Origin of the sequence: Helicobacter sp. MIT 11-5569, from assembly GCF_000765695.2 — a bacterium.
GTDB lineage: Bacteria > Campylobacterota > Campylobacteria > Campylobacterales > Helicobacteraceae > Helicobacter_D.
This window is the reverse complement of record NZ_JRPB02000006.1, coordinates 57,325-99,049: the sequence shown is the minus strand read 5'-3', so window position 1 is coordinate 99,049 and position 41,725 is coordinate 57,325. Positions and strand designations below refer to the sequence as shown.

At 34.8% G+C, this 41,725-nt stretch carries 47 protein-coding genes, 3 tRNA genes and 1 pseudogene (1 of these 51 cut by a window edge); 15 read left to right on the top strand and 36 right to left on the bottom strand.

The annotated features are described in order from the left end of the window. Positions 1 to 1,363 (bottom strand): PDC sensor domain-containing protein (locus LS70_RS06595; RefSeq protein WP_138109392.1); only part of this gene is annotated, 1,363 nt, incomplete at its 3' end. A 134-nt stretch (positions 1,364 to 1,497) separates the two neighbouring features. On the opposite strand from LS70_RS06595, the gene trpS reads away from it, so the two are divergent. From trpS to LS70_RS06550, 9 genes are all read left to right on the top strand, one after another. Then, entirely contained in the window at positions 1,498 to 2,493 is a 996-nt protein-coding gene (gene trpS, locus LS70_RS06590; protein ID WP_034290980.1) for a tryptophan--tRNA ligase, read from the top strand. A gap of 1 nt (position 2,494) precedes the next feature. Continuing rightward, a complete protein-coding gene (bioD, locus tag LS70_RS06585; RefSeq protein ID WP_034290978.1) occupies positions 2,495 to 3,100 on the top strand; it encodes a dethiobiotin synthase in 606 nt (201 codons plus the stop codon). A gap of 60 nt (positions 3,101 to 3,160) precedes the next feature. Then, complete coding sequence (locus LS70_RS06580) at positions 3,161 to 3,487, top strand: hypothetical protein (protein ID WP_034290977.1); 327 nt, start codon at positions 3,161 to 3,163, stop codon at positions 3,485 to 3,487. Further along, a complete protein-coding gene (locus LS70_RS06575; RefSeq protein WP_034290975.1) occupies positions 3,477 to 3,770 on the top strand; it encodes a type II toxin-antitoxin system RelE family toxin in 294 nt (97 codons plus the stop codon). The genes LS70_RS06580 and LS70_RS06575 overlap by 11 nt, the downstream gene beginning before the upstream one ends. Positions 3,771 to 3,925: 155 nt before the next feature. Then, complete coding sequence (locus LS70_RS06570) at positions 3,926 to 4,477, top strand: DUF507 family protein (RefSeq protein ID WP_034290973.1); 552 nt, start codon at positions 3,926 to 3,928, stop codon at positions 4,475 to 4,477. Continuing rightward, on the top strand, positions 4,477 to 5,622 hold the full coding sequence (gene carA, locus LS70_RS06565) for a glutamine-hydrolyzing carbamoyl-phosphate synthase small subunit (protein WP_034290971.1): 1,146 nt from the start codon (positions 4,477 to 4,479) through the stop codon (positions 5,620 to 5,622). Before LS70_RS06570 ends, carA begins: the two co-directional genes overlap by 1 nt. 6 nt (positions 5,623 to 5,628) lie before the next feature. Beyond that, positions 5,629 to 6,813, top strand: a complete 1,185-nt coding sequence (locus LS70_RS06560; RefSeq protein WP_034290969.1) for an aminotransferase class I/II-fold pyridoxal phosphate-dependent enzyme — start codon at positions 5,629 to 5,631, stop codon at positions 6,811 to 6,813. Beyond that, complete coding sequence (locus tag LS70_RS06555) at positions 6,800 to 7,444, top strand: pimeloyl-ACP methyl esterase BioG family protein (RefSeq protein WP_034290967.1); 645 nt, start codon at positions 6,800 to 6,802, stop codon at positions 7,442 to 7,444. Before LS70_RS06560 ends, LS70_RS06555 begins: the two co-directional genes overlap by 14 nt. After that, positions 7,444 to 8,157: a methyltransferase domain-containing protein gene (locus tag LS70_RS06550; protein ID WP_052083442.1), complete on the top strand. Its 714-nt coding sequence runs from the start codon at positions 7,444 to 7,446 to the stop codon at positions 8,155 to 8,157. The genes LS70_RS06555 and LS70_RS06550 overlap by 1 nt, the downstream gene beginning before the upstream one ends. Here the strand turns inward: LS70_RS06550 and LS70_RS06545 are convergent. Further along, positions 8,131 to 8,469, bottom strand: a complete 339-nt coding sequence (locus LS70_RS06545; RefSeq protein ID WP_034290965.1) for a rhodanese-like domain-containing protein — start codon at positions 8,467 to 8,469, stop codon at positions 8,131 to 8,133. The genes LS70_RS06550 and LS70_RS06545 overlap by 27 nt on opposite strands. Positions 8,470 to 8,607: 138 nt before the next feature. Between LS70_RS06545 and msrA the strand changes: the two genes are divergently transcribed. Further along, on the top strand, positions 8,608 to 9,105 hold the full coding sequence (gene msrA, locus LS70_RS06540) for a peptide-methionine (S)-S-oxide reductase MsrA (RefSeq protein ID WP_034290962.1): 498 nt from the start codon (positions 8,608 to 8,610) through the stop codon (positions 9,103 to 9,105). Here the strand turns inward: msrA and def are convergent. From def to LS70_RS06505, 8 genes are all read right to left on the bottom strand, one after another. Then, a complete protein-coding gene (gene def / locus LS70_RS06535) occupies positions 9,102 to 9,608 on the bottom strand; it encodes a peptide deformylase (protein WP_034290959.1) in 507 nt (168 codons plus the stop codon). The two genes, msrA and def, sit on opposite strands and share 4 nt — an antisense overlap. Then, a complete protein-coding gene (locus LS70_RS06530; protein ID WP_034290956.1) occupies positions 9,609 to 10,718 on the bottom strand; it encodes a diguanylate cyclase domain-containing protein in 1,110 nt (369 codons plus the stop codon). 10 nt (positions 10,719 to 10,728) lie between these two features. Continuing rightward, positions 10,729 to 11,319 (bottom strand): ATP-dependent Clp endopeptidase proteolytic subunit ClpP, encoded by a 591-nt coding sequence (gene clpP / locus LS70_RS06525; protein ID WP_034290953.1) that lies wholly within the window; start codon positions 11,317 to 11,319, stop codon positions 10,729 to 10,731. Between the two features lies 1 nt (position 11,320). Next, positions 11,321 to 12,622 (bottom strand): trigger factor, encoded by a 1,302-nt coding sequence (gene tig / locus LS70_RS06520; RefSeq protein WP_034290950.1) that lies wholly within the window; start codon positions 12,620 to 12,622, stop codon positions 11,321 to 11,323. An 86-nt stretch (positions 12,623 to 12,708) separates the two neighbouring features. Then, positions 12,709 to 15,225, bottom strand: a complete 2,517-nt coding sequence (locus tag LS70_RS06515) for a DNA translocase FtsK (protein ID WP_034290990.1) — start codon at positions 15,223 to 15,225, stop codon at positions 12,709 to 12,711. Positions 15,226 to 16,352: 1,127 nt separating this feature from the next. After that, positions 16,353 to 16,451 (bottom strand) — tRNA-Sec (locus LS70_RS09895). A gap of 62 nt (positions 16,452 to 16,513) precedes the next feature. Next, positions 16,514 to 17,293, bottom strand: coding sequence for a histidinol-phosphatase (locus tag LS70_RS06510; RefSeq protein ID WP_034290947.1), 780 nt, complete (start codon positions 17,291 to 17,293; stop codon positions 16,514 to 16,516). 14 nt (positions 17,294 to 17,307) lie between these two features. Continuing rightward, positions 17,308 to 17,781, bottom strand: coding sequence for a hypothetical protein (locus LS70_RS06505; protein WP_034290944.1), 474 nt, complete (start codon positions 17,779 to 17,781; stop codon positions 17,308 to 17,310). Between the two features lie 40 nt (positions 17,782 to 17,821). Here LS70_RS06505 and LS70_RS06500 point away from each other — a divergent pair. Together LS70_RS06500 and LS70_RS06495 are read left to right on the top strand one after the other, a co-directional pair. Beyond that, a pseudogene (locus LS70_RS06500) lies at positions 17,822 to 18,955 on the top strand (glycosyltransferase family 4 protein); the annotation flags it as partial. A gap of 105 nt (positions 18,956 to 19,060) precedes the next feature. Beyond that, complete coding sequence (locus LS70_RS06495) at positions 19,061 to 19,681, top strand: sugar transferase (protein ID WP_034290986.1); 621 nt, start codon at positions 19,061 to 19,063, stop codon at positions 19,679 to 19,681. On the opposite strand, the gene LS70_RS06490 is transcribed toward LS70_RS06495, so the two are convergent. Next, positions 19,682 to 19,757 (bottom strand) — tRNA-Glu (locus tag LS70_RS06490). A 329-nt stretch (positions 19,758 to 20,086) separates the two neighbouring features. Here LS70_RS06490 and LS70_RS06485 point away from each other — a divergent pair. After that, complete coding sequence (locus LS70_RS06485) at positions 20,087 to 21,082, top strand: type II asparaginase (protein ID WP_034290984.1); 996 nt, start codon at positions 20,087 to 20,089, stop codon at positions 21,080 to 21,082. A gap of 45 nt (positions 21,083 to 21,127) precedes the next feature. Here the strand turns inward: LS70_RS06485 and LS70_RS06480 are convergent, their stop codons facing one another. The 11 genes from LS70_RS06480 to purD form a co-directional block, all read right to left on the bottom strand. Further along, positions 21,128 to 21,487, bottom strand: a complete 360-nt coding sequence (locus LS70_RS06480; protein WP_034290941.1) for a GtrA family protein — start codon at positions 21,485 to 21,487, stop codon at positions 21,128 to 21,130. A 13-nt stretch (positions 21,488 to 21,500) separates the two neighbouring features. Then, complete coding sequence (locus tag LS70_RS06475; protein WP_161594705.1) at positions 21,501 to 22,196, bottom strand: hypothetical protein; 696 nt, start codon at positions 22,194 to 22,196, stop codon at positions 21,501 to 21,503. After that, positions 22,108 to 23,502 carry a glucosyltransferase domain-containing protein gene (locus LS70_RS06470; RefSeq protein WP_034290935.1) on the bottom strand — a complete coding sequence of 465 codons (1,395 nt, stop codon included), beginning with the start codon at positions 23,500 to 23,502 and terminating at the stop codon, positions 22,108 to 22,110. Before LS70_RS06470 ends, LS70_RS06475 begins: the two co-directional genes overlap by 89 nt. 111 nt (positions 23,503 to 23,613) lie before the next feature. After that, on the bottom strand, positions 23,614 to 24,636 hold the full coding sequence (locus LS70_RS06465; protein WP_138109391.1) for a glycosyltransferase family 2 protein: 1,023 nt from the start codon (positions 24,634 to 24,636) through the stop codon (positions 23,614 to 23,616). A 194-nt stretch (positions 24,637 to 24,830) separates the two neighbouring features. Continuing rightward, a tRNA-Leu gene (locus LS70_RS06460) sits at positions 24,831 to 24,914 on the bottom strand. A gap of 41 nt (positions 24,915 to 24,955) precedes the next feature. Continuing rightward, a complete protein-coding gene (locus LS70_RS06455; RefSeq protein ID WP_034290081.1) occupies positions 24,956 to 25,261 on the bottom strand; it encodes a F0F1 ATP synthase subunit C in 306 nt (101 codons plus the stop codon). Positions 25,262 to 25,401: 140 nt separating this feature from the next. Next, positions 25,402 to 27,612, bottom strand: coding sequence for a polyribonucleotide nucleotidyltransferase (locus LS70_RS06450; protein ID WP_034290079.1), 2,211 nt, complete (start codon positions 27,610 to 27,612; stop codon positions 25,402 to 25,404). Next, the gene (locus LS70_RS06445; protein ID WP_052083403.1) at positions 27,613 to 28,344 is read right to left on the bottom strand and encodes a phosphoribosyltransferase; all 732 of its coding nucleotides are present in this window, start codon (positions 28,342 to 28,344) and stop codon (positions 27,613 to 27,615) included. Then, a complete protein-coding gene (locus tag LS70_RS06440) occupies positions 28,344 to 30,479 on the bottom strand; it encodes an LPS-assembly protein LptD (RefSeq protein WP_034290077.1) in 2,136 nt (711 codons plus the stop codon). The genes LS70_RS06445 and LS70_RS06440 overlap by 1 nt, the downstream gene beginning before the upstream one ends. Continuing rightward, entirely contained in the window at positions 30,472 to 30,942 is a 471-nt protein-coding gene (locus LS70_RS06435) for an RDD family protein (protein ID WP_034290075.1), read from the bottom strand. Before LS70_RS06435 ends, LS70_RS06440 begins: the two co-directional genes overlap by 8 nt. Further along, a complete protein-coding gene (gene purD / locus LS70_RS06430; RefSeq protein ID WP_034290073.1) occupies positions 30,942 to 32,201 on the bottom strand; it encodes a phosphoribosylamine--glycine ligase in 1,260 nt (419 codons plus the stop codon). The genes LS70_RS06435 and purD overlap by 1 nt, the downstream gene beginning before the upstream one ends. Positions 32,202 to 32,577: 376 nt before the next feature. Between purD and LS70_RS06425 the strand changes: the two genes are divergently transcribed. Next, a complete protein-coding gene (locus LS70_RS06425; protein WP_201273972.1) occupies positions 32,578 to 33,081 on the top strand; it encodes a c-type cytochrome in 504 nt (167 codons plus the stop codon). Between the two features lie 39 nt (positions 33,082 to 33,120). Here LS70_RS06425 and LS70_RS06420 read toward each other — a convergent pair whose 3' ends face one another. The 10 genes from LS70_RS06420 to ribE form a co-directional block, all read right to left on the bottom strand. After that, on the bottom strand, positions 33,121 to 33,387 hold the full coding sequence (locus LS70_RS06420) for a ComEA family DNA-binding protein (RefSeq protein ID WP_034290069.1): 267 nt from the start codon (positions 33,385 to 33,387) through the stop codon (positions 33,121 to 33,123). Positions 33,388 to 33,626: 239 nt separating this feature from the next. Next, on the bottom strand, positions 33,627 to 33,983 hold the full coding sequence (rplS, locus tag LS70_RS06415) for a 50S ribosomal protein L19 (RefSeq protein WP_034290067.1): 357 nt from the start codon (positions 33,981 to 33,983) through the stop codon (positions 33,627 to 33,629). Further along, positions 33,973 to 34,677 (bottom strand): tRNA (guanosine(37)-N1)-methyltransferase TrmD, encoded by a 705-nt coding sequence (trmD, locus tag LS70_RS06410; RefSeq protein WP_034290065.1) that lies wholly within the window; start codon positions 34,675 to 34,677, stop codon positions 33,973 to 33,975. Before trmD ends, rplS begins: the two co-directional genes overlap by 11 nt. After that, positions 34,677 to 35,225 carry a ribosome maturation factor RimM gene (rimM, locus tag LS70_RS06405; protein ID WP_034290063.1) on the bottom strand — a complete coding sequence of 183 codons (549 nt, stop codon included), beginning with the start codon at positions 35,223 to 35,225 and terminating at the stop codon, positions 34,677 to 34,679. The genes trmD and rimM overlap by 1 nt, the downstream gene beginning before the upstream one ends. 2 nt (positions 35,226 to 35,227) lie before the next feature. Continuing rightward, positions 35,228 to 35,470 (bottom strand): KH domain-containing protein, encoded by a 243-nt coding sequence (locus tag LS70_RS06400; protein ID WP_034290088.1) that lies wholly within the window; start codon positions 35,468 to 35,470, stop codon positions 35,228 to 35,230. A 6-nt stretch (positions 35,471 to 35,476) separates the two neighbouring features. Further along, a complete protein-coding gene (gene rpsP, locus LS70_RS06395) occupies positions 35,477 to 35,704 on the bottom strand; it encodes a 30S ribosomal protein S16 (protein WP_034290061.1) in 228 nt (75 codons plus the stop codon). 110 nt (positions 35,705 to 35,814) lie between these two features. Beyond that, a complete protein-coding gene (locus tag LS70_RS06390) occupies positions 35,815 to 36,357 on the bottom strand; it encodes a DUF805 domain-containing protein (protein WP_034290059.1) in 543 nt (180 codons plus the stop codon). Positions 36,358 to 36,429: 72 nt separating this feature from the next. Further along, positions 36,430 to 37,767, bottom strand: a complete 1,338-nt coding sequence (gene ffh, locus LS70_RS06385) for a signal recognition particle protein (protein WP_034290057.1) — start codon at positions 37,765 to 37,767, stop codon at positions 36,430 to 36,432. 57 nt (positions 37,768 to 37,824) lie between these two features. Continuing rightward, complete coding sequence (locus tag LS70_RS06380; protein WP_034290055.1) at positions 37,825 to 38,109, bottom strand: EscU/YscU/HrcU family type III secretion system export apparatus switch protein; 285 nt, start codon at positions 38,107 to 38,109, stop codon at positions 37,825 to 37,827. After that, positions 38,109 to 38,732 carry a riboflavin synthase gene (gene ribE / locus LS70_RS06375; protein WP_034290053.1) on the bottom strand — a complete coding sequence of 208 codons (624 nt, stop codon included), beginning with the start codon at positions 38,730 to 38,732 and terminating at the stop codon, positions 38,109 to 38,111. Before ribE ends, LS70_RS06380 begins: the two co-directional genes overlap by 1 nt. A 59-nt stretch (positions 38,733 to 38,791) precedes the next feature. Between ribE and LS70_RS06370 the strand changes: the two genes are divergently transcribed. Further along, entirely contained in the window at positions 38,792 to 39,586 is a 795-nt protein-coding gene (locus tag LS70_RS06370; RefSeq protein WP_034290051.1) for a TatD family hydrolase, read from the top strand. On the opposite strand, the gene LS70_RS06365 is transcribed toward LS70_RS06370, so the two are convergent. The 4 genes in view from LS70_RS06365 to LS70_RS06350 are tightly spaced (at most 25 nt apart) and all read right to left on the bottom strand, a layout consistent with a single transcriptional unit that may run on beyond the window. Further along, positions 39,579 to 39,893 carry a DMT family transporter gene (locus LS70_RS06365; RefSeq protein ID WP_034290049.1) on the bottom strand — a complete coding sequence of 105 codons (315 nt, stop codon included), beginning with the start codon at positions 39,891 to 39,893 and terminating at the stop codon, positions 39,579 to 39,581. The two genes, LS70_RS06370 and LS70_RS06365, sit on opposite strands and share 8 nt — an antisense overlap. Continuing rightward, on the bottom strand, positions 39,890 to 40,297 hold the full coding sequence (locus LS70_RS06360) for a DMT family transporter (protein ID WP_034290048.1): 408 nt from the start codon (positions 40,295 to 40,297) through the stop codon (positions 39,890 to 39,892). Before LS70_RS06360 ends, LS70_RS06365 begins: the two co-directional genes overlap by 4 nt. Before the next feature lie 25 nt (positions 40,298 to 40,322). Then, positions 40,323 to 40,550 carry a DUF2798 domain-containing protein gene (locus LS70_RS06355; protein ID WP_034290046.1) on the bottom strand — a complete coding sequence of 76 codons (228 nt, stop codon included), beginning with the start codon at positions 40,548 to 40,550 and terminating at the stop codon, positions 40,323 to 40,325. 11 nt (positions 40,551 to 40,561) lie between these two features. Continuing rightward, positions 40,562 to 41,725 carry the 3' portion of a heavy metal translocating P-type ATPase gene (locus tag LS70_RS06350; RefSeq protein ID WP_034290044.1) on the bottom strand. 747 nt of this gene lie beyond the right edge of the window, so only the last 1,164 of its 1,911 coding nucleotides appear in the window; its start codon lies off the right edge, out of view — the gene reads right to left on this strand; the stop codon is at positions 40,562 to 40,564.

The following is a 41,725-nucleotide window of genomic DNA, read 5'->3' as shown; positions in this document are numbered from 1 at the left end:
AGACATCTAGCATATTATTTAACACATTTTTTAATTCTACAAGTTGTGGATTATGAGGATTCTCTATAATTCTTGCAGTTAAATTACCTTCTTCTACTGTTTTTGCTGTTTTTGCAGATTGGGTAATAGCTGTTTCATCTTGCTTTAAGCCTTGTTGTGTAATCTCAATATTTTGATTAATCGCTAATGCCATTTTTCCAATCTCATCTTCTGCTTTTGGGCGGACAAGATGTGGAGGAGTTTTTGTTTCGTGGTTGAGGAATCTAAAGAAATCATTGAGTAGATGAGAGACGACATTTAATCTTGCGATAACTGCACTTTTGATATAAAAAAATATAATAGAAAGAATCACTAAAATAGAAAGAATGACACCCATTATAATGGTTGTTTGCAAAGAATATACGGGCTCCATAATAGATTTTAAGGGAGCGACTAACAATACCGTCCAATTTGCTAAATCATTATAAATCCTAAAAGAAGATAATCCAACCAATGCTTTTTCTTTTGCTTTTTCTTTACCAACTATTAAATATTCATAAACACCATTTTTATGATTAATAGAGGCATTAATAATTGATTCTGTGAAAACATTTGCACTTATTTCAGACATGTTTTTAGACAAAAAACTTGCATTTGGATGCACAGCAATATTTGCAGATTCTGTCATAACAAAACGATAATCTCTATTGAAAACACTCAAAGAAGAATCCTGTAACCAAGTTCCAATCCTTTCCATATCCAAAATGATTCCAATAACTCCAACAATAGCACCTTGCTGGTTTTTAATAGGAAAATTCATTCTAACTGCTAAAATTTCTTTTTTTCCATCAATGTTTTCAAAAGTTGGTTCTCCTATTGTTGGCTTGCCTGTTTGTAAAGCCTTTTGCACACTTCCAAAATTTAAAATTTTTTCTGTGGCTTGAACTTTATAAATTCCTCCTGCATTACTAATATCACCATCACCCCTAATCATCAAAAAATGTCCATTTGGGAGACGGTTTTCTGCGCGAATCGCATTGACATTAGAAAGATAGAGATACAAAAAACTTGCATTTTGATCCATATCTAAAGCATGGTTTAAAACATTATCTAAAGTTCCTCCATGATGCATATTGTCTGCATATTTTAGTGTTTCTTCAATGACATTTCCTAATGCATCTAAACTCATAAAACTCTGATTAAACTTACCTTGAACAAGATTGCTCATTCTTAAGGCAACATTTTGAAGCAATTTATGCGCTTCTTTTTCTTGGATAGATGCACTTGAAGAAACTATAACATAAGTCATAATTCCCATACAAACCACAATAACAAAAGACAACAACAAAGAAATTCTTGTGCCTAATTTTAGATTTTTTAACATTATTTTACTCCCTATTTCGTGTTTTTAAATTTTCAGAAAAATAAAAATTTAATTGTCTCTAAAATTACATAAGAAAAAAATAAAATTAATAATACATATTGTATAATTTTACTAAATTTATTTTAAGGATTGTAATGCAAACAAACAAATTGCGCGTATTCTCTGGCATACAACCCACGGGAAATATCCACTTAGGAAACTACTTAGGTGCTGTGAAAAATTGGGTTGAACGTCAAGATTCCTATGAAAATGTTTTTTGTGTAGTAAATTCCCATGCAATCACACTTCCTCAAAATCCAAAAATTTTAAAAGAAAAAACTTATGATTTGTGCGCAATGCTACTTGCTTGTGGAATCAATCCTAAAAAATCCACACTCTTTATCCAATCTAAAGTGCAAGAACACACTTCTTTGGCTTGGCTACTCACTTGTATCACGCCAATGGGTGATTTAAGTCGAATGACGCAGTTTAAAGACAAAAGCCAAAAGAATCCTAAAAGCATTTTTGCTGGACTTTTTAATTATCCAAACCTTATGAGCGCGGATATTTTACTCTATAAAAGCAATCTTGTGCCTGTTGGTGAAGACCAAAAGCAGCATATTGAGCTAGCGCGTGATACTGCGATTCGCTTCAATCGTGATTTTGGAGAAACTTTTGTCGTGCCAGAACCTTTGATTATGCAAGAAGGAGCGCGCATTATGGGGCTAGATGACCCGACTAAAAAAATGAGCAAAAGCTCAAGCGATAAACCAAATCATTCTATCGCACTCATTGATACACCTGATAGGATTGTCAAAAAGATTAAAAAAGCCACAACAGATAGCGAGGGGATTATCGCTTTTCATAAAGAGCGTGCGGGAGTTTATAATTTGCTAACTATTTATCAATGTTTTACGAAGCAAACGCAAGAGGAAATAGAATCGGAATTTGCTGGGCTTGGTTATGGCAAACTCAAAGAAAGGGTGGCAGAAGCTGTGATTGAGGGATTACGCCCTATTAGGGAATCTTATGAAAAACTCATTTTAGAGCAAGACTATTTACACAAAATCCTAGATGTTGGCGCGCAAACTGCACAAAAAATCGCAACTGCGACTTACACAGAAGCCAAAGAAAAAATGGGGTTAATCTAGCTTGCAAATCTTCATCGCTGGAAGCCACACTGATGTTGGCAAAACAACAATAAGTGCCGCACTTTGCTATGCTTTTGGGCTAGAATATTTTAAGCTTGTGCAAGCAGGAATCCCGATGGATTGTGAGAGGATTAAAAAACTCTCTCCAAATACTTTCACGCACCCAAATGGAATCACATTAAAAACCCCAGCAAGCCCGCATATTGCAATGCAAAAAGAACAAAAATCCTACAAAGGCTTAGAGATTCCACTTCCTAACTCTAAATCTTTGCTAGTTGAAAGCGCAGGAGGACTTTTTACTCCACTTGATATGGAATCTTGCATGATTGACTATCTAGAGCATTCTAAGCTTCCTTGTTTGCTTGTCGGTGGATATTATTTAGGAGGGATTAATCATATTTTGCTAAGTGTTGCGGCACTAAAGGCACGCGAGATTCCGCTTCTAGGCATTGTGATTTCTAAAACGCAAAATGCCCAAATGGATACTTTCATACAACATTACACACAAGCAAAAATCGCTCATTTCCCTAACTTTAGCGATTCTAAAAACTTTCAAACCCTTGCTTTAGATTTGAAAAAAGAATTAGAAACTCTAAAGATTTTTTAGTTTGTAAAATATTATAATTTTACAAGTTTAATTCCAACACTTAAAAATGGAGTGTGTAAAATGGCATCAAAGATTGATTATGAAAAATATGCAAATATGAGTGAAAAGCAGTTGTTAAATTCACTGCTATTAGCAAAAAAAAGTGAAGCCAAATTAAAAGCAGACTTTGAAATAAAGCTTAAAAACAAAAATGCACTAATCAGATTCTTAAAAGCTAAACTAAAAGAGAAACTTGACCTCCCAAAATATGATTTTATCCCTTTAGAGCAAAGCCAAAGCTATAAGAGCTATAAAAAGGGGTTTGAAAAAATGAGTGCAAGTGAAAAAGCAGAGCTAAAAGCGGAAGTAGAATCCGAAATAAATAGGGATTATAGCGATGAGCTATGAGATTTTCATTGAAAAAAAGGTGGGTAAGTTTTTAAAAAATATTGAAAAGAAACAAAAAAGACAGAGCGAAAAGATACTTTTTTTCTTGCATAATATCCTAAAAAATTCCTCTGACCCTTGCTCCTTGCCAAATGCTAAAAAATTACAAGGCTTTATGGATAATCGCTATCGTTGGAGATTGGGGGATTATCGCATTATTGGCAGAATTGAAAACAACGCATTCAAAATAATCCAAATTATCAAAATCACAAAAAGAGATGATAGCACTTACAGGGGCTTATGATAAGCCAAATTTCAAGGTTTAATTTAAAAGAAACTTACAGAAAATAAAAAGAATGCGTAATGGCGAGCGGCTTTTCTGATAAAGAGATTTTTTAAGACACAAAACGCTACAATAGCGCAAAAATTTATCAAAAATATTTATGCAAAGGCACGCTTATGAAATTTAAACTCGCACACGCACCTTATATTGGAAATAAAATCGCTTTAGACTTATCCACTTGCGGTTTTGTGAGTATTTTGCACGGACTTGAAAGCATTGCGCAAGTTGCAGAAAAATATATCACTCAAGATATTCAAGAAGAAGCGCGCATTGAGGACAAAGCTAGAGATTTGCTAGAGGAAAATTTAGAAGAAATCGAGTTTATGCAAGCAGATGAACACCAACTTTTTTGGCGTATTAAACAAAAGCTTGCAGAAAATGAAAATTTTATTTTAAGATTTGAAGACCGCTACAACAATCTTTCTCATAAGATTTTAAATGAACTTTTTGAAGAGGATTTAATCGACTCTGCAACTTCTGAAACACGCATTATTAATGTGATTTTTAAAGCAATTAATAGCTATTCAAAAGCATATAATGAGATTGAAGATATTGTGCAAGAGCGGATTGCAAACTACAAGCGTAAAATCATTTTTGGAAGTGAAGAATATGATTTAATCTTTGATAAACTCTATCAAGAAGAGCTTAAAAAGAAAGGATTTTTATAATGCAAACTCCTTTAAAAGACGCGTGGATTTACCTTGCAAATGGAATGTTTTTTAAGGCAAAAAGCTTTGGCGCAGAAACTACAAGTGTTGGGGAGCTTGTTTTTAACACTTCTTTAACAGGCTATCAAGAAATCACCACAGACCCAAGCTATGCAGGGCAATTTATCTGTTTTACAATGCCAGAGATTGGAATCGTAGGAACAAATTTACAAGATATGGAAAGTCGTGGAATCTTTGCAAAAGGGATTCTATGTCGCCATTATAATGAAAAATATTCAAACTTTCGTGCTGTTGAGAGTTTAAGTGCTTTTCTAAAAAACTTTGGCGCAATGGGAATTTGTGAGATTGACACGCGTTTTTTGACCAAAACACTGCGTCAAGAAGGTGCAATGATGATGGTTGCTTCTACTGAAATTTCAGACAAAGACGAACTAAAAACGATTTTAGAAAAAAGTGCGAAGATTGAAGAGATAGATTATATTAAAGAAGTTAGCACAAAAGCATCTTACAAGCACACATTTGGGAATTTTGACTTCTCGACTATGGATTATACGACACCTAACACACGCCAAAAAATCATCGCTATTGACTTTGGTATTAAACGCAGTATTTTAAACCAACTTGTAAGTGCAGGTTTTAATGTGGAGGTGATTCCACATAATTTTGATGCACAAAGTTTAATTGCGCGTTTCAAAGCTAGGGATTTTGATGGAATCTTTTTATCAAATGGTCCAGGGGATCCGCAAATTTTAACACAAGAAATTGCAGGCATTAAAGCTTTAATTGAAGCTAGGATTCCACTTTTTGCGATTTGCTTAGGACACCAACTGCTTTCTTTGGCGCAAGGTTATCCCACCTACAAACTTAAATTTGGACATCACGGCGGAAATCACCCTGTTAAAAATCTTTTAACTAATCAGGTTGAAATCACTGCGCAAAACCATAATTATTCTGTGCCAGAATCTATTGCTGAAATTGCTGAAATTACACATAGAAATCTTTTTGACAATACGATTGAAGGTGTGCGTTACAAAAATACACTCATTTGTTCTTTTCAACATCACCCAGAAGCAGGACCAGGACCTTTAGAATCTAGCGCACTTTTTCAGGAGTTTTCTAAACTTTTAGATGCAGCAAAACATTAACCATCAATGCAACCCTTAGAATCCCAAGTTTTAGCGCAGTTAGAATCCTTAAAAAAAGATTCTAACACCCGCAGTTTATTTCTCCAAAAACATCATGGAACGACACTTATTATACAAGATTCTGCATTATTAAATCTTGCAAGCAATGATTATTTAGGTTTATCTAGCGATAAAGACTTCAACCAACGCTTTTTAGATTCCACACTTTTTAAAGAGCATTGCTATTTTAGCTCCTCTTCTTCGCGCCTACTTAGTGGAAATTTTGAAATTTATACGCTTTTGGAATCGCATTTAAAAACACTTTTTGGCAAGGAATCTTTACTCTTTAATAGTGGATACCACGCAAATATTGGTGCAATTAGCGCATTAAGCGCGCTAAATGTTTTGTTTGTCGCTGATAAATCAATTCACGCAAGCCATATTGATGGGCTAAAAGGCTTCAAGACGCCTAATTTTAAGCGTTTTTCTCATAATGATATGGAATCTTTAAAGAAAATTTTAGAACAAAATGTAGAATGTTACGATTCTATCATTATTCTAAGTGAAGGGCTTTTTAGTATGGAGGGAGATTTCACTCCTTTACTTGATTTAATCGCGCTAAAAAAGTCTTATCCTAATGTCTATTTATATATTGATGAAGCACATAGTATAGGCAGTTTTGGCAAAAATGGTTTAGGATTATGCGCGAATTTAGGTGTATTAAAAGATATTGATTTTCTTATCCTGACTTTTGGCAAAGCCCTATCATCAATGGGGGCTTGTGTATTATGCAATACAATCTTTAAAGACTATTTCATCAACACAGCGCGCGCTCTTATCTACTCCACTGCTTTACCCCCTATTAATATAGCGCGCACTTTATTTGTATTTTTAGAGCTTTCAAAACTAGAAGAAAAAAGAGAAGTTTTAGCGACACTTTGTAATAGCTTCAAAACAAGCTTGCAAGAAAATTTGGATTTAGAAATTTTGGGCGATTATAATATCATTAGTTTAGTTTTAGGGCAAAATGCAAAAGCGATACATTTTTCCAAATCACTTGCAAAGGAAGGTTATTTTGCCCCCGCTATCAAAACACCAAGCGTTCCAAAAAACAAAGCTCTTTTGCGTTTTTCACTGACTGCAAATTTAGAATCTAAACCCCTAGAAAACCTAGTAAAAATCCTCCAAAAGATAACCTATGCAACTCCATAAATCCTTAGATAACACCGATGAAATTTTTTTAATTTTTGGGGGCTTTGCTTCGCACCCTAGCCATTTTGCTCCTTTTTTTAAAAACCATATTCTTTTATACAATTACACGCATTTAGACTTTAGCACTCTTTTAGATTCTTTAAACACATTGCCCAAAAATTCCAAAATCACGCTTATTGCTTTTTCTATGGGAGTTTTTATCGCTCGCTTATTTTTATCTCTCCATGCTTTCAAGCCCCATAAAGCTATTGCTATTAATGGCACAGAATACGGAATCCACAAAGACTATGGGATTCCACTAACTCTTTTTAAACATACGCAAAAACATTTTACAAATCATAGCAATGTGGCATTAGAACAATTTAAAAGCAATTTATTTGAAGAGCATTTGACAAAAACAAAAGATTTTGTCTTTTTAGATTCCAACATTTTGTGTGATGAGCTTACTTTTTTTATAGAAACCTGCTCTGCGCACAATAGTTTTTCATCTCCCATTTCTTGGGATTTTGCATACATTTCGACAAGGGATTTAATCTTTAGCCCAAAAGCCCAACGCACATTTTGGCAAAACCAAACAAAAATTTTAGAACTTGATGCACCCCATTTTGCATTTTTTGATTGGAAATTTTAATGCACATTCAAAAAGATTATCTCAAGCAAAAATTTCAAAATTCCAAAGAAACATACACAAAATGCGCAATCTTGCAACAAACAATGCAAGATATTTTATGGAATCTTTTGCAAGAACACAAAGAAAGTTTAGGAGAAGTTTTGGAGCTTGGAATTGGCAATGGAATCTTAAGCCAAAAAATCATTAAACATTATAAACCTACGCGTTATATTGGTATAGATTTGGTCAATTTTGCACTAGAGAATATAGAATTTATCCAAGCAGATTTTGAGATGATTGAACACATCAAAGCTTTAAAAGAAAAAAAGTTTGACCTAATCCTTTCTAATGCTGCGCTTCAATGGAGTAATCAGAGAGTTTTACTGCCAAAACTTAGTGCGTTTTTAAAAGAAAATGGAATCTTGCTTTTTAGCACCTTTGGGAGTGATAATTTTAAAGAACTCAAAACTTTATTTGGCTTAAGTCTTGATTATTTAGAGTTACAAGAATATCCCCATCTTTTAAGTGATTTTAAAATTTTAAATTCCTTTGAGCACACGCAAACTCTACATTTTAATAATCCACTAAGCGTCTTTAAGCACCTAAAAGTAACCGGAGTTAATGCGCTTAAACCAAATTTCACACTTACAAAGGCGCATTTAAATGCTTATACAGAACAATTCCAAAACCACCTAACCTATCATATGTTATTTTTGCTCGCCCAAAAATCCTAAACATACGCTAATTTCTTCATCTAAAAAATACACATTTGTATAGCCGCTATTGACTAAATCATTTCCTAGCAATGAAACCGTATGCCCACTATAACAATTAAAAAGAATCTTTTTATCTGGATTGTCTTTTAGGAGTATTTGTAGCTCATCTTGTGTTGTAATATTTAACGCTCCTTTTAGATGTCCTTCCATAAAATCAAGAGGCATTCTAATATCTACCAATATCCACTCATTAGAATCAATAATCTTTCCTAAATCCTCTTTAAAAATCGCTTTTGCTAAGCTTTGATGATTTTTTCCGTAAGTTTGCATAGATTTTCCTTGTGATTAAAATTTGGTAATTTTAATCAATTTTATTTAAAACAACTCTATTGTTTCTAGGATTATTAAGGCTATTTTTTAAACATTTTATGTATAAATCAACAACATTTAGCATTATAAGGAGAAATAATGCAACAAACAATTTATTTAGCTGGCGGATGTTTTTGGGGAGTGCAAGGGTATTTTGATTTACTCAATGGTGTAATTTACTCACAAGTTGGCTATGCAAATTCTAAAATAGAATCGCCTAATTATCACCAAGTTTGTAGTGGCACAACAGAAGCAGCAGAAGCAGTGGAGATTGTTTTTGATTCCAATATTTTAGCTCTTGAGACATTATTAAAACGTTTCTTTAGTATCATTGACCCATTTGCGCTAAATTATCAAGGTAATGATATTGGCACACAATACAGAAGCGGAATCTATACAAAAGACACAAAAATACTAGCAGAGATTCAAGATTTTATAGAATCCTTACAAAAACAATTTTCTCAAAAAATTGTTACAGAAGTTTGTCTGTTAGAAAATTTCTATTCTGCAGAATCCTATCATCAAAAATACTTAGAAAAAAACCCTAATGGATATTGTCATATTGACTTAAATGCAGCATTAAGGGAGCTAGATTAGAATTTGTGCTTTTGCTTCAAGCCTTTTTCAAATTTCTTGCGCTTGACGATAGAGAGCTTATCGACAAATAAAACTCCATTTAAATGGTCAATTTCATGCTGAAAAGCAACCGCTAAATAATCTTGTGCGGTAATCTCGTGCTTTTTGCCGAAGCGGTCTTGATAAACTACCTTGACCCTAGAATAACGTTTGATGTCTTCATAAAACTCCGGAACACTCAAACACCCCTCACTAAAAATAATCTCACCATCTTTTTCTATAATCTCCGGATTAATCACTTCTAGCAAGTCTTCTTTGTGTTGATTACCTTCTTCATCTGGAATACAAATCAAAAGTGCTCTAATAGGCTTTGCTACTTGAATTGCGGAGATTCCAACTCCATTTTTAACCAACATAACTTCATACATTCCATCTAATAGCGTATGCAACTCTTCATCAAAGACTTCTACGGGTTTAGAAATTTGGCGCAATAAGGGATTAGGATAAGTGATAACCTCTAACACTTAATTTTCCCCATACACCACAAAGGAGATATTGCTATTTGATGCTTTTTTTAGGGCTTCAAGAGCATTTTTGATAATATCTTTTGCTTTAGAAAACTCATTAATTTCGACAATTCCAGTGCAAACACTTAATGGAATCTCTTCATCACCTACAATAATGTTTATTCCAATTACTTTTTCAATGAGACGATTTGCAAAACGTTTTGCTGCATCTTTATCACTATGGCTTAGCAGGATTCCAAAAACTCCTGCTTCATAATAAGCTACAATATCACTTCTATTAGCAACTTTTTGTAAAGTTTTTGACAAAGACCGATTAATCACTGTTGCTGTTTTGTCAGAATTTATCCGACCTTGTAGGCTTTTTGACATTCTAATAAGCAAAAGAGAAGATTTGTATCCGTCCATATTTACGGTAGCTGCTTCATCAAGCACGCGTTTTTCTAAAAAGCGTTTATTATAGATTCCATAAACGCTATCACAAATGATTTCATTGCTAATTCCCTCAATTGAAGCAAGTGTTCTATCATGCATTGTCTTAACATCTTGGAGTTGATGATCTACCACTTCCCCTAACTTATCAAGCTCTTTTTGAAACACAGAAATAATATTTTGCAAGGCAATCGCATTATTTGTTGTTTCGACTTCTTTTTCATGTTTTTTTAAAATACTTTGTAAAAGCCTAAGATTTTTTACTAATGCTCCTACTTGGCTCAAAGTGCCACTCATATTACTTTGCACTTTTAGCACTTTAGATTCTAAAATTGCTTGTTTTTCTGCTGGTCGTTGGTCGATTTCTACATATTGAGAAGCACTATCTTTAAACTCTTGTGATTTATTCTCTAATAATTTTTCAAAATAGATTCTATAATTATAAGGTGTTGGCAAAACTCCATTTGCATTTAATTCTTGGACAACTTGCAAACCATATTCTTCTAAACTATTAGCGTCTTTTGATTCGGATTTTGAGGAGATTTCAGCAGGAGAGTCTGCAGATTGCGTGGGAGTATCCATACCACCAAAAGATGAAAAAGAATCCGCGTTTGGGTCTTCAGCGCCACCTGTCTCAAAACTTTGCAATCCTTCAAACGAACCAAAATCATCTTTCATCACGCACCCCTTATTTCAAACTTTTTTCTAAAACACTATCAATCAACCCGTATTCTTGTGCTTCCTTTGCACTTAGATAAAAGTCTCTATCAGTATCTTTTGCAATCTTCTCTAATGGCTGGTTTGTATTACCAGCCAAAATTGCATTTAGACTTGCCTTTAAGCGCAAAATTTCTTTTGCTTGGATTTCGATTTCTGTCGCTTGCCCTTGTGCTCCACCTAATGGTTGATGAATCATAATGCGTGAGTTAGGCAAAGAATACCGCTTGCCTTTTGTTCCACAGCTTAATAAAAATGCACCCATACTTGCTGCTTGACCAATACAAATTGTGCTAATATCAGGCTTAACATAATTCATCGTATCATAAATGCTTAACCCGCTAGTTACCACGCCACCCGGAGAATTGATATACAAATAAATATCCTTCTCAGGGTCCTCTGCTTCTAAAAATAATAGTTGTGCAACAATAGATGCTGCTAAACCATCATCAATTTGCCCACTTAATAAAATGATTCTATCTTTTAAAAGCCTAGAGTAAATATCATACGCGCGCTCACCGCGCCCGGTTTTCTCTATAACTGTTGGCACATAATACGCCATATTACGCCTTTTTATCTAAAAGCACTGTAAGAACTTTATCTTCAAGCATTGCCATTTTAACTGCTGGAATTAGATTGTTATTTTTATAATATTCAAACATTGCTTTTGGGTCTTGACGCATTGCCATAGCTTCATAATAAATTGTATTAATCACTTCATTATCAGGAACTACAATATTATCACGTTTTGCAATCGCATCAATCAATAAAGTTACACGCACACTTTTTTGTGCATTTTCTCTTTGTTCTTCACGTTTTGCTTTAATAGCATCTTTATCTTTTGCCAATTTTTCTTGCTCTTCTTTAGATAATGCCATAAGCGCATTTCTAAATAGTAAATCCATTTCTTGTTCTACAATAGACTTTGGCAAATCAAATGAAATTTTTGCATTAAGATTATCGACAAGTTTTTCTTTTAAGACATTATTATAAACTTCATGCTTTTTCTCATCTTTAAGTTGTTCTTTGACTTTTGATTTTAAGCTATCTACGCTTGCATCTTTGTCATCTGGGAATAATGTCTTTGCAAAATTATCATCAATTTCAATCTTGCCTTTTGTTTGAATCTCAAGCAGTTTAACTTTGAACACTGCAGGTTTTCCAGCCAAATTTTGTGCTTGATAATTCTCTGGAAAAGTTACATTAATTTCTTTTTCTTCCCCTCTTTTCATTCCAATAAGCTGCTCTTCAAAACCTTCAATGAAAGATTTGCTACCAATTTTTAGCAAATAATTCTCTGCTTTCCCGCCTTCAAATGCTTTACCATCAATAAAGCCTTCAAAATCAATCTTAGCATACTCGCCATCTTTTAATTTACGCCTACCATCTTCAATCTTAACCAATGGTGCTCTAGCACTTGCAATCTCTTCTAAACGCTCTTCAACATCAGCGTCTTTTACTTCTGGAATCTTAACTTCTGGAATACAAGCATCTACATTATCAAGTTTAATCATTGGTGCTAAACTTAATTCAACCTCTAGCTCAATCCCTTTATCTTTTTTCTCAAATTTAACAATACGTGGGTCGCCAAGCAACATAAATGCCTCAACATTTAATTCTTTTAGAATATCTTGCAATAAATCTTGCACGCACTCCCTTTGCGCATCTTCTTCTAATTGCTTTCCATAGCGTTGCTTGATTGCTGCAGCTGGAACTTTACCTTTGCGGAATCCATCAATTTTAAGATTCTTGCTAGCTGCCTTTGTAATTTTATCTAGCTTTTTGTTTAACGCATCAACTGGAATCGTAGCCTGTGCTGTTGCATTTGCGCTATCTACTTTGCTAACCTTTAGACTTACATTCATTCTCTCTATGCTCCAAAATTAAAATTAAGTAATTGTCGATTTTAGCAAAACTTTTCTTAAAACTACAAATTCTATAGTGTGTTTTTTCACTCACCAATAATTTCTCGCATACCTTTAGAGTTTTGCTTGCTTAAAAATCCTCTTTGTTCCATTTGTTCTACGATATTTGCTGCTTTATTAAATCCAATTCCCAATCTTCGCTGTATGTAACTAATAGAAGTTTTACCATCAGCTAACATAATACGTTTTGCTTCTTCATAAAGATCATCAGATTCTCCACTAGATTGCACTTGCGAACGCTCTTCTTTTTGCAAAAAACGCTCATCATATTGTGGAGGACATTGCGCTTTAATAAACTCTACAATGCGCTCAATCTCTTCTTCTGTGCTAAAAGGAGCATGCAGACGCGTTACATTGCCTCCTCCTACTGCAAATAGCATATCTCCATTGCCAAGCAAAGATTCCGCCCCATGACAATCCAAAATCACTTTAGAATCAATTTTTTGTCCAACTTTATAACTAATGCGTGAAGGAAGATTTGCTTTAATCAATCCTGTAACAACATCTACACTTGGACGCTGTGTCGCAACAATCAAATGGATTCCACTTGAACGCGCCATTTGCGTTAAACGCGAAATGGAAGCCTCTGCTTCTTTGCCGCCTGTCATCATTAAATCTGCTAATTCATCAATAATAATCACAATGTAAGGAAAAGGCTCAAAGCCCTCAATTTCTGCTTTTTGGTTATAACTATCAATGTTTTTTACTCTTGCTTCACTAATGAGCGCGTTGCGTTGCTCCATTTCTTTAACCGCGACATCAAGCGCAAAAATAGCGTTTTTAGGATTCGTAATTACGGGCGTTAATAAATGGGGAATATCATTATAAATGCTAAATTCTACCATTTTAGGATCTACCATAATAAGCTTGAGTTTATCGGGGGGATTTTTATACAATAAAGAGAGAATCATTGCATTAATTCCTACACTTTTTCCACTTCCTGTTGTGCCAGCAATCAGCAAATGCGGGAGCTTTTTCAAATCTGTTACAAATGGATTACCCACAATATCTTTTCCTAATGCTAAAGTCAAAGGGGAAACAGAATGCTTAAATAAATCATTTTCCAAAATTTCACGCAAATAAATCGTTTCTACCTGTGCATTTGGAATCTCTATTCCTACGACATCTTTGCCGGGAATTGGTGCTTGAATGCGGATTGTTTTTGCACGCAATGCCATTGCCAAATCATCTTGCAAAGTTAGGATTCTTGAAACTTTAACATTTGGACTTGGGCGAAACTCAAAAGTCGTAACAATAGGACCAGAATAAGTGCGCACAATATCGCCTTCAATCTTAAAAACACGCATTTTGTTTAATAAGTCATTGATTTTTCTATCAATTTCACCCTCATCAATCTCAATATGCGCACTTTTTGGCTCTTGCAAAAACTCTAACTTTGGAAGCTCATAATCTTTAGATTCTATAATTTGTGGAGTTTGTGCTATTTCTAAATCTTCCATTAATGCTACATTTTCTTCTAAAGTTTTTACAAGGGTATGTGTTTGAGATTCTACATTATTTTGCAAAACTATATTTTGCGCAGGAATCTGTGGAGATTGTGGAATCGCAGAAGGTTGAGATTCTATATTGTGAGATTCTTCATTTTGCGGGGGAGTATTTTGCGCTTCTGTATTTATGGGTTGTGAAGATTGTGGAGCTACATTAGTTTGCTCTTCTGGGATTTGTTCTACCGAGATTTGTTCAACTGGGGTTTTTTCTATTGGAATTTGTTCTGCTGGAGTGCTTTGCTCTTGTGGTTTTAGATTTGTTTGCAATTCTGCTTTTTTGGAATCTTGAAATAAATGGATTTCCTCTGGTTGGGTTACGATTTGCGAAGGCATAGATTGTGCAGGCTCTTGATACTGCGCATAGCCATAGCCAAATTGTGGTATTGTATCTGGAATTGTGGTGTATTGTGGAATCGCAACTTCTTTGATTTGTAAAGTTTGTGGCTCTTCTTGCTCTAATGGAGCAATTTTAGATTCTGCATTTTTGGATTCTGCATCTTGTGTCTCTAAAGCTTCTGTTGTTTGGGAAGATTCTGTGCTTTGTGGAATCTCTTGTTGTTTCTCTTGTGATTCTACATTTTGTGGCTCCAAAACATTTTCTTGTGCATTTGATGTTTGGGATTCCATTTCTTGCACCTCTGCGCTAGACAAAGGATATGCGCTAGCCTTATTGCCATAGTAAAAAATCGTGCTTGGCAGCTCATTTTTTTCATTTTTACGCGGATATTCCTTTTGGATATTTTCCACATCGACAAGATAATCACGTGTGCCAACTGGTCCTTTGTCATAATAAGCACTAAAAGGTGTTGCTGCATAAAGATTTTTGGGATAGGATTTAATCACTTGTTTTTTTGTGGGTTCTTGTAGCTTATGTTGCTCGACTTGTTGGGGTTGTAAATCTTGTTCATCTTGCGAATTTTGATAGGAGTGTATTTCCTCTTTTTTGATAAGTTTTATAGGTTCTTCTTGTTTTTCTTCCTCTTTAAAATAAAAATCGCTTTTTTCAAAACGTTTAAAATTTTCCAAACTCGCCATAGATTGCATTTGGAATTGCGCTGGATTAAAATCTTCTTGTTGAATACTTTTTGCACTAATCACACGAATAGCAGATTCTTGGCTTTCTAATGGATTATCTTCGCGCATTGGAAGCTCAATATCTTGACGCAATACATCAATGCCATCTTCAAAATTTTGCGATTCCATTATTTCTGTGAAATCTTGTGTATCTTGTATTTGCTCTTGCTCTTCCTCATCTTCTTCATCAAAATTAAATTGAATAACCTCTTTAGGTGGCGGATTGCCTTTGCTTTGCTCGATAAGCTCTTCTAAGGTTAAAGGACGTAAATCCTCTGTTTGATTTAGTGGTTTTGTTTCTGCTTTTTCTTGAGGTATTTCTTGGGATATTTTTTGCAAATCTTCTTGTGCTGCTATTTCCTCGCGCATATTTTCTTTTGTTTCTTTTTGCTCTTGTGTTACTTCTGCATTATGCTGTATAGATTCTTCTTTAAAATCTTGCTTTATGTTTTCTTGTAGATTTTGCTTTTTAGGGGGTGCGAAAAATGCTTTAGTTTTTAACCAAAAATATTTTAATCGCTCTGCCTTTTTGTAAATTCCTTCTTTAGAAATTTGCGCTTGCTTTATATCTTTTTTTAAATCCTCCTTTAACGCATTAAAGATAATTTCATACAACTCTTTTGGGGATTTTGCTGTATATATAATTACCCCAAAACCCAACATTAAAAGACCCAAAACAAAAATTCCAAGTGGGGTAATAATAGGCTTTAAGACGTTATTAAAGGCTACACCTAAAATTCCAGCTTTTTCAAAAAACAATCCTTGAAGAACCAAAAGCGCAAAGACTCCAACAGCTATACCTAATGCCCTCTCTAAAAAATCTGAATTCTTAAAATCTGGAATCGCTTTTGCTCGATACAACACATACGCGACAACAAATGCCCAAATGTAGCCAAAATACCCTAACAACCAAAATTGTGCGTTTGGCAAAAAGCTCAAAAAAGAAACAATTTTCCCCAAAAATGTCAGAATCCCAAAAAGTATAAATGTGCCAATAACAAGTGTTTTTGTGTGATTAAAATGCTGGAAAAATTCTTTATAAAACTTTGTTTTAATGATAAAATCCTTACTTCTAAGTTCTTTAAAAGTGGCGAGAGGGTGAGAGAATCGAACTCCCCAGCAAATAGACACCTATCCGCTCAAATGGGTTTGAAGCCCACGATGCCCACCAGCGACATTTACCCTCCGTAATTTATGTAGAAATGAGAATTTAGCGCAAATTTACTTAATTTTCATTGAGATAGCTTTTCTAAAACTCTATAAATTCTCGTTCCCTTTGGCGATACACCGCGCATTTTGTATATCCAACCTCTTTGGCTAAAGATTCTAATTCTTTGCGCTTAAAATTAATCTGTTGCACTGCATGTGCATCACTACCAAAAACAATTGGAATCTCTAAAGCATGGCACATTTCTAAAATTTCTCTGCTAGGATACTGCTCACCCACTTCCTTGCGGAATCCCGCAGCATTAATCTCCACACTCATATTTGCTTGCTTTATCGCCTTTAGTGCGGATTCTATCTCTTTTCTTAAATCTTTTGTAGGAAAATGTTTGAAGACTTTTAACAAATCCATATGCGCTACAATGTCAAATTTGCCACTCTTTGCTAGCATTTCTGTTGCCCTAAAATACTCTACCCAGCAATCATTAATATCACGTTTTGCGTATTCTCTTATAAATTCTGGATTATCAAATCCCCAATCCCCTAGAAAATGCACCGCTCCAATTCTATAATCAAGCGGCAATGCAAATAAGGAATCTTCCATAAATGGAGGCAAAAAGTCAATCTCTAGCGCACTTAAAATCTCAATCTTTTCTGCATATTTTTCTTTCAAACGCGCAATTTCATTAAAATATAAAGGCAGCTCTTCAAAGCGCATTCTATATTTTGCATCAAAATGCATCGGATTATGGCAAGAAAACCCAAAAACATCAATATTTTCTTCTATTGCCTTTAAAATATATTCTTCCATTGTGCCTGTGGCGTGGTTGCACAAACTTGTATGATTATGTAAATCTACGCGCATTTTCTCCCTCTACTTTAACCCATTTTCTTTTCCATTTCTCTTGTAATATGCAAGCTTAGAACGTGTTTATCAAACACAGCAATATAGAAAATCGCATCAAAAATTTTAATATCTAACACAAATCCTTCTACTTTTACTTCGCGTTTTTTTGTGTCTTCTTGCAATGTTTCAGCACGATACAACACTTCATTGCCCAACTCAATAGGTGCTAGAAACTTCACTTCTGCACCAATCATGATTCCATTAGGTTCATTGACTGCTAAAAGCGCGCAATATGCGGCACTTGAGAATAAATATCCAGAATGGATTAATCCTGTTTTGTCAATCACCATTTTGTTGGTTACTTCTAATAAGACAGAAGCCTTACCATAACTTTGTTCTTTAATCACTCCATTTGCAGGATTAATATTTAAGCACACCTTTTGAATAACTGCATTATTATCATTCTTGTTTAAAAAATCCTCTTCTTCTACGAGTTCTTCATCCATAGCAACTCCTTTAAAAAACCTTGCATTATAGCATAATTGTATGCTTATAATCTGTTGTCTTTTAAATGTTATAATGCTTACAAATTTTAAAAGGTGTTGTATGAAAATCGTATTTTTATCCCACACGGATTCCAATCTTTTTAGATTCCGACTCCCTATAATGCTTGCTTTAAAGGAGCAAGGGCATGATGTTATTGCGCTTATTCCCAAAGGTGAAGACTTTGACAAATTCCCCAAACTCGGTATTGAAGCATTAGAATATCACATTAAGCGTAGCAGTCTAAACCCCTTTAGCGCATTAAGCAGCATTCAAGAAATTGCACATATTTTAAAAACCATACACCCGGATATTGTGCATACCTTTATGCTAAAGCCTAATATTTATGGTGCATTTGCTGCAAAAATTGCCGGGATTCCTTATGTGATTAACAGCTTAACAGGACTTGGTAGTTTTTATATCCAAAATAACACAAAAGCTAAAATTTTTCGCTTTATCATAGAATCACTCAATCGCGTTTCTTTTAAGATTGCAAAAAAAGTGCTGTTTCAAAATCAAGATGACTTAGATTTATTTGTGCAAAAAAGGCTACTAGATGCTAACAAAACTGCACTTATCAAAGGTTCTGGGATTGATACACAAACCTTTTTGCCCTACACACAAAAAGAAAAAGAAGCGTTACACACAAAGCTTTTAGATTCCATTGATTCAACAATCTCTAAAGATTCCACTATTATTTTAATGATTGCGCGCGCGATTTTGCACAAAGGCGTAAAAGAATATTATCAAGCTGCACAACTCTTAAAAGCAAAATATCCAAATTTTGTGTTTTTGTATGTTGGCGGAGTAGATTTAGGAAATATTGCTCCTATTGATGAAACATTTTTAAAAAGCTCAAATGCGGTTATTTATCTTGGAGAGAGAAAAGATATTAGAGAATTAATTGGAATCTGTGATGTGTTTGTGTTGCCAAGTTTTAGAGAAGGGATTCCGCGCACACTTTTAGAAGCTGGAAGTATGGCAAAACCTATCATCACGACAAATGCAGTAGGTTGTCGCGAAGTCGTAGAAAATGGAGTTAATGGATTCTTGGTTGAAGTTGGAAATGTAGAATCCCTAAAAGAAAATTTAGAAAAACTCTGTATAGATAAACCTTTACAAGAGCGTTTTGGGCGCGCAAGTCGTGAAAAAATATGCAAAGAATTTAGTATAGAATCCATCATTAAACAATATTTAGAACTTTATCAAGAAGTCTTAAACGCGCCAAAAACTTCCGATTCCATTCTTTATCAAAGCTTCATAAAACCTATTTTTGATTTTAGCTTTAGCGCGCTTTTAATCTTACTATTTGCACCGATATTAATTATTGTTGCGCTACTAATCCACTTAAAGCTTGGCTCTCCAATATTTTTCACACAAGAACGCCCGGGCAAAAATGGCAAAATCTTTAAAATCTATAAATTCCGCACAATGAGCAATGCGCGCGATGCAAATGGAGAATTGTTACCAGATAGTGAGCGTTTAAAAGGATTTGGAAAATTTGTGCGCAAAAGTAGCTTAGATGAGTTACCTCAACTCTTTAATGTCTTAAAAGGAGAAATGAGCTTCATTGGTCCGCGCCCTTTGCTTGTAGAATATTTGCCTCTGTATTCTAAGACACAAGCACGCCGCCACGAAGTAAAACCGGGAATCACGGGCTGGGCTCAAGTGAATGGACGCAATGCAATTTCTTGGGAAGAAAAATTCAAGCTTGATGTTTGGTATGTAGAGAATCTTAGTTTTTGGCTAGATTGTAAGATTTTTTTGATGACATTTTATAAAGTGCTTAAACGCAAAGATATAAGCTCTCAAACAAACGTAACTATGGAAAAATTTACAGGGAGTAAGGAATCCCAAAATTAATGGCGACCCTTGAAAGATTCGAACTTCCGTTTATGCCGTGAAAGGGCATTATCCTTGGCCACTAGATGAAAGGGTCAAAAAGAATCGCATTTTAACAGACATATCACCATTTTTTGCTTAATTTAGATTCCATTTTTCAACACAAAAATGCAAATTTAAAAACCAAAGCAAAAGAAATTAATGCGCATAGATATTTTATTAATCGAAATTTAATTCTAAATGCAGCCTTTAGAATTATGGTAAAGATAAGCTACAAAACTTAAGGATTTGGATATAATTAATCGTTCTTAGAGAAGAGAGATAACCCTATCAATCAGCCCTAAGTTACGTAAATAAATTTTATTAGGAGGTCGTATGAAGAAATTATTGCTTTGTATGATGACTTTTTTATTTTTAGGAGCAGGTATGGCTTATGCAAAGCCTAAAATCGCGATTCTTGCTACAGGTGGGACAATCGCAGGTTCTATTGATAGTTCAGTTGCTACTACAGGATATACTGCTGGTGTTGTTGGAGTTGATGTGCTTATTCAAGCAGTTCCACAAATCAAAGATTTAGCAGATATTTCAGGACAACAAATCGCAAATATTGATAGCTCAAATATGACAGATGAAATCCAACTAAAACTTGCAAAAGAAATCAACAAACTTTTTGCAAATGGAGTTGATGGTATTGTTATCACACACGGAACAGACACTATGGAAGAAACTGCATATTTCTTAAATCTCACTGTTAAAAGTGATAAGCCTGTTGTATTAGTTGGCGCAATGCGTCCTTCAACTGCAATTAGTGCAGATGGACCTAAAAATCTCTATAATGCAGTGGCTCTTGCAGCAGACAAGCAAGCTAGAGGCAAAGGCGTAATGGTTGCAATGAATGACAAAATTCAAAGTGCTAGAGGCGTTGTAAAAACACATAGCTTAAATGTTAATGCGTTTTCATCTCCAGATTTTGGCGATTTAGGCTATATTGTAGATGGTGAAGTTTTCTTCTACAACAATGTCGCAAAAGAGCACACAAAAAAATCCCCATTTGATGTTAGTAAATTAACAGCTCTTCCAAAAGTAGATATTCTTTATACTTATTCTAATGACGGAAGTGCAGCTGCTGCAAAAGCTTTAGTTGCTGATGGCGCAAAAGGTTTAGTGATTGCTGGAAGCGGTGCTGGAAGTATCCACGAAAACCAAAAAGCAACTCTAAAAGAGCTTTTAAAAGAAGGTGTTAATATCGCTGTTAGCTCAAGAGTTGTTGCAGGACGCGTTGCAGTAAGTGGCGATGATGCGAAACTAGGATTTATCAGTGCAGAAGATTTAAACCCACAAAAAGCTAGAATCCTTTTAGCACTTGCACTTACAAAAACAAACGATCCTAAAAAGATTCAAGAGTATTTCTTAAAATACTAATTTTAGATTCCATTTATAGCACTCTTTTTGGTGCTATAAATGCCGCTATTTCTTAAACACAAAATATTTGCTCAATAAAAACCCGCTTGTCGTATAAACTACACCTGAAAAAATCTGCGCAATATAAGCATTCATAGAAAACACTCTATAACAAACAACTAAAACTAATAAATTTAGCAAATAAGAAATTCCCATTGCTAAACAGAATCGTAAAAATGCGTGATTTCTCCTAGCATCAAAAGTAAAACGTGCATTTAGTATAAAGCTTACAATAATGCCTACACAATATCCGATAAAATTTGCAACTTCAGCAATTACACCTAATGCCATTAGGGTAAAAATCACCCCAAAGCCAATAAATGTATTGATTGCCCCAACTAAACAATACAATACAATTTGTTTCATCTTAAAAATAAAATCATTGATACATTGAGCGAATATGCATTAAATCTGCTTCATTCCAAACAACAACAATATACTTATCATCAATAAATACAGAATTCTCTTTAGGGAAAACTTCGGCAGAATTTCTTATAAAGTCTTGCAATGTTAGCAAAACATGGCTAATCATATTTTTGTCATAAGTATTCACTTGTAATGTAAATTGTGAAATGGTTAATTCGTATGGTATTTTAATATTAGGAGCAAAAAAGTTCAAAGGTTGGTATGGAGCCCAATCTGGAATAGAAGAATAAACTAACAGGTCTCCAACTAATCTGCTCTTATCCCCTGAATAATAATTTATTCTTAGTGTTGGAGCATCACCAATCATAATCAAAGTATAAGTATTGTTTGGATTGTATTTAGGGTGAGATTCTATGCGCTCTATTAGACGATATATTACTTCTCTTTCAGCATCAAAACCCCATTTCCAAACCTTTTGCGCCTCTACATCACGCAAAATACCCATAGGCAAAATAAATATCAAAAATGCAAATAAAATATTGCTAGTTGCGATTCTATTAAATCGCAAAATAAATGCTATGGCAAAAGCATAGACATATAAAAGCCCAAACCAATCAATCCTATTTAGATATAAAGGAACTACAGCACCGCCTTTTGCAATAAATGCGGTAGCTTTTGTCGCAAGCAAAGATATTAATATATAGGACAATGGCAACTTTTTTCTTAGATTGAACAATTAATACAACAAATGCAAATAACACCAACCCAAGTAGAATCTGCAGATAATACAAATCAATAAAAGGATAAGATGCTAAAAACTGCTTAAAAGATGCAAAAAATACTTCTATCAGCCTACTATACGCATCTCCAAGCTCTATTATTTCAGTATTATAACCACTTTGCATAATCCCATTTATTTTTAAAAGTTTTATGATAACTGTATAGATTAAACAAGCAATCACTATATTAAAAAGAGTAAATCTAATATCAAAAATTACTTCTTTTAGAGTTTTGCCAAAACAATATTCCAAAAGAATTTTAAATAATAAAATAACACCAATAGCATTTATACTTGGCGCATATCCGCCAAGAGCTATTAACAATAGTAAAATACTCACAAAAGAATATAACCAAGCATTTTTTGTATCAGTTTTATCCCCTAACAAAAATGCACCAATAATCAAAGCTGGAATCCAAAGCATTGCGGGTGCATCAACCATATAATAAAACCAACTTAGAATATAGGGACAAACTCCAATAAATAATCCTAGCACAACAACGCTATAAGTATTTTTAGGTGTTTTCCAATAGATTGCTAAGAGAACTCCAGCTAGTGCAACACCAAACAAAGATAGCATATTACCAAGAAGCGGCAAAAACCTACCGCCCAAAATCTGATAAGCAAATCCCAAAGAAAATCTCCCATTAGAAATTTTTCCCCAAGGACCTATGCCATGTATCAAATTAGCCCAATCGTGATTCCCCCAAAAAAACTGCACACTATGATAGGCAAAAACCAAATTTAATAATAAAAATAGAATCCAAAATGCTTTTCTATACACACAATCAATTTCAAAATAACGTTGTTTTATTGATTCTTGCCAATTTGTTTCAAAGATAAATTTTCTAATATGCTTAAAACCCATAAAATCTTGTCTTTTATCTGCAAGAAAAAAGACAAGCAAAGCAGGTAAAAATCCTATTAAACCTAGTGCTAAACTCCCAAGCCAAGTAAGCTGATAATCAACAGATATTTTTGTAGCATCGGCTTCATTATTTACTGAAAATTCAAATGTTCTTTCAACTAAATTATTTCCAACTTTTAATTCGATAAGATTTAAATCACTAAGGAATCCAATATCATCAACATTTGCGACATATCTATTTGCTTCAATCTTTTGTATTGTTGGAGGCTCATTTATTTTATGCAACCGATTCAAATTAAAACTTAAAAATGCAAATAAAGCTACTAAATACGCCATCAAAAATACTAAAATACCTTTATAAACTTTCATAAATACCCTTTATACATCTAAAATATCTAATACAAAATTAATCTCTATCAGCATTTTTACCCACTCTCACGCACAATAAAATGCGGTCTTCCCTTGCACTGCTCATAAATTCTAGCAATTATACTCCCCTATAACACCCAAGATGATGAGTTGGATTCCACCAAAGAAACTAATCGCACAAAACAGTGAAGGGTATCCCGGAACTCCACTACCAAACAAAAGTGCAGAAATAGCAATATAACCACCATATCCAAGCCCTAAAACACTAAAACAAATTCCAAGTATAAATGCAACTCTTAAGGGCATTGTGCTAAAGCTAATAAGCCCTTCAATGGCATATTTAAACAATGTCCAAAAATTCCATTTACTATTTCCTGCTAAACGTTGCACATATTCATAAGGCAATCCTAACTTACGAAAACCCACCCATTCAAATTGTGCCTTAGAAAAGCGATGGTATTCTCGCATTTCTAAAATAGCATTAACCACCATTGTATCCATTAGCCTAAAATCGCTTATGCCAGATTCCATTTTCACACTAGAAATAACATTATTCAACCAATAAAATCCATCGCTAAAAATTGCTCTAAAAAAACCATCTCCATCCCTTGAAACACGTTTAGCATAAACCACATCAGCTTCATTATTGAACCATTTTTCAAACATAGAAAAAAGCATTTTAGGGGGGTGCTGCAAGTCTGCGTCCATTATTGCTACACAATTACCATTTGCTTTTTGCAAACCTGCGAGCATTGCTGCTTCCTTGCCAAAATTACGTGAAAAATCTATAAAATGCACATTGCAATCATTGTTTCTTATTTGCTTGATTTCATTTAGAGTATCATCTTTGCTTCCATCATTAACAAAAATAAATTCATAGTTTAATTCTTTTGTGATTTGGCTCTTAATTTCTTTGATAATAGAGCTTACTGCATTATAAAAGTTTTGTAGATTTAAAGCTTCGTTATAGCAAGGAACAACAACGCTTAATAAAATAGGAAAATTTTTTCTTGAATTTTGGATAGGAGTTTTAATATTTGAAGAATCGTGAAAGTTTAAATGTGCAGATTCTGCTAAAAGACTATGATTTGCCCCCCCCCCCCGCACAATACTACAATTTATTTCTTTTAGCATTTTACCCTTCCGTTGTTATTTATATTTGTGTTATTTGCTTAAACTAAATACTATTTCTGATTTGATGAAAATAAGATTTAAATCTAAAAGTTAAAGCTTTGTTTTTAAAAACTTTATACCAAGAGCTAAGATGCACTTGTCATAACAATAAAGCTTTTAAAAACAAAGAATATATTTAAACAGAACTATCAAAGTGGTGCGCTGAGCGAGACTTGAACTCGCACGGGTCGCCCCGCCACCCCCTCAAGATGGTGTGTCTACCATTCCACCACCAGCGCATAACCCAAAGGCAAACGCCTAAGGGTTTTTAAACTATTAATTAGCCTAAGAATGGGTTTGTATAAAGCAAAATTAATGCAACAACAAGTGTATAGATAACTTGTGCTTCAATCATCGCTAATGCAATGAACATTGTTGTCATTAATTTACCGCCAACGCCCGGATTTCTAGCCATACCAGAAATTGTAGCAGCAGCTGTGCTTCCCATACCAATAGCACCACCAAGAGCAGCGATACCCAAACCGATACCAGCAGCGATTGCTGAATAAGACAACAACATTTCATTTCCCTCTGCAGCAAATGCTACACCAGCTAATGCAAAAAACACTAAAAGTAATTTTTTCATACTTTTCTCCTTAAATTTTCAAAGTCTTTTCGGATCTGTCCCCTACTCATCACTTTGTAAGAATGGATTATAAACGCATTTAGCTAAATTTTTATTTAATTTAAGCCTAAGACAAGTATTCAAAATGTGCAAAATGCCACTTATTTACTCAATTTCTCTTGTAGCCCTAGCTCAACTTTGTTCTTATTTAACGACAACACTTCCACGCGCACCCTATCGCCTTCGTTAAGATAATCGCTCACTTGCGCGTTTCTGTTGCTTGTAATTTTTGAAATATGCAATAATCCATCATAATGGTGTGGCAACTCTACAAATGCCCCAAAATCTAATATCTTTTTGACTTTACCCTCATACACATCTCCCACTTTGTAAAGCTCTGCAATATTTGGCTTTTCCTCTTTTGCATTTGCGATTCCAATAATATATTCTTTTGCAGCATCAACTTTTTCTCTATTTTTTCCACTTACCTTAACTTCCCCATTATCGCGATTTAAATCAATGGCAACTTCAAATTTTTCAATAATTTCTTTGATTGTTTTTCCCGCTTGTCCAATCACTTCTACAATCTTGCTTGGGTGGATTGCAAAAATCTGTGCGCTAGGCAATACTGCTGTATTAAGCACGATTTTTTCTTTTGCACTTTCCATAATTCCCAAAATATGCAATCGTGCTTCTTTTGCTTGCAAAAGTGCATGATTTAAAATTTCTGTGCTTAAACCGCCAAGTTTAATATCCATTTGCAAAGCTGTGATTCCATTTTTGCTTCCTGCGACTTTAAAATCCATATCGCCATCATGGTCTTCTAAGCCCATAATATCAGTTAAAATTGCATATTTATTGCCTGCACTTATAAGCCCCATTGCTACACCAGCAATCAAAGTTGTGCATTCTACATCTGCAGCAGCTAAAGCTAGAGAACCCCCACAAACAGTCGCCATTGAGCTTGAACCATTAGATTCCAAAATTTCTGAAACCAAACGAATCGTTTGTTGCTCTGCGTTAATAATGCTACATTCTAAAGCACGTTTTGCTAAATTTCCATGCCCTAGCTCACGTCTACCTGTCGCCCCAATAGGGCTTGCTTCTCCAACGCTAAATGGGGGAAAATTGTAATGCACCATAAAACGCTCTTTTGATGCACCTTTATCTGTTAATAATTCATAATTTTGCGCATCCATTTCACCCCCTAGCGTGCAAACAACAAGGGCTTGCGTCTGTCCGCGCGTAAATAATACACTAGAATGCGCTTTTGGCAATAGATTTGTTTCAATACTAATTGGGCGCACTTCATTGAGTTTTCTGCCATCTGCACGCACACCTTCTTCTAAAATCATTGTGCGGATAATTTGACGCTTTAAAGTATCTAACGTTTCACTTGTGCGCTCTTCTAAAGATTCTAAATCTTCAGGATTCTTTGTTGCATAATCTTGAGAGATTCTTTTTGCAAAAGCTTTTAATCGGCTATGGCGTTCTGTTTTAGATAAATAAGAGATAATTGCACGTAATTCTTCTAAATAATTTTGTGTAATAAATTCTTGTAGATTTTGACAATGATAACTTTTGCGCTCCTGCGTAAAAACTAATGGCTCTTTTATGCAAGCGACAAAAGATTCTTTTAGTATTTTACTTTTTGTAGCAATATGTGTTTTTGCAAGCTCTAGGGCTTGTATAAGTTCTGTTTCTGTAAGTTCATTTGCACTAAATTTTGCTTTTGTATCGTCCATTAATGTAGAAACTAAATTTAAAGGATTTGTGGGGGATTCCACATCTACGCCCCCAAATGTGCGCATTTCAATCATCAGCAAATCTTCATCAACACCACTTACAAATAAATCTAATGTGCTTTGCTCCATTGCTTTAAGGCTAGGATTGACGACAAATTCTTCTCCGATTCTACCAATACGCACACCATTAACAGCTAGATTTAGTGGAATCTCTGAAACATATAATGCCGAGCTTGCTGCATTCAAAGCTAAAATTTGCAAGTCTGCATCATTATCTGCACTAAGCACCATAATAGTAATTTGTGTAGGATAGCAATAACCTTTAGGAAACAAAGGACGCAAGCTTCTATCAACAATCCTTGCTGTTAGTGTTTCAAAATCTCCGGGTTTTGCTTCTCTTTTGACATAACCGCCCGGAAACTTTCCTGCCGCATAAGATTTTTCTATGTATTGCACTGTTAAAGGCAAAAAATCCTCTTCTACAATAGAATCGCTATCAATGGTAACAGCTGCCAAAAGCACATTATTCCCACTTTTATAATACACGCTTCCACTAGCTTGTTTTGCCACATAATCAAAAATATATTGCTCTTCTTTTTCTAAAAATGAAAGTTTAACTTCTTGCATTTACTCTCCTTGTATCTTGCTAAAAACTTCTTCGATTGTTGCTGTTTCAATAGGTGGATAATCCTTATAATAATATCCAATATCTACAAAATTTTTTGATTTATATAGACAAAAGACTCCATCTGTTGCTTCTTCCATAATCTCTGCAGCATCATAAGGAGCAACAGGACAAGCAAAATACACAGTTTTTGCTTGCAAAGTAACCACGGATTTAATAGATGCGAGCGCAGTTAATCCACTATCAATTCCTTCATCTACAATCAAAACACGCTTACCTTTAAGAGAGATTAAAGGATTACCTTTGCGATATTGATAAATTAAAGGCAACATTTTATCCTCATATTGTCGCTGCACTTCACCATAAATATAATCTAAACTGATTCCAAAAGAACGCACTAAAGGTTCATTAATCACAACATCATGCGTTTCTGTTGCCATTGCAATTTCGCATTCTGGATTATTAGGTGCTAAAATAGGAGAAGTAAAAAGAAACGCCAAAGGAGCTTTGATTGTTTGCGCTAAACGATACGCAAAATAAATTCCTTCAAATGAGATTCCAATCACCACACAATCTTGCCTTTCAAAAAAACTAAGAGGCATATTACTAAGAAGCTTTTGGAGCGCATCATCACGATTCTCAAAAAATATTTTACGCCTTGTAGAATGTGTTATATTATTTGTTTGGTTATTTAGTAAATTAATTCCATTAGCTGCACCTAAAATATTTTGCATTATCGTCCTACCTTCACATCGCCGCTTAAAAGAGGTATAAATTTGATAGTCAAAAGCACATATTTATCATCTTTTGCTTCTGCTCCACGCGTTGTTAGCATTGGATAAATCTCACTCACATATTTTAGCCCAACAGAAAAACAACGCACACTTGCTTCAAACCCCACCTGCCAAGTTTTAAAATAGTCTTCTTTATAATCATAACCCAAACTCGCAAAAAGGTTAAGATTTGCAAATCCTTTTTCGACCCCAGCCATAATGTAGTTTGCTTCACCATAACGTCCGCGACTCCAATCTACTTTTGCAAAAGAATCGCGAAAAAAATGCCCAAAATATGCACTTAAATATTCTCCATCATGATAAATTTTATGTGTTGCTTCTGAAATCCTATTTTCTGAATGCGCATAAAAAATATCACTTAAAAAGCTCCAAGAATAGTCATAAAAGTATTGCACTTCATTTTCTAGCTCACCTACCCGCTCATCATCTTCTAAATAAAAATACTGCCGTATTCTATGCGAAAGTTTTAATGTATTGTTTGTGTCATAAAAATGTTGGGAAGCACTAAGCCTTAACTCTTGAGAATCACCAGGCAGTGTGAAAAAAGTCGTAAAATCTCCCGTTTTATCTTTAAAACCGGGCAAAGTATAAAGTGCTTCAAAGCTTAAAGTATGCCCAAAATTCTCATATTGCTTTGCCAAATCTGTATTTGCTTTAAATTGATAATGTTGCGTGATATAACGTCCGGTCTTTAAATGTATTCCCTCTTCAACATGATTATAATTAACCTGTGTTGCATAAAATATCGGAGAAATAGATAAGTTTAAATACTCACTAGCTAGGCTTTGTGTAAATAAAATCGGCAGTTGCGCTTCTTGTTGCACTGCACGATAACCAATTGGGCGCGTAAAATGCTCAATTTGATAGTCAAAACTATAATAAAAATTATCAACAAAAAGCTTATCAATTTGACGATGATATTGCACTTGTGGCAAAGTTTGTAACGTTTTAGAATTGCTTGTCATTTCTAGGTCTGAATAATAACGCCCATAGATTCCAACATAATCTGTATCACTTTTTAAAAAATAGTTCAAACGAGAGGTTAAGAGCTTTCCTTGCAAATCTGCTTCTTCGTGCGCTTTATCATCAGTTAGTCTAAAATAATCTACATCAGAAATTTGAGAAATATCAGCATACAATCCATCTTCATAAAAATAATTTTGAAGATCTGTTAATAAATCTTTTCTTTTATATTTGAGTTGGAATCCATAATGCTCTTGATTTTCTAAATCATAAGTATTTTGATAATTATTAGAATCACCAAAATATCCAAAATTTGCCCATAATATTTGCTCTTTATCATCTGCGATTCTAAATTCCCCATAAACACCACCACCCCTTTTGGTGCGCATTGTTGGGGTGATTGTCATATCCCACCAATCTTGTGGAGCAAAATAGATGGGTTGCGAGTAAATAAAACCATCGTCATTAGAACTTCCAAACAAGGGATACAAAAGACCACTTTTACGTTTATAACCAGCCGAAAAGGAAAGATAAGGGAAGTAAAGCACGGGCACATCATAAACACATAAACGTGGATGCCAAAGCGTAAGCCATTCTTTGCCTGTATCGTATTTACCTTCACTTGCCTTAAGTTGCCAAATTGGGTTATTTACGCTACAAGTAGAAACTGCTACATCTTGAATTTGATACACATTTTTATCATATTCTGCACTCTTTGCTTCCACCCATAGACCACTTGTGGAATCCTGCATATAAAAAGGCTCTAAAAAGGAATAATCGTCTTGAAGTTTGATTGTAACTTCTTGCGCTCTTAAATACAACGCATTACCTTTGTAGGCATTGACATTTCCACTTAGTGTAATTTCGCGCGTTTTTGTATTATAAACTGCCGTATTCGCACTAATATAATAATCAAGGTTAATGACTGTCGCATGCCCTTTTCCTATCACAACAGATTGGTTAAACTCCATATCATCTGCCAAAAACTCAAAAACTACTTCTTGTTTTGTATTAAATTGCTTAACAGAAGGACGCGCATCAAGAGAACTTAGCGCAAAAGTTGCTGATAGAGAAAGTGCGATTCCAAATTTTTTGGCATTTTTCTTAAACATTATAACTCTTTAACTCTATAACAATAGTATTTGCGATTCTATCATGCAAACTTAATCGCAAGGAATTTGTCAAAATATATAAAAAAGGTAGATAGATTAAAAATTCACTTAATGTCCTAAGTAAAGAGCGTATAAAAGCTTGTTTTGTATTTGGGTTATCTAAAAGCCCTGTTTCTATGACTTTAATTTTAACAACAATTTTCCCAATTGTTGCTCCATAATAACGCACAAAAAGCCAATGATATACAATGTGCACTACATATAAGATTAGCCAAGAATTTGAAATTGTATTTAAAACAACTTCCGGATTGCCCACATTTTGCGTAATACTCTCCCAATACATTCCAATAATCACCATACTGACAAGCAAATCATCAATAATATGTGCCACTACACGCTTCCAAAGTGCTGCAACTTGGATTTCTTCGCGCGCTAAAATTTCTTCTATCTTGTCAGGATTCATTAGTCTCTCAATGCCTGATAAGCAATATCCTTACGATATTGCATTCCTTCAAATTCCACAGATTCCACACAATTATATGCTTTTTTGACTGCTTCTTCCACATTGTTTCCTTTGCCCACGCATACAAGCACACGCCCTCCACTTGCTATTAAATCTTCACCTTCTTGACTAACTCCGGCAAAACTAATATGCGCATCTGCACTATTTTGTGTAGTAAATCTGATTTTTGTTTTCTTAGAGCTTTTATAAGGATAATCTTTTGAAGTAACAACAACACCTACGCATACTTCTTCACTCAAACGATACTGCACATTTTTTAAACCCCCATTTGCGCATGCCAAAAAGCAATCAAATAACCCTTCTTTAAACAAAGGCATTAACACTTCACATTCTGGATCTCCAAAACGCACATTAAATTCCAACAAATACGGCTTGTCTTTTACAACCATAACCCCACAAAATAGCGTCCCACTAAAAGGATTTCCATCTTTTGCCATACCATCTAATGTTGGAACAATAATACTTTGCTTAACTTCTTCAATAATCTTATCACTTGCTAAAGGCGATGGCGCATAAGCTCCCATACCGCCGGTATTTGGACCTTTATCTTCATCTAAAAGCCTTTTATGATCTTGTGCAGCAGGCAACACAATAAAATCCTTACCATCGCACATTGCAAAAACAGAAAGTTCAAAACCTTCTAAAAATTCTTCAACCACAATCGTTTTTCCTGCTTCTGCAAAACTTTTTCCGCTCAACATCTCCTTTGCTACTTGTTTAGCTTCTGCATAACTTTGTGCAATAATCACACCTTTGCCTGCACACAAGCCATCAGCCTTTACTACAATAGGTGTATTTAAAGTATCAATAAATGCACATGCTTCTTCATAATCTTGTGTTTGAATAAATCCTGCTGTTGGAATATCATAACGTTTTGCAAACTCTTTCATATAAGCTTTAGAACCCTCCAAGCGCGCTGCCTTTGCACTTGGACCAAAAGTTGCGATTCCATTTTCGCGTAAAATATCTGCCAGCCCTTCTACAAGTGGAGCTTCAGGACCTATAATCACAAGTCCTATGCGTTGCATTAATACAAAATCCAAAAATTCTTTTTGTGTTTTAAAATCAATATTTTTACCAAGTTTGCTTGTCGCTCCATTGCCGGGATAAAAATAGATTCCATCTATCTTGCATTCGCTCTGCAATGCAAGCCCAATAGAATACTCTCTGCCACCGCTTCCTACAATCACAATTTCCATATAAATTCTACCTTACATTTTGATTTTGAAAACTTTAAACCTCATTGAAAAAATTTTAAAAATCAAAAAACCCAAGTAGCCGTTACTTTTTTGTGCAGCCCGAAATAGGCAACGATTCCAACCACAAGCGATTCATTAGGCGGCAGATTCTCATCTCAACTTAAGAGATTAATAGCGAAAACACCATCACACCGAACCGAACTATGCAATCAGTAATACTCAAATATGTTGGACCCCAAAGTGAAAGAAACACGCACCACTTAGGCGAGCGTTATTATAAACAATACTAGCTAAAGCGGCTTTTAACTTTAATCCAAAAATTAATAAATTTTCGGCAAAATTGCACGCGTAACTTTATGTTTAAGGAATCCCAATAATGAAAAAATTACTCTTAACGCTAACTTGCGCAATAACCATAAGCAGCAGTTTATATGCTGGAGAATGTATTTGCTTTGAACTCAAAGGAGAATTTGGAGAAGAAATTAAAGCAATTATGAAAAAATACTCCAAAAATCTAGGAGGAGATAATATTAAAGTTGTGCGCGAAGATGCGGACTTGACACCACAAGAACGTAGCTTTTTGGCAAGTATGCTAGGTGAAGGTGAAGTAAGCGGGAATACGCGTGGGGCAAATTTAGAAAATGGAAAAAAACTCTATGATAGAGACTGCGCAAGTTGTCATGGGAAAAAAGGTGAGCTTTCTGTTGCTGGCACGAAACGCATTAATACTTGGAAGGCAAACGCAATTGCTGATGAAATTAAAACTTACGCAAACCAAAGCTTTGAAGGGCAATCTCGCTTTATAAAAAACCAAATTGCACAACGCTATACAAAACGTGATATGAACGATATTGGAGCATATGTTGAGAGTTTAAAATAGTTGCTTTGTAGCCAAATTGGCTACAAAGTTTAATTGTTTTTAGGGTTTTTCGCTTTGCGCTTCTTCTGCATCTGAAACACTAAATTCACTTTTGAGTTTTTCTACACTTTTATCCCCAAAACCTTTCACATTTGTAAGTTCATCGACAGACTTAAAAGGTTGCTTTTCGCGATAATCAATAATTGCTTGTGCTTTAACCTCTCCGATTCCTTTTACACTCATTAGCTCTTGCTTGCTTGCCTTATTTAAATCTACTGCTCCAAATAGCCAAGAAACTGCTAATAACAATGCCATCAAAATTTTCATTATTTTTCTCCTTAATATTTAATGATAGAGCATTACATTGTATCTAAATTAAAGATTTTTTTACTTTTTGCAAAATCAAGATTGATTAAATTTTCTCTATAAAGTTACACAATGAAACAATAAAATTAAAACTATCTCATAATTTTAAACCATATTCCATTGTGATAATTGATAGATTTCAAGTTTGAAAAATATAAAGAGGAGTTAAAAGCCTTGCGCATAGCACAAGGGGGAAGAAATTATTTTCTAATTTCCTTAATTCTTGCAGATTTACCGCTTCTTGTGCGTAGATAATAAAGTTTTGCACGTCTAACGCGACCGATTTTAAGCACTTTAATGCTATCAATGCTTTCAGAATAAATAGGAAAGATTCTTTCTACACCAACGCCATTTGCACCAATTTTTCTAATCGTAAAAGTCTTGCCTGTCCCAACCCCGCGCAAAGAAATACAAACGCCCTCAAAATTTTGGATTCTTGTTTTGTCTCCTTCAGAGATTCTAATCCCGATTCTTAGCGTATCTCCTGCTTTAAATTGTGGAATCTCTTTTCCTGCAATTTGCGCATCTTCAAAATGCTGAATATATTTATTTCTCATTGTTAAACCCTTGTTTATAGCGCACATAGAGGTCGTATCTATGAAACTTAGTTTTTGCCTCTGCTGCTTTTAGTTTTAAATCTGAAATTTTAGCGTGATTTCCCTTTGAATACTCTGAAGGAACTGCTAAATTTTTAAATTTATGCGGTTTTACAAAATTTGGTGCTTCTAATAAATGCTTTTCATAACTCTCACCCTGTAAAGATTCCTCATTACCAAGCACACCCTTAACTTGCCTTGCTATGCTATCAAACAAACACAAAGCTGCTAATTCTCCACCTGTTAAAATAAAATCCCCAACACTAAAAACCTCATCGGCATAAATTTCGATTAAACGCTCATCAAAGCCTTCATAGCGTCCGCACACAAAAGTAATATGTTCCTTATTGCTTAGACGCTTTGCATCATTTTGCGTAAAAGTTTTTGCACAAGGTGTCAAAAAAATAATATGCGTCTTTGGTTGTTTCTCTTTAATGCTGTCTAATGCATTGCTTAATGCAAGCGGTTCTAACAAAAGCCCAGCCCCACCACCAACTTGATAATCATCAACCTTTAAAAATTTATTTTCACTAAAAGAGCGCGGATTGACAAAATCTACACTAAGTAATCCTGTATTTAATCCGCGGTGCAATATGGAATCGCTAAAATACCCCTCTATGAGATGTGGAAATAATGTAACAAAAGTGGATTGCATTAACTATTTTCTAAAATATCTTTGCAAAATTGTGTGTGGATAATTTTAGGCTGTGCTTGAGATTCCACATTTAAAATATAGCGTGCATTATAAGGAATCAAAAAGCTTTTAGGGAGTTTTTGTGTCAATAGTGCAGAATCTGTTGTTATCATCAAATAATCTTGGTTACAAAAGCGGTCAATTTCACTTACGATTCCTAATATTTCACCATTTTCGACAATCTTACTGCCTATAATTTCAAACCAAAAAAACGCATTATCTTCTAAAACGCATTGCGCTTTTGTTTCTTCTTGTGTAGAATAAAGCACGCAATTTACAATTTGTTTTGCTTCTTCTTTGGAATTAATTTCTTTAAACTTTGCGGTAGATTTGTTGGGAGAATAATACTCTAAAGTTAAATCTCCAAATTGCGAGTGATAAGAATTACCAGCTTTTAGAGATTGTGGAAAATCACTTAAGAGATGCAAAAGCACATCACCTTTAAAACCAAGTGAGCGTCCAATTTTTGCAACACTCACCCAATCTTTTGGAATCGCCTTGCTAAGCATTATTATTGTTGCGGTTTAACAATGATACGATAAGAGCTTCCATCTTTTGCTTTAATGCCTGAAATGAAAGTTTTGATTGCGCCAATCATCTTTCCATCTTTGCCAATCAAGCGTCCCGCATCTTGCAAAGAAGATAGAATCTCAATTTCATAAAAATTTGTATCAAGCTCACGCTTAATCACGTGAATCTTATCAGGTTCTGCGACAATTTTTTTCGCATAAGATTCTATAAAATTCTCTACCATTGCCATCTATTTAGTGATTGCTTGCACGCGCTCACTCATTTTTGCGCCAACACTTACCCAATACTTTAAACGCTCTGCATCAAATTTTACGGTAGAAGGCTCTGTTAAAGGATTATAATACCCAATCGACTCAATCCAACCTCCATCACGTCTTTTTCTGCTATCAGTTACAACGATTCTATAAAAAGGCTTTTTCTTGCGCCCCATTTTTGTTAAGCGGATAACGGTTGCCAAAATATACTCCTTAAATTATTAAAAATTTACAGAATAAATCTGTGTAAAAGGCGTTATTATACTTAAAAATAAGTAATTTTTCCTTAAAATTTTAAGGAAAACATTAAACTCTAAAGCGTATTTTTAACTTCATTGTCTCTATCTATTTCTTGCGCAGATAAGCATAATGGGTCAGCTCCAAAACGATTCTCTCCTTTTGTTCCCCTTTTTACTAAGAAAATTAATAGTATTATTGATGATGCAAGAAGAGCAAATAAGACGGCAGATAAGGCGATTCCTACCAATTCAGTATTTGCAGATATTGTGTCATCAGATAACACCCCTATAAACACCATAAGAATATATGAAACAAACCAAACAAGTAGCCACCAGCCAGATTTATTAACATCATGCAAACGTCTAACGGTAATAGAAATATAGAACATAAGAAACACAAAAGCAAATGTCTGATATATTATATACGATATATATAATATAGTCCCGTTCAAAAATAAATAATAACCCACAAAGGCAAAGCCTAGAATCATAGCCCCCGACAATGACCCTATAATTGCCAAACATAAATAAAACCACCAATACTCTGACCGAGACGCCCTACCTTTGAAGTTAAATAGATTAGAAAATCCACTTGCAACCGCTTGTTTAAATGTCATACTCTCCCTTTCAAATAAAAACTTTAACCTTAATCCTATCAAAAATACTTTTAGATTCTTTATTTATTTTTATTATCTCAATTGCCCCATTCTTGCATCTTTCATCAAACTCATTAAATCTCCCATTCCGCCCTTGTTGGAAAATTTCTTCGCCATTTTTGCAGCATTTTCAAATTGCTTTAAAAAGCGATTAATATCACTCACATCAATCCCTGCACCCATTGCAATGCGCTTTTTGCGACTACCATTTAGCAAATCCGGATTCTCACGCTCTTTTGGCGTCATAGAAGAAACCATAGCGCGCATTTGTTTAATCTCTTTAGAATTATCCAAATCCACATCTTTTAGCGCGCTTGCCATATTTCCTAAGCCCGGCAACATTGATAAAATAGACTGCATAGAGCCAATTTTCTTGATATTATCAAGTTGTGCAATAAAATCATTAAAGGTAAATTTCCCTTTTTTGATTTTTTTAGAAATATCTTTTGCTTCCTTTTCGCTAATTACAGCAGCAGTTTTTTCTGCCAAAGAGTGAATATCTCCAGCTCCCATTAGCCTACCTACAATGCGCTCTGGAATAAACACTTCTAAATCAGCAATTTTTTCTCCCACACCAATAAAACGCAATGGAATCCCAAGCTGATGTGCAATAGAAAGTGCGATTCCACCTTTACTATCGCCATCAAATTTGCTTAAAACAACGCCACTTAAATCCATTTTTTCATGGAACATAGCCGCACTTTTTACACCATCTTGCCCGCTTAAACTATCCACAACATAAAGCACTTCATTAGGATTAATCGCAGCTTTAACACCTTGCAATTCCTGCATTAATGCTTCATCAATGGCTAAACGCCCAGCGGTATCTACTAACAACACATCATACAAACCATCAATTGCTTTTTTCTTTGCTTCTGTCGCAATCTCTATCGCATTTTTTCCCTCAAGATGAAAAAAATCAACTTCCACTTGCAAAGACAGCTGACGCAACTGCTCCACTGCTGCTAATCTTTGCAAATCACAAGCGGCAAGTAAAACTTTCTTTTGTTTGCCTTTTAAATAATTTGCTAGCTTTGCTGTTGTCGTTGTTTTTCCGCTTCCTTGCAAACCTGCCATTAAAACAATCGTTGGGGGTTTTGGCACAAAAACAAACCCATAATGTCCCGGTGCTGTTAGAATCGCATTTAGCGATTCCTTTAGTGCCGCAAGAAAACTCTCTTTGCCAATTCCTGCAAGTTTTGTTTTCTTTTCAATTTCTGCTAAAAGCTCTTTTAAAACTTTATAATGCACATCAGATTTTAATAATGCTTTTTTGAGTTCATCTAACGCACGCTTTAACGCCTTTTCATCATCTTGGAATCGGATTTTGCTGATTGCGCTTTGAAAACTTTCTGTAATACCACCAAACAACTTTTAAACCTTTTATTAAAATAAATTGCGCATTGTATAATACTTTTACTTAAAAGATTAGTTGCTCATTTGTGCTTTTTTCTCTGTTTGATATAGCCAAATAAAGACTTCAACAACTGCTTTATACAAAGTTGGCGGAATCTCTTCATCTAATTCCAAATGGATTAACGAATCTACTAACGCTTTACTTTGAAAAAGCGGAATATCATATTCTTTTGCTTTTTCAATAATCCTTTCTGCAATTAGACCTTCTCCTTTGGCAATCACTTTGGGCGCGCGTTGTTTATTTTGCTCATAGGCTAAAGCAACGGCTCTTTGATTTAAAGGCGTTTTTGGCGGCATTAATAACTCCCTAAAATTCTATCTATTGCTTCCCAGCTAGGTTTAGAATCTGTGTTAGATTCTTTCTGTGTTAAGAAATGTTGCACCATACGTGCTAAACAATCTGTTTCTATATTGACACGCGTTCCTACTTTGTATTGCGCAAAAAGTGTTGTTTGTAGTGTGTGCGGGATTAATGTTAGACGCAATGTAGAATCCAAAAGCGCGTTAATTGTCAAACTAATTCCATTAATTGCAATGCTTCCTTTAGGCACACACAACGCTAAAACTTTAGAATCCACTTGAATAAAAAAATCTGTCCCAACAGAATGTGGCACAATTTTTGTAATCACACCAATCCCATCAATATGCCCTTGCACAATATGCCCATCTAAACGCTCACTTAAGCGCATTGCGGGTTCTATATGCACAAAGCCTTTGTAAATTTCTAATGCAATATTTTTTTGCGTTTCTTCGCTAAGCTCTAGCACAAAGCCTTTATCAAAAACTTCAACTACCGTTAGGCACGCTCCATTTACTGCTATGGAATCCCCAATATTTGGCTTATACTCTGCTAAAATACGCAAACTTGACCCTTGCAAACTCTCTACTTTGCCAAACTCACGCACAAGCCCTGTAAACATCTCTAACCTTTAAGCTACAATCTAATACAATGCGCAAATTGTAACATAAAAGGATTATTATGCAGCTTTGTGATACACATTGCCATTTGGACGATACACGTTATGATGAAGACTTTGAAGAAATGCTAAAACGCGCAGAAAATGCAGGAATTTCGCGCTTTATTATCCCAGCAGCAGACCCAAAAGATTTACAAAAAGCACAACATTTAGCAAACACACACACAAATGTGTATTTTGCAAGCGGTGTGCATCCTGACTTAGCTTATGCCTATGATGAAAACTCTATCAAATCCTTTTTAAATGACCCAAAGTGTATTGCTATTGGAGAATGTGGCTTAGATTATTACCGCTTAGAAGAGAAACTTGAAGACTTTAATTTGGATTCCATTGTAGATTTAAAGACTATGCAAAAGCGCGTTTTTATCGCACAAATTGAGCTTGCTATTCAATTTAAAAAACCTCTTATTGTGCATATTAGAGATGCTTCACAAGATAGCTTAGAGATTCTACAATCCTATGCAAAAGACTTAGTAGGTGGAGTTTTGCACTGCTTTAATGCAGATTTTCAACTCCTAAAACTCGCGCCTTTTAATTTTTATTATGGAATCGGAGGAGTTTTGACCTTTAAAAATGCAAGAAAATTAGTAGAAATTTTGCCAAAGATTCCATTAGAATCCCTTTTGTTAGAAACAGACGCGCCCTATCTCACTCCTCACCCACACAGAGGGCAACGCAATGAGCCTTCTTATATTCCTTTGGTTTTAGAAAAAATGCAAGAAATTCTACAACTTCCAAAAGAAACATTAATCACGCAGATTAACGCAAACACAGCTCGACTTTTTAAGATTAGCTAACAAGCTTTAACCCAGCACTGCAAACTATAATTAGCGCAATAAAAAAGAGTTTCCAAAAATTGCGCGATTCCTTATAAAAAAAGATTCCAACAAGCACTCCCCCAGCTGTTCCAATCCCGGTCCATATCGCATATCCCATTCCCATAGGAATCTCTTGTAAAGCTAAAGATAAACTTCCAAGACTCAAAACAAAAAAGAATGCCACACCTAAAAGATAAATTTTTTTAGCAGTGATTGCATAAGTTTTCATCATAATTACGCCAAAAATTTCCATAGCACCAGCAAGCAACAAAAATATCCAACTCATTTTGGATTCCGTCCTGATTCAATCTGGTCATCAAGCGCATCAATTCCCAAAATTTCTGAAATCTCCTCAATTGTCTTAGAATCCTTAGCATCACTTTCTTTGCTTACAAGCTTTAATCCCACAATACTAATTAATAAAACAGCAATTAACACAGACTGCACCAAAGAAACTTTTGCCCCAAAAATAAAGATTTCACTTAAGATAACCCCTACTGCGCCAATCCCTACAAATACAGCGTATGCAATACTAACTTCAACACGTTTTATTGCCAAAATCATACAAGTAAAAGACGTCAAGATTCCAAGAATTGTAAAAAAATATCCAACAAAAGTTGTAGAATACTTCAAACCACTCACCCAAAACACCTCAACGATTCCGCCAAAAAGAATCAACAGCCACGCCACTTTAAACTCCTAAAACCTTAATAATTTACTTTTTGCATAGCGATTCTGCAAGCTTTGCCACATAAGGCGCCACGAAAAATACAATAGGAAATGCTACCACCCAAGCTTTTGGAAACGCTATTAAAAACCATTGCGCAAAAAAATCTGTTGGGAATCCTAAATTTAAAAATGTAATGATTCCAGACATTATAAAGCTCATAAATACAGACATCAAAAAAGCAAACACCAAACGATAAAATTTTCTCGGAAACATTCTTTTCTTTCTTAACGAATTGCGCGCATTGCATTTAAAAGTGCTATAAGTGCTACTCCCACATCACCAAAAAGCGCGATCCATAAATTTGCGATTCCAAACACACCAAAAAGCATAATTGCTACTTTTACCCCCAAAGCAAAGACGATATTTTGCCATAAAATTAAACGCGTTTTATGCGCTAATTGCAAAGATAATGGAATCTTAGCCAAATCATCTTGCAAAATCACAATATCTGCTCCATCTAATGCTATATCACTTCCAGAACTTCCCATAGCAATTCCAATATCACTAAGATTCAAAGACGGTGCGTCATTAATACCATCTCCTACGAAAATCACCTTTTTGCCTTTTGCTTTTTGTGCATTTAAAATCTCTCGCAAATGCAAAACCTTATCTTGTGGTAATAATTCTGCAAAATAATGGGGAATCCCAACACTTTTAGCCACTTCCTCTGCGACTTCCTTTTTATCTCCACTTAAAATGCAAAGCTCCAAACCTTTTAAAGCATAAATACAATCTTTTGCTTCTTCTTTTAGAGTATCTTCTAAAACAAAAGACGCAATCACATCTTCTCCTAAGCTCAAAAAAATCTCACATTTTGCACTTTTAGATTCTACAATTTGCTGCTTTAAAAAAGAGCTAATAAAACGTGCGTTGCCTAATGCTAAAGGCTTTCCTTGATACACCGCAGAAATTCCACCCCCAGCAGATTCTGTGATGGATTCTAATGCAATCGACGAAGAATCTTGCATGTTTGCTTGCAAAATTGCACGTGCAATAGGGTGATTAGAATGCGATTCTAAAGCTTTGGCAAGCCCTAATGCAAATTTTTGCGTAAATCCCTTTTGTGTATGGATTTCTTTTAAACTTAATGTGCCTTTTGTAAGCGTGCCTGTTTTATCAAATACAATAGCACCCACATTGTTTAACGCTTCTAAATAGCTTGAACCTTTAATCAAAATCCCTTCTTTTGACGCTCTTCCAAGTGCTGCAAAAAATGTTAAAGGTATAGAAATCACAAGTGCGCAAGGACAAGAAACAACTAGAAAAATGATTCCACGATAAAGCCAAGTTTGCAATTCTTGCACAAAGCTACCACCCAAAGCCCAAAAATAAAGCGAGGGAAGTAATGCAACCAAAAATGCCAATAGCGTAACAATGGGCGTGTAATA

Bases quoted from the DNA above. Each gene is read 5' to 3' on its own strand.
- trpS (WP_034290980.1), top strand. From the start codon at position 1,498: ATGCAAACAAACAAATTGCGCGTATTCTCTGGCATACAACCCACGGGA.
- LS70_RS06580 (WP_034290977.1), top strand. From the start codon at position 3,161: ATGGCATCAAAGATTGATTATGAAAAATATGCAAATATGAGTGAAAAG.
- LS70_RS06575 (WP_034290975.1), top strand. From the start codon at position 3,477: ATGAGCTATGAGATTTTCATTGAAAAAAAGGTGGGTAAGTTTTTAAAA.
- LS70_RS06570 (WP_034290973.1), top strand. From the start codon at position 3,926: ATGAAATTTAAACTCGCACACGCACCTTATATTGGAAATAAAATCGCT.
- carA (WP_034290971.1), top strand. From the start codon at position 4,477: ATGCAAACTCCTTTAAAAGACGCGTGGATTTACCTTGCAAATGGAATG.
- LS70_RS06560 (WP_034290969.1), top strand. From the start codon at position 5,629: ATGCAACCCTTAGAATCCCAAGTTTTAGCGCAGTTAGAATCCTTAAAA.
- LS70_RS06555 (WP_034290967.1), top strand. From the start codon at position 6,800: ATGCAACTCCATAAATCCTTAGATAACACCGATGAAATTTTTTTAATT.
- LS70_RS06550 (WP_052083442.1), top strand. From the start codon at position 7,444: ATGCACATTCAAAAAGATTATCTCAAGCAAAAATTTCAAAATTCCAAA.
- LS70_RS06545 (WP_034290965.1), bottom strand. From the start codon at position 8,469: ATGCAAACTTACGGAAAAAATCATCAAAGCTTAGCAAAAGCGATTTTT.
- msrA (WP_034290962.1), top strand. From the start codon at position 8,608: ATGCAACAAACAATTTATTTAGCTGGCGGATGTTTTTGGGGAGTGCAA.
- LS70_RS06530 (WP_034290956.1), bottom strand. From the start codon at position 10,718: ATGAAAGATGATTTTGGTTCGTTTGAAGGATTGCAAAGTTTTGAGACA.
- clpP (WP_034290953.1), bottom strand. From the start codon at position 11,319: ATGGCGTATTATGTGCCAACAGTTATAGAGAAAACCGGGCGCGGTGAG.
- tig (WP_034290950.1), bottom strand. From the start codon at position 12,622: ATGAATGTAAGTCTAAAGGTTAGCAAAGTAGATAGCGCAAATGCAACA.
- LS70_RS06515 (WP_034290990.1), bottom strand. From the start codon at position 15,225: ATGGCGAGTTTGGAAAATTTTAAACGTTTTGAAAAAAGCGATTTTTAT.
- LS70_RS06510 (WP_034290947.1), bottom strand. From the start codon at position 17,293: ATGCGCGTAGATTTACATAATCATACAAGTTTGTGCAACCACGCCACA.
- LS70_RS06505 (WP_034290944.1), bottom strand. From the start codon at position 17,781: ATGGATGAAGAACTCGTAGAAGAAGAGGATTTTTTAAACAAGAATGAT.
- LS70_RS06485 (WP_034290984.1), top strand. From the start codon at position 20,087: ATGGCTTATGCAAAGCCTAAAATCGCGATTCTTGCTACAGGTGGGACA.
- LS70_RS06480 (WP_034290941.1), bottom strand. From the start codon at position 21,487: ATGAAACAAATTGTATTGTATTGTTTAGTTGGGGCAATCAATACATTT.
- LS70_RS06470 (WP_034290935.1), bottom strand. From the start codon at position 23,502: ATGAAAGTTTATAAAGGTATTTTAGTATTTTTGATGGCGTATTTAGTA.
- LS70_RS06465 (WP_138109391.1), bottom strand. From the start codon at position 24,636: ATGCTAAAAGAAATAAATTGTAGTATTGTGCGGGGGGGGGGGGCAAAT.
- LS70_RS06455 (WP_034290081.1), bottom strand. From the start codon at position 25,261: ATGAAAAAATTACTTTTAGTGTTTTTTGCATTAGCTGGTGTAGCATTT.
- LS70_RS06450 (WP_034290079.1), bottom strand. From the start codon at position 27,612: ATGCAAGAAGTTAAACTTTCATTTTTAGAAAAAGAAGAGCAATATATT.
- LS70_RS06445 (WP_052083403.1), bottom strand. From the start codon at position 28,344: ATGCAAAATATTTTAGGTGCAGCTAATGGAATTAATTTACTAAATAAC.
- LS70_RS06440 (WP_034290077.1), bottom strand. From the start codon at position 30,479: ATGTTTAAGAAAAATGCCAAAAAATTTGGAATCGCACTTTCTCTATCA.
- LS70_RS06435 (WP_034290075.1), bottom strand. From the start codon at position 30,942: ATGAATCCTGACAAGATAGAAGAAATTTTAGCGCGCGAAGAAATCCAA.
- purD (WP_034290073.1), bottom strand. From the start codon at position 32,201: ATGGAAATTGTGATTGTAGGAAGCGGTGGCAGAGAGTATTCTATTGGG.
- LS70_RS06425 (WP_201273972.1), top strand. From the start codon at position 32,578: ATGAAAAAATTACTCTTAACGCTAACTTGCGCAATAACCATAAGCAGC.
- LS70_RS06420 (WP_034290069.1), bottom strand. From the start codon at position 33,387: ATGAAAATTTTGATGGCATTGTTATTAGCAGTTTCTTGGCTATTTGGA.
- rplS (WP_034290067.1), bottom strand. From the start codon at position 33,983: ATGAGAAATAAATATATTCAGCATTTTGAAGATGCGCAAATTGCAGGA.
- trmD (WP_034290065.1), bottom strand. From the start codon at position 34,677: ATGCAATCCACTTTTGTTACATTATTTCCACATCTCATAGAGGGGTAT.
- rimM (WP_034290063.1), bottom strand. From the start codon at position 35,225: ATGCTTAGCAAGGCGATTCCAAAAGATTGGGTGAGTGTTGCAAAAATT.
- LS70_RS06400 (WP_034290088.1), bottom strand. From the start codon at position 35,470: ATGGTAGAGAATTTTATAGAATCTTATGCGAAAAAAATTGTCGCAGAA.
- LS70_RS06390 (WP_034290059.1), bottom strand. From the start codon at position 36,357: ATGACATTTAAACAAGCGGTTGCAAGTGGATTTTCTAATCTATTTAAC.
- LS70_RS06380 (WP_034290055.1), bottom strand. From the start codon at position 38,109: ATGCCGCCAAAAACGCCTTTAAATCAAAGAGCCGTTGCTTTAGCCTAT.
- ribE (WP_034290053.1), bottom strand. From the start codon at position 38,732: ATGTTTACAGGGCTTGTGCGTGAGTTTGGCAAAGTAGAGAGTTTGCAA.
- LS70_RS06370 (WP_034290051.1), top strand. From the start codon at position 38,792: ATGCAGCTTTGTGATACACATTGCCATTTGGACGATACACGTTATGAT.
- LS70_RS06365 (WP_034290049.1), bottom strand. From the start codon at position 39,893: ATGAGTTGGATATTTTTGTTGCTTGCTGGTGCTATGGAAATTTTTGGC.
- LS70_RS06355 (WP_034290046.1), bottom strand. From the start codon at position 40,550: ATGTTTCCGAGAAAATTTTATCGTTTGGTGTTTGCTTTTTTGATGTCT.